The sequence below is a fragment of the Oceanospirillum multiglobuliferum genome (assembly GCF_900167095.1).
GTDB classification, from domain to species: Bacteria; Pseudomonadota; Gammaproteobacteria; order Pseudomonadales; family Halomonadaceae; genus Oceanospirillum; species Oceanospirillum multiglobuliferum.
Genome location: NZ_FUXG01000007.1, coordinates 115,343 through 155,934 on the forward strand (window position 1 = coordinate 115,343; position 40,592 = coordinate 155,934).

31 protein-coding genes and 3 pseudogenes (1 of these 34 cut by a window edge) are annotated in these 40,592 nt (G+C 43.5%); 17 read left to right on the plus strand and 17 right to left on the minus strand.

The genetic code is table 11. From position 1 onward, the window contains the following. Together B5D26_RS16725 and B5D26_RS16730 are read right to left on the minus strand one after the other, a co-directional pair. A pseudogene (locus B5D26_RS16725) lies at window positions 1-362 on the minus strand (methyl-accepting chemotaxis protein); its annotated part reaches 835 nt to the left of the window's first position; the annotation flags it as partial. Window positions 363-392: 30 nt separating this feature from the next. Further along, window positions 393-722, minus strand: a pseudogene (locus B5D26_RS16730) (PAS domain-containing protein); the annotation flags it as partial. A gap of 549 nt (window positions 723-1,271) precedes the next feature. Here B5D26_RS16730 and B5D26_RS06770 point away from each other — a divergent pair. Beyond that, window positions 1,272-3,332, plus strand: a complete 2,061-nt coding sequence (locus tag B5D26_RS06770; RefSeq protein ID WP_159445607.1) for a transglycosylase SLT domain-containing protein — start codon at window positions 1,272-1,274, stop codon at window positions 3,330-3,332. Window positions 3,333-3,481: 149 nt separating this feature from the next. Continuing rightward, on the plus strand, window positions 3,482-3,871 hold the full coding sequence (locus tag B5D26_RS06775; RefSeq protein WP_078744977.1) for a DUF3461 family protein: 390 nt from the start codon (window positions 3,482-3,484) through the stop codon (window positions 3,869-3,871). Window positions 3,872-3,971: 100 nt separating this feature from the next. On the opposite strand, the gene B5D26_RS06780 is transcribed toward B5D26_RS06775, so the two are convergent. Next, window positions 3,972-5,801 carry an ABC transporter ATP-binding protein gene (locus B5D26_RS06780; RefSeq protein WP_078744978.1) on the minus strand — a complete coding sequence of 610 codons (1,830 nt, stop codon included), beginning with the start codon at window positions 5,799-5,801 and terminating at the stop codon, window positions 3,972-3,974. 244 nt (window positions 5,802-6,045) lie between these two features. Between B5D26_RS06780 and B5D26_RS06785 the strand changes: the two genes are divergently transcribed. From B5D26_RS06785 to B5D26_RS06795, 3 genes are read left to right on the plus strand one after another with little or no spacing between them, the layout of a single operon-like run. After that, complete coding sequence (locus B5D26_RS06785; RefSeq protein WP_139776667.1) at window positions 6,046-7,893, plus strand: hypothetical protein; 1,848 nt, start codon at window positions 6,046-6,048, stop codon at window positions 7,891-7,893. Beyond that, window positions 7,893-11,303 carry a hybrid sensor histidine kinase/response regulator gene (locus tag B5D26_RS06790; protein WP_078744980.1) on the plus strand — a complete coding sequence of 1,137 codons (3,411 nt, stop codon included), beginning with the start codon at window positions 7,893-7,895 and terminating at the stop codon, window positions 11,301-11,303. The genes B5D26_RS06785 and B5D26_RS06790 overlap by 1 nt, the downstream gene beginning before the upstream one ends. Then, window positions 11,296-13,740: an EAL domain-containing protein gene (locus tag B5D26_RS06795; protein ID WP_159445608.1), complete on the plus strand. Its 2,445-nt coding sequence runs from the start codon at window positions 11,296-11,298 to the stop codon at window positions 13,738-13,740. Before B5D26_RS06790 ends, B5D26_RS06795 begins: the two co-directional genes overlap by 8 nt. Window positions 13,741-13,836: 96 nt before the next feature. Here the strand turns inward: B5D26_RS06795 and B5D26_RS06800 are convergent, their stop codons facing one another. Further along, complete coding sequence (locus tag B5D26_RS06800) at window positions 13,837-15,660, minus strand: putative bifunctional diguanylate cyclase/phosphodiesterase (RefSeq protein ID WP_078744982.1); 1,824 nt, start codon at window positions 15,658-15,660, stop codon at window positions 13,837-13,839. Between the two features lie 116 nt (window positions 15,661-15,776). Next, entirely contained in the window at window positions 15,777-18,380 is a 2,604-nt protein-coding gene (locus B5D26_RS06805; protein WP_078744983.1) for a putative bifunctional diguanylate cyclase/phosphodiesterase, read from the minus strand. A 341-nt stretch (window positions 18,381-18,721) separates the two neighbouring features. Between B5D26_RS06805 and B5D26_RS06810 the strand changes: the two genes are divergently transcribed. Continuing rightward, window positions 18,722-19,207, plus strand: coding sequence for an Lrp/AsnC family transcriptional regulator (locus B5D26_RS06810; RefSeq protein WP_078744984.1), 486 nt, complete (start codon window positions 18,722-18,724; stop codon window positions 19,205-19,207). A 121-nt stretch (window positions 19,208-19,328) separates the two neighbouring features. Here the strand turns inward: B5D26_RS06810 and B5D26_RS06815 are convergent, their stop codons facing one another. Genes B5D26_RS06815 through B5D26_RS06830 form a run of 4 tightly spaced genes read right to left on the minus strand, consistent with a single transcriptional unit; the run spans window position 19,329 to window position 22,974 of the window. Next, window positions 19,329-20,462 (minus strand): ABC transporter permease, encoded by a 1,134-nt coding sequence (locus B5D26_RS06815; protein WP_078744985.1) that lies wholly within the window; start codon window positions 20,460-20,462, stop codon window positions 19,329-19,331. Continuing rightward, entirely contained in the window at window positions 20,440-21,387 is a 948-nt protein-coding gene (locus B5D26_RS06820; protein WP_078744986.1) for an ABC transporter ATP-binding protein, read from the minus strand. Before B5D26_RS06820 ends, B5D26_RS06815 begins: the two co-directional genes overlap by 23 nt. Continuing rightward, the gene (locus tag B5D26_RS06825) at window positions 21,384-22,328 is read right to left on the minus strand and encodes an HlyD family secretion protein (RefSeq protein WP_078744987.1); all 945 of its coding nucleotides are present in this window, start codon (window positions 22,326-22,328) and stop codon (window positions 21,384-21,386) included. Before B5D26_RS06825 ends, B5D26_RS06820 begins: the two co-directional genes overlap by 4 nt. Continuing rightward, window positions 22,318-22,974, minus strand: a complete 657-nt coding sequence (locus B5D26_RS06830; protein ID WP_078744988.1) for a TetR/AcrR family transcriptional regulator — start codon at window positions 22,972-22,974, stop codon at window positions 22,318-22,320. The genes B5D26_RS06825 and B5D26_RS06830 overlap by 11 nt, the downstream gene beginning before the upstream one ends. A 336-nt stretch (window positions 22,975-23,310) precedes the next feature. Between B5D26_RS06830 and B5D26_RS06835 the strand changes: the two genes are divergently transcribed. Continuing rightward, the gene (locus B5D26_RS06835; protein ID WP_078744989.1) at window positions 23,311-24,168 is read left to right on the plus strand and encodes a glycosyl hydrolase family 18 protein; all 858 of its coding nucleotides are present in this window, start codon (window positions 23,311-23,313) and stop codon (window positions 24,166-24,168) included. 265 nt (window positions 24,169-24,433) lie between these two features. After that, window positions 24,434-26,455 (plus strand): amidohydrolase, encoded by a 2,022-nt coding sequence (locus tag B5D26_RS06840; RefSeq protein WP_078744990.1) that lies wholly within the window; start codon window positions 24,434-24,436, stop codon window positions 26,453-26,455. Between the two features lie 200 nt (window positions 26,456-26,655). Here the strand turns inward: B5D26_RS06840 and B5D26_RS06845 are convergent, their stop codons facing one another. From B5D26_RS06845 to B5D26_RS06860, 4 genes are all read right to left on the minus strand, one after another. After that, window positions 26,656-27,564 (minus strand): helix-turn-helix transcriptional regulator, encoded by a 909-nt coding sequence (locus B5D26_RS06845; protein ID WP_078744991.1) that lies wholly within the window; start codon window positions 27,562-27,564, stop codon window positions 26,656-26,658. A 50-nt stretch (window positions 27,565-27,614) separates the two neighbouring features. After that, on the minus strand, window positions 27,615-28,538 hold the full coding sequence (locus B5D26_RS06850) for a formate dehydrogenase accessory sulfurtransferase FdhD (protein ID WP_078744992.1): 924 nt from the start codon (window positions 28,536-28,538) through the stop codon (window positions 27,615-27,617). 259 nt (window positions 28,539-28,797) lie between these two features. Beyond that, window positions 28,798-29,607: a flagellar motor protein MotB gene (locus tag B5D26_RS06855; protein WP_078744993.1), complete on the minus strand. Its 810-nt coding sequence runs from the start codon at window positions 29,605-29,607 to the stop codon at window positions 28,798-28,800. A 53-nt stretch (window positions 29,608-29,660) separates the two neighbouring features. Further along, complete coding sequence (locus B5D26_RS06860) at window positions 29,661-30,434, minus strand: motility protein A (protein WP_078744994.1); 774 nt, start codon at window positions 30,432-30,434, stop codon at window positions 29,661-29,663. Window positions 30,435-30,675: 241 nt separating this feature from the next. Here B5D26_RS06860 and B5D26_RS06865 point away from each other — a divergent pair, with 241 nt between their 5' ends. Next, complete coding sequence (locus B5D26_RS06865) at window positions 30,676-31,281, plus strand: MarC family protein (RefSeq protein WP_078744995.1); 606 nt, start codon at window positions 30,676-30,678, stop codon at window positions 31,279-31,281. 167 nt (window positions 31,282-31,448) lie between these two features. Continuing rightward, entirely contained in the window at window positions 31,449-32,090 is a 642-nt protein-coding gene (gene pdxH, locus B5D26_RS06870) for a pyridoxamine 5'-phosphate oxidase (protein ID WP_078744996.1), read from the plus strand. Between the two features lie 108 nt (window positions 32,091-32,198). On the opposite strand, the gene B5D26_RS06875 is transcribed toward pdxH, so the two are convergent. Next, the gene (locus tag B5D26_RS06875; RefSeq protein ID WP_078744997.1) at window positions 32,199-32,864 is read right to left on the minus strand and encodes a transglutaminase-like domain-containing protein; all 666 of its coding nucleotides are present in this window, start codon (window positions 32,862-32,864) and stop codon (window positions 32,199-32,201) included. Window positions 32,865-33,109: 245 nt separating this feature from the next. On the opposite strand from B5D26_RS06875, the gene B5D26_RS06880 reads away from it, so the two are divergent. Further along, the gene (locus B5D26_RS06880) at window positions 33,110-33,391 is read left to right on the plus strand and encodes a peptidylprolyl isomerase (protein ID WP_078744998.1); all 282 of its coding nucleotides are present in this window, start codon (window positions 33,110-33,112) and stop codon (window positions 33,389-33,391) included. 130 nt (window positions 33,392-33,521) lie between these two features. Here the strand turns inward: B5D26_RS06880 and ung are convergent, their stop codons facing one another. Next, the gene (gene ung, locus B5D26_RS06885) at window positions 33,522-34,205 is read right to left on the minus strand and encodes a uracil-DNA glycosylase (RefSeq protein ID WP_078744999.1); all 684 of its coding nucleotides are present in this window, start codon (window positions 34,203-34,205) and stop codon (window positions 33,522-33,524) included. 220 nt (window positions 34,206-34,425) lie between these two features. Between ung and moaB the strand changes: the two genes are divergently transcribed. The 5 genes from moaB (at window position 34,426) to B5D26_RS16370 (ending at window position 38,595) form a co-directional block, all read left to right on the plus strand. Next, entirely contained in the window at window positions 34,426-34,971 is a 546-nt protein-coding gene (gene moaB / locus B5D26_RS06890) for a molybdenum cofactor biosynthesis protein B (RefSeq protein WP_078745000.1), read from the plus strand. 95 nt (window positions 34,972-35,066) lie between these two features. Further along, window positions 35,067-36,344, plus strand: coding sequence for a molybdopterin molybdotransferase MoeA (locus tag B5D26_RS06895; RefSeq protein WP_078745001.1), 1,278 nt, complete (start codon window positions 35,067-35,069; stop codon window positions 36,342-36,344). A 304-nt stretch (window positions 36,345-36,648) separates the two neighbouring features. Next, window positions 36,649-37,644 (plus strand): response regulator, encoded by a 996-nt coding sequence (locus B5D26_RS06900; RefSeq protein ID WP_078745002.1) that lies wholly within the window; start codon window positions 36,649-36,651, stop codon window positions 37,642-37,644. Next, window positions 37,641-38,180: a PAS domain-containing protein gene (locus B5D26_RS16365; protein WP_234985214.1), complete on the plus strand. Its 540-nt coding sequence runs from the start codon at window positions 37,641-37,643 to the stop codon at window positions 38,178-38,180. Before B5D26_RS06900 ends, B5D26_RS16365 begins: the two co-directional genes overlap by 4 nt. Before the next feature lie 25 nt (window positions 38,181-38,205). Further along, on the plus strand, window positions 38,206-38,595 hold the full coding sequence (locus B5D26_RS16370) for a GGDEF domain-containing protein (RefSeq protein WP_234985215.1): 390 nt from the start codon (window positions 38,206-38,208) through the stop codon (window positions 38,593-38,595). Between the two features lie 106 nt (window positions 38,596-38,701). Here B5D26_RS16370 and B5D26_RS06910 read toward each other — a convergent pair whose 3' ends face one another. Next, window positions 38,702-39,907: a hypothetical protein gene (locus tag B5D26_RS06910; protein ID WP_078745003.1), complete on the minus strand. Its 1,206-nt coding sequence runs from the start codon at window positions 39,905-39,907 to the stop codon at window positions 38,702-38,704. 264 nt (window positions 39,908-40,171) lie between these two features. Between B5D26_RS06910 and B5D26_RS16680 the strand changes: the two are divergent. Continuing rightward, window positions 40,172-40,288 (plus strand): annotated as a pseudogene (locus B5D26_RS16680) (FAD-dependent oxidoreductase); the annotation flags it as partial. A gap of 50 nt (window positions 40,289-40,338) precedes the next feature. Here B5D26_RS16680 and B5D26_RS16280 read toward each other — a convergent pair. Next, window positions 40,339-40,592 (minus strand): zinc ribbon domain-containing protein (locus tag B5D26_RS16280; protein ID WP_200810632.1); only part of this gene is annotated, 254 nt, incomplete at its 5' end.

The window sequence follows — 40,592 nt, forward strand, 5'->3', positions numbered from 1 at the left end:
AATAGCAATACCACTACAGGATAAAGCCAAAATAGCAGACTGATGTTGTAAAGATACTGACCTACAGCTGTCATCGAGAATGCAAGTAATATATGCGCCGCTTGAACAAGGTTGATCTGTGAGCCTAGAAATGGCCAAGTAGAACTCTGACTAGAGGTTTGGCGAGCATAAGTTGGCTTATATTGGTGGTCTTTATTGTGTGCTTTTGGCTGATATTGTCGGTGCGCTTCTAGTAAGTATTCGCTGTAACTGCTATGCCCAGCAGCAATCAAGTGTTGATCAAGTAGCGCTAAGCCGGCATCGTAGTCATTTTGCTCAATCTGCTTAACTTTATCGTAAATAGGGGAAACAAGATTCACCATCTCTTGAGTAGCAGGATAGTGTACTGCTGAGTAACCTATTTTTTGGCCAGCAGCATTGAAATTAGGGTAAAGAGCAGAAAACACCCAGTATATTTTACCCGCAGCAGTTTTGTTTTTAACTAGAACAAATGACTCATCATCTTTTAAGAGACGCTTCCAAACCCTGTGCCATACACTACTTGGCATAGACTCATGTTTAACGACACTATGCTGTCCGCCTATTAACTGTTTTTCACTGTAGCCTGATACTTGCATAAAAATGCGATTTACATAGGTAATTTTGCCTTCAAGATCTGTCATCGACACCATGGTCTCCCCCATTGGGGATGTATTAATCAGGTGTGGGTCATTGTCGAACATCAAAAGCTCCTACTAAGCGTATATATTTCTGATGCCAGCAGCCTAACAGTTTGATATTACGGAACATAATATCATCAGCATCTACTAAATAGAGAGATTAATGGTAACGACCTACCTAAAGGTCAACAAGGTGAATAACTGATATTATTGATTTGCGACAAAAAGATACTTTTTTTAGACATGATAATTTGCTCGATTAAGAAAGGGCATCATCGGATGATTGGCGGTTCAAGGGGGCTCTAAAAGCCAGCTTGACCTGCACCCCAGCTACAAAGTACTAATATTAGCGTTTGTAGAAAAACGGCGAATGAATAGCTTTTTAATCGCACTGGGCCTCCAAAAAAACTGTCAAATCAAAAAAATCACTTTAATCAGCATTCTGTCATAGCATAAAGCAACCTTCATAATGCTGTATTTGTTCTCTAGTGTCATTTCTATTACTCTGAGACAGAGTGAACTGTATTAGAAATACATCAAAGGAGCTGTCTGCTCACTTTGGTTGATAATTGAATGATCCATTCGATCACTACAAACCATGGAGTCGGCACTGTGTTAACTTTTTTATGCCAAACCTGTAGCATTGCCCGCTATTTCTTGTCTCTATTTGTACTGCTGACCGCCGTTGTTATAAGTTTGCAGTCATCTTTATTGCAAGCAGGTGTAATCGACTCCAAAAATTTGATTACTCAACGTCAGCTGTATCAGCAGGCACAGCAAGCGGTGCAATCTAATGATAAGGTGCTACTAGAGAGCACATTATCCCAACTTGAAGGCTATCCTCTTAGCGCCTATATAGAAGCACAGCAGTTGAAACTTATGCTGGGTGATGCCGACATCCCGCTTAGTCGTATACAAACCTACCTCCAAAAATATCCTACACTCCCTGCTAGTGAGGCACTACAGCAGAACTATTTAAACACCTTGGCCAACCAAGAAGACTGGGCAACCTTTCAAAAGGCATTTGAGGCTTATCCAGTAAGGGGTAGTCATTACAACTGTTTAATGCTGCACGCTATTTTACAAGAGCATCGCTCTAAGCCATTGCCTGTAGATATTGAGCATCAGGTTATGACTAATACTACTGAAATTTGGCAACAAGGGCAGCCGCAGCCCAAAAGCTGTGATCCAGTGTTTGCTTACTGGCAGAAAAAAGGGGGATTAAGCTCTAAAGTAGCTGAAATTCGCTTTTGGAATGCCATTGAAGCACGTAACTTTGGTTTGGCGCGCTATGCACAAAAAAGTATCACAGATAAATCTGCACTTAGAGATGCCGATCTGTTTTGGTTGGTACGCAAAAACCCTGCTAAAAATTTAACGGCTAAGCTTTTAAATAAAGAAAATCCACATCATGAGCAAATTATTGAATATGCATTGAAGCGCCTAACCTCATCAGATTTACATGCAGCTATAACACGCTGGTTACAACTACGAGAGCAGTTGGATTTAAATCCTGTACAACAAGCCTCTTTGAATCGTTATTTATCTATCAAGCTGGCGACTCGATTTGACCCTCAAGCACTGAGCTTAATTGCAGCGCTAGACCCTGGCTACCAAGACAACGAAGTGACAGAGTGGCGTATTCGTTTGGCATTAAGCGAGTTTAATTGGCAAGAGACCGCTGTTTTTATTAGCAAACTTGAGCCTCATGCTCAAAACAGCAGCCGCTGGCAGTACTGGCTTGCTGTTGCGAATGAACATTTGTTAGGCAAAAGACAGCATCAACATTTCGAAAAAATCGCCCAAGATCGTAGTTATTATGGTTTTTTAGCATCAGAACAGCTTAAGCAATCGTTTAAACTTAACAACGAGCCTTCACAGCTACCAGCTGCACTAAAAGCAGAGCTGCTGAGCCACCCTACGGTACAGCGTATTCAAGAGCTGGTGTTTCACGGTGAGTATTACTATGCTCGCCAAGAGTGGAATGACCTATTTCCAACATTACCAGAAATCAAACAGCATGCTTTGGCACATTTAGCACGCGATTGGAACTGGCACTCTCAGGCCATTATGGCGGCAGCGGCTTTACAAAAGTGGAATGACTTAACTTTACGTTTCCCTGTGCAATATCATCATCTTTATCAACAATTCTCTCATTTAAGTAAAATTCCTTTAACTTGGGCTTTATCAATCACTCGCCAAGAGAGTGCATTTAACCATGAAGCTCGCTCTGGGGTAGGTGCAATGGGGTTAATGCAACTGATGCCGAAAACAGCACGCCAAACAGCTAAAAAGCAGCAGGAGCCTTTAGACTCAGATGACCAGCTATTAGAGCCTGAAACAAATATCGCACTGGGCACAGCTTATTTGGGACAAATGCTAGAACGCTTCAATGGTAGTCGAATATATGCAACTGCGGCTTACAATGCAGGCCCAAGTCGCGTAGATCGTTGGATTAAAGCTCGCGGCCATTTGCCACTGGATATTTGGATTGAGCTAATTCCCTTTAACGAAACCAGACGCTACGTACAACGAGTATTGGAGTATGGCGTGGTTTATGATCTATTGGCAAAAAGGCCTGCAAGACTACTACAAGATAATGAAGTTGACCTACTGACATTGAGTTTGCTCTATGCAGAAAAAACAGGCTCATCCAATAGCCAAGCCTTTTAACCAGGCAATTCAACCGTCTGTCATTATTTTGAAAATATAGGTCGCTTAGAGTGAGAAATTGATGTGGTATTACGCGTATAATCACTCGCAATACAGCATCATCCATGCCCCACTCTTGCTTTAAACCTGCCTAGCTGAGAATAACCTATATGAGTAAAGTACAATTTGAAACCCTCAAAGAGATGGGGATCGAAAATGTCAAAGATATCGAGAAGTACAGCTCTCGTATTGAAGGCGATATTGATATTCTGAAAGTCTATTTCCACCGCCATTCTGGTGAGTGGTTTGCTAAAAGCAAAAAATACAAATTCAAACGCTTCCAGAAAAGTTTAAAGGTTAACGAAGGCACCGTTAAATATCGCACAGTTACCGAGCCTTCAGCTTATTTTCTAAGGGCTGTAGCAGAGCTGGATCAGTTGGTAGCCGTTGAGCGTAAAACAGAAGACAAAAAGGCCTTGTTACTCGAAGAAGTAGAACATCTAGAAAAAGTAATGCAGCGTAAAATTGACGATATTCGCCGTCAGATTGAAGAGTTGTAAACACTTGTTAGAGGCGTTGATTTAAACGCCTCTTTACTATAAAAATCACTAAGAATACTTTAGCTAAGCCTTAAGCCTACAGAAGAGTAGTGTTTATCGCCTAACCCTCTCCCAAAAAACCACCTGTTTGATGCTGCCAAAGCTGGGCATAAATACCGTTTTGCGCTACCAACTCAGCATGAGTACCTTGCTCCACAACTTTCCCTTGGTCTAATACAACCAAACGATCTAAAGCAGCAATAGTAGAAAGCCTGTGGGCTATGGCGATGACCGTTTTACCTGCCATCAATTGATACAGACTGGCTTGAATAGCGGCCTCAACTTCTGAGTCCAGTGCCGAAGTGGCTTCATCTAACACTAAGATAGGCGCGTCTTTCAATAGTACCCGTGCAATGGCGATGCGCTGTCGCTGCCCTCCTGAAAGCTTAACACCACGCTCACCAACATGGGCATCATAGCCTGTACGGCCTTCAGGATCAGTTAGTGAAAGAATAAAATCATGGGCTTCAGCTTTTTTGGCTGCTGCAATCATCTCCTCTTCAGGCGCATTAGGACGACCATACAAGATATTTTCCCGTACTGAGCGATGCAATAAAGAGGTATCTTGGGTTACCATTCCGATATGCGCGCGCAATGAGTCTTGTTGAATCTGTTGGATATTTTGCCCATCCACCTTGATGGTGCCTGACTCAACATCAAAGAAACGCATCAATAAGTTAACCAAGGTTGACTTACCCGCACCAGAGCGTCCAACTAAGCCAATTTTCTCACCTGATTTAATACTCAAACTAAGCTGCTCAATCACGCGCTTATCTTCACCGTAATGAAAGCCCACTTGATCAAACTGAATCTGTCCTGTTGGTACTTGAATCGGTAGTGCTTTAGGCTGATCTTGCACTTGTAGGGGTTGCGATAAGGTATTCATGCCATCAGCCACTGTACCAATGTTTTCAAATAAGGCACTGACCTCCCACATAATCCAATGCGCCATACCGTTCAAGCGCAAAGCCAAAGCTACGGCAATCGCTATTGCACCTACAGAGATGGCTGAATCGAGCCATAGCCAAATAGACAAAGCCGCAACCGAAAAAGACAGAATATGATTAATACTCTGTACACAAAAGTTCAGCTGAGTCACCAAGCGCATCTGTTTATATACGGTTTGCATAAAGCCATCCATGCTTTCACGGGCATAGTCTGACTCACGCTCGGTATGAGAAAACAGTTTGATTGTATTGATATTGCTATAGGCATCAACAATACGCCCACCCATTAGTGAACGGGCATCGGCTTGCTCTGTTGCTATCGCTTTGAGCTTAGGCACAAAATAGATCTGGATACTGACATAAAGTGCCAACCAAACTAGCATAGGCAAGGCCAAGCGCCAGTCAGATTGCATCACCAGAACCAGCATTGCTGTGAAATAAACAAGGATATAAACCAAGACATCCAGCAGCTTCATCACCGTTTCCCGTACAGAAAGCGCTGTCTGCATCACCTTCGTCGAAATTCGACCTGCAAAATCATTGGCATAAAAGGACACGCTCTGTTTTAACAAGTAACGATGTGCTAACCAACGAATTGACATTGGGTAGTTACCCAATAGAGTCTGATGGGTAATCAGTGAGTGCAAGAGACCCACAATGGGCAATGCAACTAAGGGCACAAGACTCATCAATATTAAAGTACCAGACTCTTCAGCCCAAAAAGTCGCCGGGTCTTTGGCGGAGAGCCAATCCACCAGCTGTCCCATAAATTTAAATAACGTAACTTCTAATACTGCCACTGTTGCCGTGAGCAGAGACATCAAGATGAGAGGGACTTCAACGCCTTTAGAGTAGTGTCGACAGAACTGAAACACACCCTTAGGAGGTTGTGTAGGCTCTGCATCAGGAAATGCGGGGATCAATCGCTCAAAAAAGCTAAACATGAACTTATCCTATTGTGTAACTGAGCTGTAGTGTCAGCCATATAACGCCCAGCCTGAGTCAGTAGGCCTAGAGCATCAACTCTGTTTAGAACATCCTTACATATTGATTTTTATCAAGAAACCAACATAATAGTGCGCTAATTTTACAGATATAGGCATACAGAAGTCGCTGAAAGAGTGAATATTATCGTAACACTTTGTCCGTAAAGGGATTTATTTTTACATTTTCTAAAAGGATAGTTTTATGCTCCCCCACAGCATAATGATCTTTTATACAAAACTATTGAAGCTGCTGCTCACACTGGTACTGACTTGCCTCGGTTATTTTCTAATCGCCAATCATGCCAGTGCCTATATCGTGGTACCTGCAAAAACAGCACAAGACAACTACACTCTTGTATTACAAATACAACAAGATGTATTGCTTTTACAGCAGTTTGCTAATCGCAGTGTCAAGCTACCAGACGTCGACGTTATTGCCCCCAAAGAACCTCGTCACGTCTATCAAAAAGCATTGGAAGTACTTGCTAAGGTCAATCGCTACCGGGAAATTAAGCAGTTAGGGGCTATTACGACTCCTCTATACCCTACCCGAGAGATTACCCCAGATGAGGTGCATACTCTCATTCAACACTTACAAGGTGAGGTCAGACTGTTATTACCAACACACTTGCAAGCCAATAAGCCGATTGAAAAATTACAGTTATCAGTTAGCCCTACCAATGTCTACCAGCAGCTCTGGCGCATCTCTTTAGCGTTTGACCCTTTACTAGGAGTACGCGGCTTCACACCCTCAGATGTTTATCAGCAGGCTGAGTACTTAGTTGATCTGATTAAGTTTTTACGTCTAAGTCAGAATTTACCTAATGATGTAGCACCACCCAAATTAGGCAAGGGCAAACACCCTAACCATGCTTTAAAATCAGCCTATCAACTGCAAGGCCAAATTTACCAAGTACAGAAAAATTTATGGATGAAAGCACCAGAGTTGGCGCCAACAGTACCTAAGCGTGTGATTACACCAACCGATGTTTATGACGCCCTGCAAGTAAATATTGCCGAATTACAGCGAGTAAAGTATCGGTTAGGCATAGAATTTGAGCAACGGATGCCAGAATTAAAACGAAACAAAACCCCAGACGATGTAATACAAATGCTCTCTTGGGCAGAAAAAATGCTACCAACCTTTCAGGTTGATGGCCCTATATTTCAATATCGCCGCGACACGTTACAAAAGAACCTTTCTGATATATATCAAGTGGTAAATCGACTACGCAACCAGCTCAGTGCTTTACAAAAGGCTCGAGGGGTAAGGCTAAAGCTCTCTTTAGTGCTACCCACAACTGAGGTTAACCTGCGCCACGTACTGCAGCTGAACTTGCAGAGCTTACGGCGAATGAATTTATTGCGTAAAAGCATTAAACAGCTACCTACTAATGTGCCGCACCCACCATTGCATAAGGTGACACCTACAGAGCTTTATGAGATGGCATTACGTTTAGAAAGTGAGCTTGCAAATTATTTTGATCATATTGGTTTCACGCCGGTCACCAATACTCAACTATCAACAGTAACAGAGCCGAGCGAAAAACAGCTCTATGCTGAGCTACACCAAGTGTCTCAATATCTTGATGCTCTTATCAGTAAAAAAGACTTTAGTCTTCATATGCTCTACCAAGAAGCCCATGATATACGTACAGAGTTGCATGCGATTTATCAACAGATAGGTCGTAATCCTACAGCATTTGTGGCAGATGATTACGTAATTAATAATGGGCAAGATAATAGTACCTTACTATCAAAGTCTCTGGATCTGTTACAGGCCGTGCAAAAAATACATTCAAGAGCGGGCGCTTTTCTACTGCCCCCGCCTAACAAACAAAATATCAGCACGGCAGCCTTATCGGATATTGAGACCAATCTCAGCTTAATCCATGACGAGCTTATCGCGGTAAAGCCATTTTTTGGTTTGTTCTCTATGAGTTCATTCACCGCTGTCAGCCAAAAAGGTGTGTCACGAGAAAAACTAGCACAAGAGTTGGCTTATATAGAGCGTTTGATCAATGACCTGCTAAAGCCTGAGGCTGAATAATGACAAAGAAACTCACATGGTCAGTTCCAGTTAAGTTTGGCTTACTCTCATTAGGTATCAGTTTGATAGGGATGCTGGGCATTTCAAGCTTGATCTATAGCAATTCATCTGAGTTACTAGAACAACAAGCACTGAATCGCTTACACGATGACTTACAACGTGAAGAGTCTATGTTACTTAACAACGTTAAGACTCTGCATGAAGATTTAGGGCTTTTATCCCGCGACTCGGCTATACACGGCATCATTCGTGCTCAAAAAAGTGAAGGGTATGATGAGCGTGAAAATATGACCTTTGCCATGTGGCAAGAGCGATTAACCACACTTACGGGCACAATGTTAAAGCAGCGCCCTTCTTATTTAGCCATTCAACTGCAACCTATTGCCACAGAGCAGGCCACACTACTAGACATAGAGCGACAAGGTGGCATTGTCCTAAGCCGTCAAAATGAGACCCGTCAGTTGAATCGTTTTGATACACGCTATCCTGATGACTTAAGCACGGTTGTATCTGATCGCATTCGATTCACAACACCTCGACTGTTAAAACAAAATGGTCGCATTATTTTTCCGCCTCAATCCGTTGTTTATGCCTCACAAGCTATTCGAGACCAGCGGGGTGCTATTTATGCGGTATTAACAGTACAAATTGATTTTGACCAGATGTTCAGCGCCCGTGATCACTCAAATAGCAATATTAATTATTTTGCAACAGACTTAGAAGGACATTACTTCACCCATCCCAATATTGAGAAAAACTGGGCTTATGAATTATACCCTGATCAGCACTTATCCAATGATATTCCAGAGCTGGTCGATGCAGGGCTTTTTAGGTTAAGCCAGAACGAACCTGAGCTTTCAATTCGCTCAGGTGATGAAGGCGTTGTGTTACGCTACGTACAACTTACCGATTTTGGTTTCAAGGATAATATATTACTAGGTGCAGAGACTGACCTTGATTACCTGCACCAAGAGTCTGCTGGGCTATTAAAAACGATCAGTATTTTGATGCTGTTCGGAGGGTTCCTACTCGCGATTGCAACTACTATTATTGCTTATGGCCTCACACGTCCATTACAGCGCTTGAAATTAGCAGCTGACGAGGTAAGCGCTGGCAATATCAATGCCGACATACCGATCACAGGTGATGATGAAGTCGCCTCTCTAGGGCGCTCCATGCAGGCAATGCTGGAACACTTGAAGCGCTCTCATCAGGATCTAGAGGAAGTTAATGACTCTCTGGAGATGAAGGTTGAGCAACGTACCTCTGAATTAGAACTTGCACTTAAGCAGGCAAAGGCAGCAGCGATTGCAAAAGCCCAGTTTTTAGCCACCATGAGTCATGAAATTCGTACACCATTAAATGGCGTACTAGGCATGACAGAGCTATTGCTGAGTACTCCGCTGAACATGCTACAACGCAACCATCTAGAGACTGTTAAGCGGTCTGGGGAGACACTGCTTAATCTGCTGAATGATATTTTGGATCTGTCTAAAATTGAAGCCGGAAAGCTCAGTATTAATATCACCGACTTTAACCCGAATGAACTTCTTGAAAACTGTGTAATGTTATTTGCGGACACAGCTAATCAAAAAGGCTTAGATGTTATTCCCGTCACACTGCCTAAATTGCCACAAATGCTAAAAGGCGACCCAGATAGAATAAGCCAAGTACTGATGAACCTCGTCAATAATGCCATTAAGTTTACCGATAAAGGAGAGGTTGTCGTTAAGCTAGATACGTTATTAGAAGACCATCAAAAAATCGTACTTCGCTTTAGCGTAGCTGATACAGGCATTGGTATATCCAACGAAGCTCAAGCTCGCCTATTTCAAAAATTTGTACAGCTTGATAGTACCTCTACCCGAAAATATGGGGGCACAGGCCTAGGGCTAGCCATTTCACGTCAGCTCGTCGAGCTGATGGGTGGTGAAATCAAATTAAACAGCATTGAAGGGGCTGGTACTAAAATTTGGTTTGATCTGACTTTCGAAAAGGGCAAAAAAGCCCTTGATCTAACGGCTGAGTATCGAGAGCTGTTACAGCAAACATCAACTCTGATTGTTGACGACAACAGCACTAACCGCGAACTGTTGCAGCATATTGTCGTCTCTTGGGGTATGAGCAGTGGCTCTGAGGCTTCAGCTGAAGATGCATTGGTACGGCTATTGCGCCGCGCCCAAGAGGGCAACCCCTATCAGTTAGTGCTGTTGGATCAAATGATGCCTGACATTGATGGTTTAGGCCTAGCCAAAATGATTCAGCAACAGCCTACCTTAGCAGGGCTGAAGTTAATCATGCTCAGTTCAATGGATCTACCAGACCAGAATGAGCTAAATGCGCTTAATATACACACTTATTTGCGCAAGCCCTTCAGACAGTCTGAGCTTTATAACGCCATCATTCATACTATGAATGATGAGTGTTTGGACTCTGTCAGTACACCATCTAGCCATAATCCCATAGATGTTAACGATGCATTAGCTGCGCGTATAGGTGCCAAGATTTTGCTAGCTGAAGATACCCCTGTAAATCAACAGGTTACTCTAGGTATGCTGAAACAGTTAGGGTTCAGTGCAACCCTTGCAGAGGATGGCGCTCAGGCTTTTGCCGAATACCAAAAAGAGCTGTACGATCTTGTTCTGATGGATATTCAAATGCCTATCATGGATGGCTATGAGGCAACCTCTAGTATCAGAGCATTAGAAATGAAGCTTGGCCGACATACACCTATTGTTGCCTTAACAGCACATGCGATGAATGGTGACCGAGAGCTTTGCCTTGAAAAAGGTATGGATGACCATTTAGCAAAACCTCTGGCCAAACAAGCGCTAATTGAGGCTTTAATCCGCTGGCTACCCGTACATCAAGGTGTTTCTTCTATCGAAACGGCTGATAAACAGCCCGCTCCTGTAGAGTATTTGGCACCTGCAACATCTCAAGCTCAAGAGAAGGTTGAAGTTAACAGCGAGGCTAAAGTTGAGGTTGAAGCTGTAGTTAATAATGCTGAAGCATCGGCTCTTGCAACGTCAGAGCCAAGAAGTGAGGCCAACCATGAGGCCTACAACATAAAAGTGCTTAGACAGCTTTATAATGATCTTGGTCACATGAGCCTAAAGCCTTTACTCACAACTTTTGACTCCAGTTTGCCTGAATTATTTCAGCAACTTGAAAGTAGTATTGCTAACCAACAATCTGACCAAGTGAAAAAGACCTCTCATCGTATTAAAGGCAGCGCAAGAAGCCTAGGGGCAATTACATTAGGACAACAGGCAGAACAGATGGAGCACTGTGCATTGGACAATGATTATCAAGGCATGGCACTTAAATTAGTTGAAATTAGACAGAGTATAGATGCTCTTCATCAAGCACTGTCTAGTCCAGAGATTACGGAGTTGTGCCATGAATAAGCTATCAATCAATACTGAATATAAGAAAATATTATTAGTAGATGACGATCCGGTCTTCTTGATGATGTTGGCACAGTTCCTCAATGGTCATCACTACGAAACGGCCAATGCCAGTTGTGGGATAGAGGCACTACGCCTATTCCAAGAGTTTAAACCGGATGCAGTGTTATTAGATGGTGATTTACCTGATCTATCAGGCATTGATGTCTGCCAGATGCTGAAAAAGCTCGCCAACGGCGATACTACGCCTGTCATCATGGTCACAGCCATGAATGAAGAGCAATTTGTGGATGATGCGTTTCAGGCTGGTGCCAGCGACTATATCACCAAACCAATTCACTGGGCGGTGTTAAAGAACCGTCTCAGCTATCTTTTACAAGTTAAAGAAGCCACTACCGCTTTGCAGTTTAGTGAAGCGCGTAAAAGCGCTATTCTAAACGCTACCGCAGACGCTGTTATTACAGTGACGGAACAGGGCGACATTATAGACCTAAACCCTGCTGCACAGCAGATCTTCTGTTTAGATGAAGCAAGCCCACATATGCATATTAGCGGTTTAATTCCCTCTGTTATGACTATGATTCAGAATTATAAAAGTGAGTCTGGCATCACAGAACTTAAAGCAATTCGCTATAATGCAGAACACCCACAAGGTGAGCGCTTCACAACAGAGCTATCTTGCAGCCAGATTTGGCAACATAAGACTCCACTTTATACGCTTACAATTAGAGATATTAGCACCCGCGAGGCTCACGAAGAGGCCATGCGCCTTGCCAGTTCGGTTTTTAATAACACTTCTGAAGCGATCATTATTACCGACCATGAAAATCGCATTCATTCGGTTAATCCTGCTTTTAGCAAAATTACAGGCTATAGCGAGGCTGAAGCTATAGGGCACTCCCCTGCATTACTATCATCAGGGCGTCATGGCGATGATTTTTATGAACAGATGTGGCAAACCCTAAAGACAGAAGGGTCTTGGCAAGGCGAGATTTGGAACCGTAGAAAAAGCGGCGAACTATATCCTGAATGGTTGTCAATTAACACGGTACGCAATACAGAAACCCACGAAGCAGTGCGCTACATCGGTTTATTTAGCGACATTACCCAGCGTAAAAAATATGAAGAAGATATTTGGTATCAAGCCCACTACGATGCCTTAACCGATCTACCAAATCGTTTGTTATTTTCAGCTAAACTACAAGAAGCAATTGCCAAGCAGAAACAAGAAGCCTTGCCTTTTGCTCTACTATTCATTGATCTTGACCGTTTCAAAGAGGTAAATGACAGCCTTGGCCACTCTTTTGGTGATTTACTGCTATTAGAAGCTGCTCAGCGCTTACAACAAGTGTTTGGCCGTAATAATGTAGTCGCACGTTTGGGGGGTGACGAGTTTACCGCAATTCTGTCAGGGCTTCATACCGTTGGAGAAATTGAGTCTTACGCAGAAAAAGCGACCAGAGAACTGAGAAAACCCTTCATATTGAATGGTGAGGAGCTGAATTTTATCAGTGGTAGCATTGGCATTACACTTTGCCCTAACGATGCCAAGGATATGGAGACTCTTCTCAAGCATGCTGATATGGCAATGTACCGAGCCAAGGAAGCAGGCCGCAATACCTATCGTTTTTATACCGATGAGATGAACCAACATGCCATGCACAGAATTCGTCTTGAGGAGGAGTTACGTCATGCTATCAAAGAACAACAGTTCCAATTACATTACCAACCTAAATTAGATCTAATAACACAGCAAATTGTATGTGTTGAGGCATTAATTCGCTGGCAACATCCTGAAAAGGGAATGGTCTCACCGATGGACTTTATTCCCTTGGCAGAAGAGACTGGGCTGATCAATGAAATTGGCTTTATTGTTTTAGAGCTAGCCTGCCAGCAATTACAAACATGGCGCGCCAACGACTTCTCTATAAAACAGATTGCAGTGAATGTTTCCAGCGTTCAATTTGAAGAGCCTGAAGCCTTTTTTGCGCGCTTTAATCAAATACTGGCTGAGCATCAGCTCAGTAAAAATGACATAAAAATAGAGATTACAGAAAACCTGCTGATGAAACAGAATGAACAAGTTATCAATCAGCTCAACCAACACCGTGATCATGGACTAAGCGTCGCGATTGATGATTTTGGTACAGGTTATTCATCTCTAAGCTATCTGCAAGTATTCCCGCTGGATGAGCTGAAAATAGATCAATCTTTCATTCGCCATTTAGACGATGCCCCACGCAATAAAACGCTAGTTCAAGCCATTATCGCCATGGGTCATGCGTTAAATATGAAAGTAATTGCAGAGGGCGTAGAAAACCAGTCTCAAATGGATTTCTTGCTAGCTAATGGTTGCGATGTGGCTCAAGGTTATTTGCTGAGTCGTCCAGCGTCTGCATCAGAACTGGAGGTTTGGCTGAAAAAACATACTACATAATCGGAGTTATCGGTACATCGTGTGTTTATAAGGGATAATATAAGGCGCTTTCACTTAGTATGACAGCGCAAGCACAGAGTTATACTCAGATTATGTTCAACCGTATTTAAGCAGCTGATCAAAAGGCATCGGGCGGGCAATATGAAAGCCTTGTCCGATATGGCAACCTGCTTTGCTCAAAAGATTCATCTGTTCTTCGGTTTCAATACCTTCTGCGACCACTTTTAGCTTTAGACCAACCCCTAGACCAATAACAGCATTTACAATGCTCTTACTGCTTTCATCATTATCATCTAAGTCTGCAATAAAACTTTGATCTATTTTTAGGGTGTTCACAGGGAATTGTCTTAAGTAGGCCAGTGAAGAATAGCCCGTACCAAAGTCATCAATTGCTAACTGCACCCCAAGTTGACGTAGGTTTGCCATTGCTTGACGAGCCTCATCAACCTTATCCATCAACATACTTTCAGTGATTTCAAACTCAATTAAAGCAGGGTTAATATCACTACTACGAATAAAGTGGGCGATAGTGCTAATCAGTGCAGGATTACGGAATTGCCGCACAGATAAGTTAATGGCAATTTGCATTGGCTTTTGGCGCTGGGCATTGATTTTTAGAGTATCCTCAATTGCTTGTTGGATAATCCATTGACCAATAGGGTTGATCAAGCCTGTGTCTTCTGCAACAGAGATAAACTCAGCAGGTGAAATCATTGAACCATCGTTTTGAGGCCAGCGTAACAAAGCCTCCATGCCCACTAGTTCTTTGGTTTTTAGATCAAGTTTGGGTTGGTAGTAAAGCTCAAACTCTTGCTTTTCAACAGCACGATGCAAGCGCGCCTCTAAGCGCACCCTATGCGCGCTACTAATATTAAGGTCTTCAGCAAAAAAGCGATAGCCGCCTTTACCTTCTATTTTGACAAGATCCAAGGCAGTTTCTGAACACTGCAACAAAGCATCTTCATTTTTAGCATTATCAGGGTAAATGGCTATACCAAGACTGGCAGACAAGTAGATGTCTTCACCACAGACTTCAAATGGCTCTATAAATGCACTCAATAAGCGACGTGCAACAACGGCGGCATCTTCTGGCGCTCTCAACTCACTCAGAATAAAACTGAAGTCATCACCACCAATACGAGAAACAAGGTCTGAGTCACGCTCTGTACGTTGCTCTTGGCGTGCCAATAAATCTGTACCCCGTACACGGTGGCGTAAACGTTCTGCAACTTGTACTAGAAGCTGATCGCCTGCCGCAAAACCAAAGGCATCATTGATAATCTTAAAGCGATCTAAGTTCATCAATAGTAAGCCCGTGCGCGAATTATGGCGATTGGATATGAGAAACTCATGGCCTAGACGGTTACGAAATAAGATGCGGTTGGGCAGATTGGTTAAGGGATCGTAATGAGTTAAGCGCTCTAGCTCTTCTTCCGTACGCTTTTGCTCGGACAGATCACTAGAAATGGAGAAGTAGTGAGTTGTAATACCTTGCTCATTTTTTATGGCTTCAATGGCAAGATGTTTCATAAAGTAGCTGCTGTCTGGGCGTTTATCCCAGATCTCACCTTCCCAGTAGCCTGAGTCCAACAGGTGCAACCATAAGTTACGATAGAACTCTTTTTTATGACGACCTGATTGATTAATCTTGGGTGTTTTGCCTTTAACATCTGCAAAGCTTAAGCCTGTAAGCCTAGTATAAGCTTCATTGATATAGAGTATCTGCTGATCCGCATCGGTGATCATCACCGAAAAGTGTGCTTTGTTAACGACATGGCTAATCAGATCTAAGCGCTCTGCTGTTTCTTGGTGACGCAATGTTTCTTGCTGTAGCCGCGCTCTAACTTCAGCCAGCACTGACTGTAGATTATGATTTTCACAATTTGAAGGGCATACGGCCTGTGCGTAATCCGAGTCCATTCCATATATTCCTATTGACTTAGGGTTTATCACTCAGCTCTATTCGCGACAAGTGGCTAGAGCTGAGTATTATATACACCTATTAAAGCACTCTAATCTATTGTTTTATAGGTTTTTTATGCTGACACAGTTATTTTCTCAAGCAAAAATGCAGGCGCTGGTCGACCTAAATAGTAACCTTGCGCATAATCTATACCCAAAGCTTGAACAGCCTGCATAATCTCTTCATCTTCAATAAACTCAGCGATTGTCTTGATATTAAGATTTTGCGCTAAAGTTACAATACTTTTTACAAATGCCATATATTTATCATCTTGCAACATATTACGGATAAATTCACCTTCGATTTTGATTACGTCAATCGGGAAGTGCTTGATGTAATGAAAAGATGAAAATCCAGAACCAAAATCATCAATTGCAAAATTAAAGCCTTCTAACTTTAAGTCTAATACGAACTTTTCAAGTAGTGCTAAGTTGCTTACAGTTTCACGCTCGGTTAACTCAAACACTATTCGGTCAGAAGCAATTGCATAATCTACGGCCAGCTGTCTGATTCGACCAATGAATTCACTAACAATCAGTGACTTAGGTGAAAGATTGATAAACAAGGTGCCCTTATAGCCTTGTTCAACGACTTGCTGAAAGGCTTTTTCGATCAACAAGTAGTCCATTTTATGCACGACGCCAATACCCTCTGCAATATCAATAAACTCTCCTGCAGGGATAATTTTGCCGTCTTTTTCAATTCTCATCAGCAATTCATGAATAATTATCTCACCAGTATTCACATCTATAATGGGCTGAAAGAAAGGTACGATACGCTTCTGCTCTAATGCTTCAAGTACCATGATATTTTTGGCACCCGCCTCTTTATACACCTCGGCAACTTCATGTTCTTCAGGTACAGCAATGGCGTTGCGACCATCTCTTTTGGCTTTGTACATCATATTGTCAGCCATTAAAAAAAGGTCTCGCGGATTTTTGGCATGCTGAGGATAAACGGCAATACCGATAGAACTAGTTGCACGTACAAAACCTGAATCAGGAGTGCGCAGCTCTAATTTTTCTAAATTTGATCGAATGCGCTGTGCAACGGAGTGCGCTTGCTCCTCTCCTGCTTCAGGCAGAATAATAGTGAACTCATCACCGCCGTAACGCGCTAAAAAATCACCTGGGCGAACACTTTGCTCTAACACTTTGCCAAAGGCCTGTAAGAATTGATCGCCAAAAGCATGACCGTAGCGATCATTCACCGTTTTAAAGTTATCGAGATCTAACATCAACAGGCTGAAAGATTCTTCATGGCGAGTGGCGCGTCCAACTTCATATCCTAATAGCTCTTTAAACATCCGCTGGTTATGTAAGCCTGTGAGCGGATCGCGGGTGGCGTAGTATTCAAGATCTTTGGTGTATTTGTAGATCGCTTTAACAGAGCCAACTAAGTTTAAAAGTGTTGTTAAAATACCATCAATGACAATATGGCGGATCGGGTCACGCGCTAAATCTGACTGAACGCCAATACCCACAACCCCACCAATTTTTGGCGCTTCAAGTAAGAGTGATTTGGTTTGTAGTTCAATATCTTTAGGCGCAATATTGAGCTGCACTTCCATCTGCTGCTCAGGGCTAGCGACATGATGTGTAATACTTAGAATAGAGGCTCCTTGGTGAAAGTGGTCGTCTCCTTCAATTTGTTGACGTAGGTAGTTCTCAAAATCTTGCCTGGTGGCATCTGGCACATTTTGATACCAAAAGACCTCTAATTCATAACCCTCTTCTTCTACTTGAAAGATGGTGACTAAGGTATGCGCCTGAATGATACTGTTGATATCAACCAACAGGTCTTTAATAAAATCTCGCCAGTCACGCACCACATCAGAGGTAATGATAAATTTACTGAGTAGACGGATCTCAAATTCTAAAATATCTTTATCAACTGCTACATCTTTAAGCTTTTCCATCAACTGGCTGACATGATCAAACGCACCATTGAACTCGTCAAAGTAGAAGTCTGCTTTCAAACTGTCCATCTGCCGAAAGTCTTTAATGGTATTCACTTCTGCCAATTGGCTTTTAAACTGTCCAATGGAGCGCTTAATTTTTACGGCAATAAATCCAGAGAAAACTAGTGCCGCAAATAAAATCAAAATTGAACACAGCACAAATAGGGCAATGTAGTTTTGCCTCATTTCATCGCTGATCGCTTGCATGTCCTGTTTAAGGTCAATAACACCTAAAGTGTCACCTGTCTTTGCGTTGGTGTGGCAGACAGTACATTCAGCTCTGGCGGTGAGGGGATAAATACGTCGCATAATATGCCCTGTCTGACTCACTTGTTCAGCACCGCTGGCGAATACTTGTTCAATATTTACATCGAACTTTGGCTGGTTAATGCTGCCAAAAAGTTGCTTGACCTTCTCACCTCGGTAGATCTCAATTTCGAATGGCGTATTAGCAAATGAAGATTTGGTTGCAGAGATGAAAACTTCTAAATCTTTGCGCGTCCAGCCTTGGCGCATCACCTGAAACATACCATTGAAGGTATTACTTGCAATGGTTTGCGAGCTGGCCTCAGCCTGCCGTTGAATAATGTTTTCGTATAGCAGTGTGACGGCTAAGGTCACACTAAAAAAGACCGTCAATGACACGAGCATAATCGACACTAAGACATAACCTCTCAGTGTGCGTAAAAATCGCTGCGCTTGTTGAATTAACTGCATGTCTGCCCCAGTTTGCTGTAAACCCACTAAATTAATTAGCCGATTTAAGCATGGCTATAGCTATAGATTGCTGATGCAACTCAACATGCAGGCACTAAAGTGCAAAAGTTAGTGATTTAGCCATATATAAGTGACACTGACTGCCAATTTTGGTGATAAACCCTACTTTTCTGCCTGAAGAGCAGCACTATCTATGAAACAGTTATAAATAGCGCCTTCAGCAAACAAAAACATTACTTTTAAGCTATTTAATAGTCATATACTCTTAAATAAACCAATAAAATCAAGAAGTATGCTAAAAACTTGTAACAGAATAATAATGAAAATAGGTTGCTGCCAACATGACATCCCTAAAACAAATTGACCGTATAGACCGAAAAATTCTGCATGAAATTCAACGTAATGCTGATATCAGCAATTTAGAACTGGCAGAGAAAGTAGGCTTGTCGCCTTCACCCTGTGCCCGTCGAGTTAAAATCTTAGAAGATGCGGGCATTATTCAGCAGCGTGTTACTCTACTCAGCCAAACTGCACTTGGCCTAGATCTAACGATCTACATTCATGTCTGTTTAGAATGCCAAGTTCCTGAGCGTCTTGAGCATTTTGAAAATAAGATAATGAGCTATGACCAAGTCTTAGAATGCTCGTTAATTACGGGAAGTGATGCTGATTTTCTGCTAAAGGTCGTAATGCCAGATATGCCGGCCTATGAACAGTTTCTGCTAAAAGAGTTGAATCAAATAAAAGGGGTCACCAGTATTCGTACTAGCTTTGTACTTAGACAGGTCATACAGCGCACAGCTTTGCCTTTAGGGCATATAGGCTAAAATTTCTATTTCATAAACCCCAGTTTGCATAACGCAAGCTGGGGCATTTGGTGATTACATAATCAAACTTTAAAAACAGAAACTGCATGACGTCAATGTACTACTAGATAATAAATCATCTTTAATCCAGCCGCTTTTTAAATCTTAAGGTGGCAATGGTCATCCCCACCGCAATAAAGCCCAGCAGATAGCCCACGTCAAAATGTAAGTCGCTCCAGTGGGCTTCTCGTAACACCACGGCGCGAATCATCCGCACGTAATGAGTGGCTGGCAGCAGTTCAGAGATCCACTGTGCAGGCTCTGGCATTGCCGAAAACGGAAACATAAAGCCAGACAGCAAAATAGAGGGCAGTAGGATAAAGATGGTCATCTGCATCGCTTGCAGTTGGGTTTGTGCTTGAGTGGAGATGACCAATCCCAACGTTAAACTGGCCAAAATAAAAAGCAGCGTGATGACCAGTAGTGAGAATAGATCGACAGGTAGTGGCACCGCAAAAAGTCTATTGCCCAGTGTTAAAATAATACCCATTTGCAGTAGGCCCACCAAAATATAGGGCACAATTTTACCCAGCATCAGTTCAATTGGTCTGATCGGGGTGGTTATCAGAAACTCCATATTGCCCTGTTCTCGCTCACGCACGATGGCGGCTGAGGTAAACAAGATCATGGTCATGGTTAGGATCACCGCGATTAAACCCGGAACGATGTTAACGGCAGAGCGTTTTTCAGGATTGAAGTAGTTCACAATCTCGAACACAGCGCTGGAGGTGTCGACACCTTGCACGGCACGCGGATCGGAAAGAGGCATTTGACGTAAGCCACTCACCGCACCGCTAAGTACGGGGTCGCTGCCATCGGTGATCCACTGTCCGATCGGCGCGGTGGACAGTTGTAACTCACGGGTTAACAGGCGACGTTCAAAGTCTGCAGGCAGATACAGCACTGCTGCCACTTCGCCGTTGGTGATGGCCGCTTCAGCTTGTTTTAAGTCGTCAAAGCGACGGATAAACTGCACCACTTGGCTGGCCTCAAGGTCTTGCACTAAGGTGCGCGATTGTGAGGTCGCTGCAAAGTCGAGCAGGCCAGCAGGTACATGGCGCACATCGGTGTTGATGGCGTAGCCAAATAACATCAGTTGGGCAAAAGGGATCATCACAATCATGGCGAAGGTGATGCGGTCTCGTGCCAGTTGGCGCAACTCTTTGATCATGATGGCGATGGCACGGGCAGCACTAAAGCGGATGGCGTTGGACATAAGCCGCTCCCGTATTGGCAACAAACACATCTTCTAAACTGGGTCGGGTCTGTTCCACCTGATGCTCTGTACTGACCTGCGCTTTCAGCCAAACCTCTGGTTGAGGTTGATCTAGACTGACCAAAACCCGTAGACGCTCACCAATTTGTGCGGTTGAGATGACCGATTCTCTCGCCATTAGAGCGTTACGCAATTGGCGAAGATTGTCTCCGCTGACTTCAAATACGGCGGCGTGCATCTGTGCGATCAATTGTTTAGGTGTACCATCTGCCCGTTTTTGTCCCTGCTCTAAAATTGCAAGGGCATGACAGCGTTCAGCCTCATCCATGTAATGTGTGGACACTAAAATGGTGGTGCCTTGGTCACTCAAATCAAATAAGCGCTCCCAGAACTCGCGTCTATTTTCAGGATCAACCGCTGAGGTGGGTTCATCTAAAAACAGGAGTTGGGGTTGGTGCATAGTGGCCGCAGCCAGTGCCAAACGCTGTTTTTGTCCACCACTGAGCGCACCCGCCCGTACTTTGATTTTATCGTTGAGATGATACAGCTCAGCCAGTTCGGCAATTCTGGCTTTGCGAGCACTACGGGTTAAGCCGTAGATCTGTCCAACAAAGTCGAGATTTTCCAATACCGACAAGTTGTCATACAGAGAGAACTTCTGCGTCATATAGCCAATCTTCAAACGCAGTTCATCCGCTTGCTCGGGCAGTTGATAACCCAACACTTTGGCAGAGCCTGCACTGGGCGTTAATAACCCCGTTAACATGCGAATGGTGGTCGACTTGCCGCAGCCATTGGGGCCTAAAAAACCATAAATCGTCCCTTTTTGAATCTGTAAATCCAGCTGGTTGACGGCAAAGTAATTCTGAAAGCGCTTGCTTAAACCTTGGGTTTCAATGGCCAGTTCAGGCTGAATAGGACTCATGGCAGTTCAACCCTAACAGGGGTGCCGCTGGGCAGACGAGTACTGTCGGGCAGGGCTATTTCGGTTAAGTACACCAAGCGTGTCCGCTCATTTTGATGCAATGCAAAGTGAGGCGTAAATGCAGGGGTTGGGCTGATAAAACGAATTTTTCCCGGGATGACTGCTGATGCGCCATCCACCCAGACGCCGATGTTTTGTCCCACTTGCCACTGGCTTAACATGCGTTCTGGTAAATAGATTCGGGCATAGGGCTGCTGTGCTAAGGTCTGTTTTAATACCACAGCACCAACGGGCACACGTTCACCCTGTTGCCAAGGTAAGGCCTCAATCATACCAGCATTCTGGGCATATAAGCTTAAATCCAGTAGGCGTTGCTGCGCTTGTTGTAAACGAGCTTGAGCCGCCAACACCCCTTGAGCGCTTTGCTCAAGTTCTTCAGGTTGATTGCCGTGAACCAGTTCCGCCAGTTGTTGCTGTGCTTGCACTAACTCGGCCTGAGTGACTTGATATTCCGCTTGTACGCGCTCTAGTTCACCTTCAGCAATATTGCGTTGTTTTTCCAAAGTCTTAGCGCGTTTTAAAGACAAGCCAATCTCTTTTAGCTTAGCCTGTACGCCATCAATCCGTGCTTGGGCCGCGATGAAACGCTCGGTACGCGCCCCCTTTTGCATCAAAGCATCACTGGCTTTTTTCTGCGCCAACTCGGCTTCAAGTTGGGCGATCATTAAGCGTTGCTGCACCTCATCAAAACGCAGCAACAATGCACCTTCTGCCACTTGTTGACCTTTTTTAACCGCGATCTCTACGATGGGCTCGCTTGAGGTTGCACGGTATAAGATTGCGTCACGCTCTAGGGTGCCAAATGCCGAGGGCGGCTCTTGCTGCTGACAACCCGCCAATAAAAACACACAGGTTGCCAATACCGCTAACTTACGCATCATCAGAAGCTCCTTGCTTAGGTGCCGCGACCAGACCTGAACTCAACAGTTGTTGATTGTGCTGTGCAAGGACAGCAAAAAACGAGGCGTCGGGCGTTACCCCTAGTTTGTCGGTTAACAGTTTGGGAATCAAAAAGGGGAAGACGGTTAAACTGACACAAGAAATTAACGCCAGTTTAATATCGACCTCCGGTCGTAAAACGCCTTGCTGAGTTAAGGCTTGAGACAACCTGCCAACAGCGGTATCAATAAAGCGAGAGAACACTTGAGAGACCATCTCATGTTCCGCTGAATGCGTGTCGTATAACGAGCGGATAATCAAACGAGGTAGGTCGGGGCTTGGTGCCATAATTTGTGCATACAAGCTGATAAAAGAGAATAGGTCTTTAGGCGGCTGGTGCTGCACATCGGCTGAGAGCGCATCTAACATTGGGGCGATCGTTTCTTGCAGAACCGCTTCAAACAAACCGCGTTTGTCCACAAAGTAATAGCGTATCATCGCAGGAGTTAACCCCGCCTCTTCGGCGATGATACGTGTGGTAGTATGGGTATAGCCATGACGCACAAATAATTTACGTGCTGCCTTTAACAGCTTGTCACGATTATCGGCTTCACCCTCCTGCTTGGGTCTGCCCATCTCTTTTTTCATTGTGCCCTATCTCTTTGCTCAAAGATTAATTATCCATCCGGTTAATAGATTATGAGCAATGGGCACAGAATCACAGCGGAAAAATTATCCAGAAGCTGGAAAAATGGATAAGAGGTAAGCACTTGAATAAAAGTATGTTGGTATTTACTGACTAGCGACTAGAAAACACGAAAGACTTCTGTGTGATAAGAAAATTGATATTTTTAGTAAAATTCTTCCAATACTTAGGGTTTTTACTAGTTGTTACGTAAGTTAATCACATGTAACTTAAATATAGAGCTAAAGCAATATACCTAATATGGCTGCTTACCCTGATATATAGAAAAGGATACTTATATGAGTCGTAATACACTGATGGTTGGTTACCTACAAAGCTGGTCAGACATTACTTTTACACAAGCAGCGGAGCAAGGTTATAGTGCGATTGTGATGGCATTTGGTAAAATTGATGGTGCCACTGTTGGTATTTTTGGTGATGTATTTGCTGCATCTCCTTCAGAGACTGCGCTGAAGGCAGACATAAAAAAAGCTAAATCAAAGGGCGCAAAGCAAATATTATTTTCAGTAGGTGGCGAACACAATACTTATAATCCAAATGGCGCTCCAGCAGCCGTACTTGCTAATAATCTGGTTGAATACCTTACAGATTATGGTTTCACTGGTATAGATTTTGATTTGGAAATAAATGGTGACGGAGAGTATTTGAATGAGCTTTGCCAAGCCATAAAAAAACTTGCCCCAACATTGCTTATTACAGCGGCTCCTCAGATAAATCAGGCAGATCATGCTAGTAATTTATTTTTGGTTTCCATCGGCAATGCACGTATGTATGATCAAGCAATGAATAATAATTTTTTTGATTATTTGTTTATTCAGGCATATAACAATCCATGGCCTGAGATTGATGGAAGTAAAGAAATAAATCTTGACTTTATATCTAAGAGTTTTGCTAATTTAAGAAAAACTATCCCTGCAGAAACCAAAATTGTTATTGGTGAGCCAGCTAATAGCGATGCGGCCGGAACAAGCATTTTTACTACTCCTGATGCTCCTGTAAATATATACGAATTAATTAGCTATCAATACCAACTTATTTGTAAAGACCCACAGTTTGGAGGTGCTATGGTTTGGAGTGTTAATTTAGATGCACAGACAAATTATCAGTTTGTTAAAACGATTAAAGATGTCATCTAGTACTTTGTTGATTAGTTGTAAAATCTATTTTTTCACCCTAGAACTATTGTAAGCGTGGGTGTTATTTGAGTGTATTGGTTTCTGTTTCTTCTACTAACAGAATGTATTTTTTATCAATTATTATGAGTTAACCGCTCATATAGACGTAGTTTAGTGTAGTCGATTATTATGGCTGTTCCCTAAAGTATAGTTGTCACCCAGTGGCTGCAAGCTTTGAGTTTAACTGCCTTTTATATGTCCTAATTTGTTATTTTAAAGGATTTTTATGTCAAACAACGGTATCGTATTAGAGCATGCTTGCTTGGGCCACTCACATACTGAGACGGATACTCTTACTTGTTCCTGCTGCAGCCCAATCTGGAAATATTTTCTTTCTCCTAAAATGTTTGAAAACCAGCATCAGTCAGACAGATCCCCCTTAAGTGAAGAGCCAGCAACGCAAATATTTCGTGTGAAAAAGGGCTTAAATGGGCTGGGTCATATCTACACGTTAGCTGGCGGCAAGGATGTCTCTGTGGAGGCTATTGGTATTCAAAATGGCCGTATTGTCGCAACAGGGACTTATGAAGAAGTGAAAGCAGCTATGCCAGACTGTATGTCAGAGCAGTCGTTAGAGTCAGGCCATACTCTTATTCCGGGGATGTTTGAACCTCACTTACATATTATCACCTCAGCTGTTTTTAATACTATGGTAGATGTAGGGCCTTTCGAAGGCCAAACTTTAAGACAAGGCTACACTCGTGATTTCGTCATTGAAAGTCTGAAAGACTATGTTGAAAAGGACGAAATGAAGTGGATTCTTGGTCGGAATGTTGACCCATCTTTGCTCAAGGGAAATAAAGTCTTTAATGAATCTACTCTTAATGAGGCTTCTGAAAAAAAACCTATTTTCTTAATGAACTCTTCTATGCATGTTGGATATGTGAATAGAGTGGCTATTGAGAGGGTGAAGGCATTTTTTGCAGAAAAGGACGAGAAAGAAAAAGTAGCCTTTTTAGATACCTGTGATGGTATTTTGAAAGAGCTGCCAGAGTTAGGGCCTGTATTACAGGTGATTGCCGTAGAGAATCCACTGAATGCAGATAGACTCCATAAAGAAATTGCAGGTATTTTTTCCGAAGCCAGTAAGCGAGGCGTTACCTCTGTATTGGAAGCCGGACTAGATCCTGCCAGCGTTGAGAAAGGTGATCTGGGGCCGTCTTTTATATACAACCAGCCTGCAATCCTAAAGTCTATCGCTGAAAACAATTGTCCTGTGCGTATTAGTGCTGCACTTGCTGCTACTACCTTGGCAGATTTTAATGATAATATCGAAGGGCGCTACACGTTAAATACGGGCAATGAACTGTTTAATATTCCCTTTATTAAAATCTTATCTGATGGTTCTAATCAAGGCCTGACAGGGCTGCAATTCCAGCCTTATGAGTGTAATGAAAACTATTTACCCTATAATAAAGTTGGCGAACCTTCATTCGACCAAGATGTTAGTAGGCAGACGAATATTGGTCTGTTCAACTACGGCTATCCAATTGAATACGACACCCTGATTAAGAAAATAGTGGATAATGGTTGGTCTATGATTGTCCATGCAAATGGAGATCAAGCCGCAAGCCGGACGGTAAATGCCTTTGAAAGAGCAGGTGTTACCAAAGCAACTAAAGAGTTGCGTCGTGATCGTATTGATCATGCGTCTTTGCTCTCTGATGAAACTCTAGAAAAAATGTATAACTTGGGTATATCTCCAAGCTTCTTGATTGGCCATGTGGGGTACTGGGGCTGGGCTTTCCAACAAATGATTCTAGGTGCTGAAAAATCACAGTTATTAGATCGTTGTCAATCGGCCATCAGTAATCACGATATGCGTATTACATTGCACAGTGACTACAGTGTGACTCCTCTAGGGCCTCTTCGTATGATGGAACAAGCGATTACGCGTATTATGGAAGGCGCACCTGATATGCCTCGACCAAATAATGACCCAAAACCAGAGAATGAAACGCTTTCTATGACATCCTCATCCTTTCCTGTGCTTCATAAAGAGGAACAAATCTCTCGTTTTCAAGCTTTGAAAGCCGCAACTTATGATGCCGCTTGGCAGTGTCATGCGGACCAATGGACAGGATCATTGGAAGTCGGTAAGTGCGCTGATTTTGTCATTCTTGAAGAGTCGCCTTTAACCTACAGTAATCCAACGTATGGTGTTTACTCTGCATTTGGTATGCGTGATATTAAAGTACTAGAAACTTGGAAAGGCGGAGTTAAACGTTACCATAATACAGAAGTGTGAAGCAGACATATGCCTATTATCTTTAACCTGCATACTAGTCTGTAGGGATATTTACAATAGTTGTAAAAATAGGCTTCAGATAAAGCTTGGTTTATTGGTCTAAACTAAGCCCTCATATTTTCCGGCCTCTGGCCGGAAAATATCGAAATACTTTGGTTCAGGTGCTTAATCAACACTTCCTACAAGATCAAATAGCGCAGCTACTCTGCACCATTCCAGACCATTTTTCCGCAATCGGTTAAGTTATAGCCCCCTAAGTCGTTGGCCAATGCTTGACCCTCTGTGCTTTGCATATAGTCAAAAAGCTGTTGAAACAGCCCTCTGAAATACACACTACGTGGCACAACCAGATCAAAGGCTTCTTCACAAACCGGAATAAAGGCCAAACCATATTCTCTTGCAGCACTTAAACTACCCGGCCCAATATCCGCATCACCACGGCAGATCATTGAAGCAAGCTCCCGTTCACTGAAGGCTTGTTGACTGATATTCAGCTCATCTTGCCGATATTTCTGTTCCGTTAACCACTCTTGCAAAAAGCGCTGCGAGCCTGCTCCCTCCTGACGCACAACCCACCGTAAACGGCCAATGGCCACTTGTTCTGGCTGCAGCGGATTAAAATGATCTGGGTGTACAATTAAACCTTGTGTTCGCAAAAACGCGCGCACTAATACCCACTGCCGATAATGGGTAAACTGGCGCACAAGCCCAGGGTGCCGCAAATGACTTTCCTCTGCACGCCCCCAGTGAATTGCTGCGACATCAGCATGACCTTGCGATAACAAACTAAGCCCCATTCTAGAACCCGTCACACTGTAGCTATACAGGGCTTTATTCCCCACAATCGCGGGTAACCGCAACATCACTGCTTGCAAAAAAGGGTCGTCACTGCCTGTCAGTAGGAGTCGATCGGCCATTAAACCGCTATGACAGGACTCTAGTAGCCAACGATCAACTAACTTCTTAGGAAACAACCACTTTCCCGTTACTTTGGTTGCAGGTATTTGCCCTTCACTGGCCAGTGCATACACTTTTTTTTCATTCAAATGTAAATAATCGGCCACCTGCTTAACATTCATAAACAGGGTATCGGCAATCATCTCGGTCATAGTGTTTCTCTAATAACGCCCATTATTAATTCAGTTCAAAACAAACGGGATCAAGCTGGTGCCTCTCGCCCCGCATTGGCGCGCTGAGTGACTTCTAAAGCGGCTGCCACTTTTGCCCCATTCGGCTTTAAACTAGGCTTTTCATCCCAGATAAAGCGCTCTTGCTCGCTGTAAATAAGAAAATGGCGACCTTTTGCTCTGGCAATCAGCATGATGCCCAATTTTTGCGCTAATTTAAGTCCCATCTCTGTAACCCCTGAGCGCGACAGCAACACGGAGATCCCCATTCGGGCAACTTTAATCACCATCTCAGAAGTCAAACGCCCTGTGGTATAAAACACCATCTCTTCAACAAAAAGGTTATTCAACCACTGCTTTCCAGCTAAGGTATCCACGGCATTGTGACGACCAACATCCTCAGAAAATGCCAACACCTGTGCTTGAGCCTCAGAAGCAATAGGCAGCGTACAAAGCGCACACCCATGTACGGCACCCGCAGACCGGTAGGTTTCGTTATGCTCATTAAGTACCGATAGCAATTGATAAATTGCACGCTGCCGGACTGTAAACAAGGTGAGGTTGACCTGATCTAGATCCGCCATCAATGCCCCGTACTGAGTCCCCTGTCCGCAGCCTGTGGTAACCGTTTTATGTTGAAGCTTTTCCTCTAGTTTGGGATCATGCGCTGCTACCACAACTGCAGATTCAACCTCCCAATCCACCTGAATTGCCACCACCTTATCTAGTCCTGTGATCATGCCTTGATTTCGCAGATAACCTAACACCAGTGCTTCAGGCTCCGCACCCAATGTCATCAGCGTGACGATCTCACGTTTATTCAAATACAGCGTCAGTGCGCGCTCACAGGCAATAGACAGCGTCCTCACTTCACCTTGTTCATCCCAAACCTGAGCTGACTCTGTTAGGTTGATCTGAGCGTACGAACGCACAAAAGCAGATTGTGATTGGGTCATTAGGTTGCAATCCTTTTAGGCTTTCTAGGGATACAGCAATATCCATTCCCAAACAGCGATAGCACATAGCAGATGGTGGTTGCAGGGGATTTCTTGGCAGAGAAATAACCGATGGCAAGTGAACCAAAGGTGAAAAAGCAACCTCAAAAGGACAAAATGTCACAAATAAGGACAAAATGTCCGAAGCAGCTTAACTGTGTAGGCATAAAAAAGGGACACCAATGGGTATCCCTTATCAATTCAAGCGGGGCGGCTTAGGTTAGCGCAACATCGGGGCTTGCTGAATGCCTTGATAAACATCACGTTCAGTTTTCTCAGGACGTTCAATCAGTAAAATTTCAACCCGACGGTTTTTAATGCGGTTGGCAGGACTATCATTAGGCACCAATGGTCGAGCATCGGCGTTGCCAACAACATAAAGAAACTGCTCTTCAAGATCTGTCAGCCAAGTCAACTCATGAGCAACCGATACCGCACGAGCCGCAGACAGATCCCAGTTTGAACGGAAGCGCTCGGTATTAATCGGCTGATCATCTGTATGCCCGCCTACAATTGTAAACATCTGATATTCAGAGATCAGTTGCCCGACTTTCTGCAGTACAGGTACAACGCCTGGCTCTAAGTAGTCACTGCCAGAGGTGAAAGCAGAGTCATCTGGAAAACGGATGATAATGTGGTCTTCATCCCGCTCCACAATGATCACACCTTTTTCAATCTCTTCCGTGAAATTGGTTTCCAAACGGTTGCCGATGCTTTCTAGCTGGCTCTCAGAGTCTGCATCCTCCGCTTTAGTCGATGGCTGAGGTTTTAACGGTTCAATAATATTTTCATTTTTCGGTGGATTATCCGCTGGAATAATACTCAGAGGATTTAAATCCTGTAGACCAAATGAACTTTGCATAGCCTGTGCGATACTTTTGTACCGTTCAACGTCGGTGGTCGAAAACGACAGAATCAGTACAAAGAAGGTCAGTAGCAGAGTCATCATATCTGCAAAAGTAACCATCCACTCAGGCACTTCCTCGTTTTTGGGTGCCTTACGTTTTCTTTTGGTATTTATACTGGCCACCCTAGTGTCCTCGTTTTAAACATTGACCCAACGCATCAATAATTAACGGTGTTCTATATTTCTTCAGACATTGACATGCCAGAGCGCAAATATTCTGGCAAGTAGGTTTCTAGTAGCTCATCCATAACCGTTGGGTTTAGACCTTCTTGAATACCTAAAACAGACTCCGTGATTAGAGACATATTAGCCTCTAACTCACCACCTTTAAGTGCCAGTTTGTCAGCTAAAGGCAGCATAACCAGCTGGGCAATCAAAGACCCATAAAGTGTCGTTAACAACGCAACAGCCATACCAGGGCCTAGCTTTGATGGGTCATCAAGGTTATTCAGCATCTGCACCAAACCAACTAGGGTACCTATCATACCGAAGGCGGGCGCAGAACCTGCCATGTTGCGGAATACTTTCTCGCCCAGTTGTTTGCGATCAATCGACATGCTCATTTCGTTATAGAGCACTTTTTGAATAAACTCGGGCGGATGACCATCAACACACAGCTGAATACCTTTTGCAAAAAAAGGATTTTCGATGGGTTCATCTTCGAGACCGAGCAAACCATTACGACGTGCAATCTTAGCAAGGTGATTTGCCAGCCGAATAATCTCTCTTGGGTTGTCGTTACTTTCTAAGAAAGCAACAGAGAAGCCTTCTTTGATACCTGAAAAGAAACTGGCGATTCTGAATTTAACCAGTGTCACAGATACAGTGCCACCGACAACAATCAAAATACCGGCGACGTTTAAGAAAATGCTTGGGTCATCACCTTGGGCAACGCCAAGTCCCACGAATGCGATACCAGTGATGAGTCCTAATAGAGTGGCGAAATCCATTGATCCAACCTTATATGCAAGCTTTTAGGGTTATTTTAGTGAAGGATAACTCAGCACTACTCTGATTAGTAGCCTATATAACTGAATTTTCAGTAGCTTAACTGATATCGGCCATCATACGTTTAACTTTATTTACAGTTTTTTGTATCCCGCACAGAACGCCACAAAACACTGCGATACAGATTTCTTAATTTTGACTATAATTCAGTTTTAACCACCTTTGATCAGGAATTTTGCAGTAATGGCGCTGTTTTTTTCAACCTGGATACAGTTTATATTTCTCTTTGCCCCCTTCTTTGTGGTTTCAATGTTCTTAGCATTGACCCGAGGAGAGTCAAAAGCACAGAAACGCAGCACCATTAATCGTGCGATTTTATCCTCCGTTTTTATTAGTTTAGTACTGTTTTTCTTTGGCACGACTCTCTTTTCAATACTTGGCATTACGCTAGACTCTTTCCGTATAGGAGCAGGCTGCTTGTTGTTCTTATCTGCAGTTAGTCTAGTAAAGGATGGTGTGCGTAATCATGCCACAGGTGTACCTGAGCAAGAGAAAGATGATATTTCAGTAGTACCTTTGGCAATACCAACCATTATTGGTCCTGCAACCATTGGTGCAATTTTGGTCTACGGTGCAGAGCTTAAAACACCTATTGAGATGCTGATAGGTGTGAGCGCATTGCTGTCTGCACTACTGGTGCTAGGTATATTGCTGTATGTATCAAATGAAATTGAACGTGTTTTAGGTAAAACAGGACTTAATATTCTAAGTAAGATGACAGGCCTGATCTTAAGCGCAATGGCTGCCCAGATTGTATTCTCTGGCATTAAGAACTTTCTGAATTTATAGTTTTCTAACAAATTCACCGTAGAGTTTAACTGTGCTGTTAGTTTGACTCTACTGTTTGCCTTGGATCATTTGTCAGTTGCAAAACCGTTAAAGTGCTTGGCATATTATCTATGATCTGAAAACATTGATACCTACTTCCTATTATTCGTTAATTTAGAGTCTCTCAAATGAATCAGGATATCTCCTCGCTACGTCGAGTTTTTGACCAAAAAGGTCTGCATAAAGAAGAGTTGCAGAGCAATCCCTTTGATCAGTTCCACTTGTGGTTTGAGGATGCGGTAAAAGCTGAGCCTTTTGATCCGAATGCGATGACGTTATCAACGATTTCTCCAGAAAATCGCCCAGCATCACGCATCGTGTTGTTAAAAGGCATTGATTCAAGAGGGCTTATTTTTTATACCAACTATCAGAGCGAAAAGGGTATGCATTTAGCAGGCAACCCTTTTGCCTCAGTGGTATTTTGGTGGGGACAAAATCAACGCCAAGTACGTATTGATGGTGTGGTTGAGCGTATCTCTCCTCAGCAGTCTGACGAGTATTTCTCAAGTCGTCCAAAGGATAGTCAACTAGGCGCTTGGATTTCTAAGCAAAGTGCAGTTATTCCTGACCGTGACTGGTTGTCTCAGCGTTGCGACCAGTTTACAGAGCAATTTGGTGACGATCCGATCCCTCGCCCACCACATTGGGGAGGCTATCGTATCGTGCCTGACTTATTTGAGTTTTGGCAGGGGCAGCCAAGTCGTTTACATGACCGTTTCCGATATATAATGGAAGGCGGTCGCTGGGTGACTGAGCGCCTAGCACCTTAATCCGAAAACTCTACCCCACGCTACTAATCTGTTAAAAAGCCACCGCAGAACAGTTCTACGATGGCTTTTTTGTACTAAAAGTGTGGTCTGTTTATTCTGTTTTATAAGCTAGGCCGCTCTTGAGCTTTTATCATTACCATGATCATTATCAGACGTAGTAGAAGAGAGCTGATCGATGAAATAATCCTCTTCAGAGCTTTTGGTTGAGTAACTGATCATCATTTGGTCGGGAAGTCTATGATACAGTTCATTTACGTGACTGGAATTAAGCAGCGCATCTACAACAGAATCTAACGGATTAGGCCAAATACCTAAAATATGCTCGGCATCTTCATAAGTTAAACTTTCCGCTGGTGGCGTGAAGAAAGTCTTTGCACTTGTTTTACCACCTCTTGCATCCACCCTAAGCCAACCTATCTGACTCAAATAAACAGCATTTAAGCCGTGTAATCGCTTACTTTTTGGCCCCCAATCGTTGTCAACTCGCTGATAACAAAAACCTGATGGAATACCGTTGGCTCGCAATAACGCACTGAGTAGATGGCTTTTGGCAAAGCAGCAACCATTTTTATTGATTAAAACTTCTGATGCTTTTAAAGGTACAGCGCTCTTTTGATAGTCCCAACTATGTGCAATTTGATCTCTGACCCATTCAAAGCTTCGCCGAATCAACCCTAAAGGCTCTTGAGACCCTTTAGATAAATAACTGGCAAGTGCCAGAACCTCTGGATGATCCCAGTTGATAATCGCAGTCGGACGCAGAAAAGGATTCATAAGACACCTGAGTAATAATAGGAAGCAGCGTTAACTCTGAATACTCAGCATGCATTGGGTCGATGACAGCGACTTGACCTGATGATGACAAGTTCATGACGTCCATTGGTTGAACCATTTGCTCATAAAACTATCCAAAGAAGGACTAATATTTTAACCTCAGCTGGGTTATGGTCATCTGACAGTCGAATGAAACTGATTGAATAAACCTAACTCAAGATAACAACAAACACAGGAGCTGCATTATGCCGCAAGCTAGCGCACGTCATATCCTAGTGACAACAGAAGAACAGTGCTTGAACCTCAAAGCAGAGATTGAATCAGGCAAAAGCTTTGCAGATGTTGCTCGTGAGCACTCACTATGCCCATCGGGTGCTCAGGGTGGTGATTTAGGTAGTTTTCGCCCTGGTCAAATGGTGCCAGAGTTTGACAATGCTGTTTTTTCAGGCGAAGTTAACACTGTATTAGGCCCTGTGCGTACTCAGTTTGGGTATCACTTATTAGAAGTGACAGAGAGAACGGCATAACGAAGTGCCTGCCTATCTTGGCAAGAGTGTTCTGATTAGGCGTTTAAACCGTTCGGATTGAGCTTGTAAGGCCTTTGAATTAAACGGCTGTTTCCAAGTTCAATACGAACGGAGCACCTTGAACAATACCTTAGGGATATTCAGGTAGTTGCCAATTTATAGGTATTCTACCCCGTTGTTGTAAGAATGCATTGGCTTGGCTAAATGGGTGATGGCCAAAGAAACCTCTGTAAGCTGATAGTGGCGAAGGGTGTGCCGACTTCAACACCAAGTGTTTATTCTGGTCAACAAAATCCGCTTTTTTCTGAGCATAACTACCCCAAAGGATGAAAACTACACTGTCTTGTTGTTCATTAATCAGATGTATTACACGGTCAGTGAACGTCTCCCAACCTTGCTTCTGATGCGATCCAGCATTGCCCTGCTCAACGGTCAGCACACTATTTAACAACAATACACCCTGTTTAGCCCACGCTGTTAAGCAGCCATGACTGACGGGCTGACAGTTCAAATCATTTTGCAGCTCTTTGTAAATATTCACTAGGGAAGGGGGAGCTTTAATACCTGCCGGAACCGAAAAACATAAGCCGTGTGCCTGATTTGGGCCGTGATATGGGTCTTGCCCCAAAATGACTACTTTCACTTGTTGCAGAGAGGTAAGTTTGAAAGCATTAAACCAATCGGATGAGTGCGGATAAATTACTTTACCAAGCTGTTTTTCTTGAACCAAAAATGCTTTGAGTTGTTGCATGTAAGGCTTCTCAAACTCATCCCCTAATACTGAAAGCCAATCTGCGGGCAGATCAATCGCCATACCTGTATCCTGCATTAAATACTTAAGTTTAACAAAAAGAATCCCGCTTGAGTTAGCGGGTTGCTATTTTAAGAGCGTGAACACAGTATAAACCAAAGCCACTCTTGTACTTATTGAGATTTTTTACGCTTATTTTACCCATCGTAATGGCACAAGCTGTGCTTTGACTCTACCTATCATTTCTTAAATGAGCTCGATCTAACCACAGAAGGTAATCTTTATGTCGCAGCTTTTTGCAAAACCCGCTCAACCAGTCGATGTGCCTTTAAATATTGCGATACTAACCGTATCTGACACCCGTACGCTGGAGACAGATAAAAGTGGTGATACATTGATTAGCTGTTTGCAAGAAGCTGGACACAAGCTTGCAAGCCGCGCTATAGCACCGGATGATATTTATCAGTTGCGTGCTGTAATTTCAAAATGGATTGCTGATCCTACTGTGCATTGCATTATTACCACTGGCGGTACGGGATTTTCTGGTAGAGATAGTACGCCGGAGGCAGTAGCCCCTTTACTAGATAAAGAGATCACTGGCTTTGGAGAGGTGTTTCGTATGCTCTCCTATGATGAGATTAAAACATCTACCATTCAATCTCGCGCTTTGGGCGGATTAGCCAACAATACACTGGTATTTTGCTTGCCCGGCTCTACAGGTGCTTGTCGTACAGGTTGGTACGGCGTTATTCAGGACCAGCTTGATAGCCGTCATCGCCCTTGTAACTATGTAGCACTGTTAACTCATGGCAAGGCTACGCACGTTTAAACCCGATGAAGACCTGAATACTTTAAATGAGTTATGCCTGACTATTCAGCGTAACTCTTAACCTTTGTCCTCGAACTGAATATCTGAGTGTCACCATGCGGTCAAACAACTCGAAAGATCCTTGTGATCAGCAAGGTTTAATGCCTGTTGATGAAGCCATTAGCCAAATATGCTCGGCCATTCAAGCGGTTGGAACTGAAACTAGAGCACTTTCACAAGCTTTTGGCTATGTTTTGGCAGAAGCGGTTAAGGCTCAAGTGAATGTGCCGCCTGTTGATAACAGTGCGATGGATGGTTATGCTGTCTGTCTTGATGATTTACAGCAAAATAGAGTATTACCTGTTAGTCAGCGTATTCCTGCGGGTAGCCAGCCTGCACCGCTACAAGCTGGAACTTGTGCTCGTGTTTTTACTGGAGCAGAGATCCCGCTAGGTGCTGACACTGTGGTGATGCAGGAGCAGGTGCTTCTGGTAAATGATGCAACGTTAGGCACAGTTGTCTCTTTTCCTGAACAACTGAGCCAAGGCACACATATTCGCCGCGCTGGGCAAGATATTATGCAAGGGGCTGTTTTGCTTGAGTCAGGCACACGTTTAGATGCTGTAAGCCTTGGCTTAATTGCCTCTGTAGGTCAGGGGCAGGTGACTGTTTACCGTAAGCTTAAAGTAGCGCTGCTGAGTACGGGTGACGAACTGGTTGAGCCGGGTTTACCCTTAAAAGGAGGGCAGATTTACAACTCCAACCGTTATTTACTGCTTTCACTTCTAAATGGTTTAGGTTGCGAGGTAGTTGATCTCGGTATAGTACCAGATACCCATACTGCTACTCTCTTCGCCTTACAACAAGCAGCAGAGCAGGCTGACTTGGTTATCACAAGTGGTGGTGTATCAGTTGGCGAGGAAGATCACGTCAAAAGCTGTGTGCAGGAGCTGGGTAGCTTGAACTTATGGCGCATAGCGATGAAACCGGGTAAACCGCTTGCATTTGGTCAAATTGAGAACGCGTATTTTATTGGTTTGCCAGGTAATCCTGTGTCAGCTTTTTTAACTTGTTTAATTGCAGTGCGTCCTGCTTTAGCGGTATTGCAAGGTCGTGGCGCTCAGGCTGTACCTATTTATCAGCATGCTGTAGCAAATTTTGACATTGAAGCTGGGCAGCGCCGAGAATATCTGCGCGTGCAATCTATTCCTGCTCAAGAGAATGAACTTCCTAGTCAACCTACTCGATTAGAACTGTTTGCCAATCAAAACTCAGGTGTGCTGACCTCTTGTCAATGGGCTGATGCGCTTGCGATTATTGAACCGGGTCAGAAAATACGTTCAGGAGACTGGGTGCGTTATCTGCCAATGGCGCATTTACTGTTAGCGCCTTAAAATGGCTATCGGTCTGTAACAAGCTCTCATACAAACGCTTTTCTACAAAGAAGCCTAATGTTTCAAGTATTTACTTGTCATTGATTCACCCCAGACACACCAAATAACAGGGGGAATAGATAATTTGTTGATTTGAGATGCTAATTCGTGCAAATTTTTAACGAAATAATCAACAATCACTCATGCTTACCCCTGTAGTTTCCTGAGAAAGATCTGTATCATTTTGTAAAATAAAAAAAGAGTTAGAACGGTTTTCCTTCAAACTGTTACCCCTTTGCATAGCAATATAGGACGTCTGCTGCATATGACCACGCCCATTGTCATCTGTGATGACTCAAGCTTCGCGCGCAAACAGATGGCTCGCTCCCTGCCTGGAGGCTGGGATGTTGAAGTCAGCTTTGCTGCGCACGAAAAAGAAGCCATTGACGCCATCAAGGCAGGAAAGGCTGATATCCTCTTCCTCGACCTGAATATGCCAATTATGGATGGCTATGAAGTACTTGAGGCAATTCGTGCCGAAGACCTGCCAACGATGGTTTTAGTGGTTTCTGGTGACATTCAGCCAGAAGCACATAAACGCGTAACCTCGTTAGGGGCTTTGGACTTTATTAAGAAGCCTGTCACCACTGAAAAAATCACTGAGATTTTGACCAACTTTGGCATCATCAGCCAAACACAGCCGCAATCAGAATCTGAGCTGGCTCGCTTTGATGATCAACAAGTGGGTTTAACTGACCTAATTCAAGAGGTCGTCAATGTATCTATGGGGCAAGCAGGTAGCTTGCTGGCGGGCTTGTTAGATACATTTATTCATTTGCCTGTACCCAAGATTCATCTGGTTGAGTATCAAAAGCTGTCTCAAATTCTGGCTTCCAGAGAGAATCCATCATTGTCTGGTGTTTCACAAGGCTTTAATGGCTCAGGTATCTCTGGCGAGGCCGTGCTAGTTGTGTCAGATGACAGCGTACCGAATATGTCAAAACTGCTTCAATATGACACTAGCTTAAATGGTAATAGTGACCTTGAAGTATTAATGGATCTGTCAGGTATTTTGATTGGCGCATGCCTAAAGGGTATTGCAGAGCAACTTGACCTTGAGTTCAGCTATAGCCACCCCATGATTTTGGGACGTAAACAAATGTTAGCACCTTTACTTGGTGATAATGTTCCGCAGCAGCAAGTACTGGCAATTGAAATTGACTACAGTATTCCTGCTTACAACGTTGAGTGTGATCTGATCTTGATTTTAACCGCAGATTCTATACCTGCGCTTTCGGAGCGTGCGGGGTATTTGAAATGAGCTTAAGTAGCAAAGACCTAGACATGACAGGTCTGCATTGGATGATGCAGATGCTGCAAACCGTTGATGTGGGCTTGGTGGTATTAGACCGCAGTTTAAAAATTCAGCTCTGGAACGGTTTTATGGAAAGCCATAGCGGCATTCGCACGGCCAAAGCTCGTGATGAAAACCTATTTACGCTATTCCCTGAAATACCAGAACAATGGTTAACCCGAAAAATTGAATCTGTCTTTACATTAAATAGTCGAGCTTATTCAACGTGGGAGCAAAGGCCGCACTTATTTAAATTTAAGAGTTACCGTCCGCTTACGGGGCGCTCTGAGTTGATGTATCAAAACATCACGATAATTCCACTTACGGGTATTGATAAGTCGGTTACTCACGTTTGTATTTTGGTTTACGATGTGACCGATATTGCCACGGGTAAGATTGAGTTGCAAAAAGCCAATGAAGAGTTAGCACGCTTGAGCCGAACAGATCGTTTAACAGGCTTGAATAACCGTGGTCACTGGGAGGAGCGAGTTTTTACGCTGTAAGCGTGGCAGCCTTTCATCTCTGATCATGTTTGACATTGATCACTTTAAGAAGGTAAACGACACTTACGGCCACCAAGCTGGCGATGAAGTAATTCGCGTAGTCTCGAACACGCTATTGCAGATGCAGCGCGAAACCGATGTTTCTGGCCGTTATGGTGGGGAAGAATTTGGTATTATTCTACCTGACACTGATGCACAACATGCCTTCATTATGGCCGATCGCTTGCGCAAACAAATTGAAAGCATGCCTGTAACCCATGATGGCCAAGTCATTCAGTTTACAATTAGCTTGGGTATCAGTGAGTTCACCGAAGATCTGCACGAGCACACAGAGTGGCTAGAACGTTCTGATCAAGCGCTTTACGAGTCTAAGCGTAACGGTCGAAATCAAACCAATATCTTCAAGCAAAAATAGACAACACCACGGCTGACCTACTATTTCAGTCTGTTTGATTAATAAACCTCGGTTTATCCTTAAGCCGAGGTTTAGTTTTCTTTCGGATATGAGACTAAACAGTGTTTTAAACCTGTAGATCAATCTGCTGTATCGTACCAACCTCTCCCGATTCCTTGATAAAAACACCGCTACTACGTAGCATGCCAAGGTTCTCGTTGTCAGCTTCACGATTTAACGCAAATTTAGTATCCGCATGGCCTAAGTAAATTGCACCCACCTCTTTATCTAAAAGGGCATAGAGTTGCGCTTCACCTTGATCATTTGGAATCCAGATTCTCAGTTGACTAAAGACGGCATCATCCTCATCGATGAAACCATCTTGGTCGTCATCCAGCGCTGCTAAGTCAGCAAAACCATTACCACTTTGTGCGCCAAATAGTTCAGTACCATCGTTGATCTGGCCATCCCCATTCCGATCTAGGGCTAAAAAGCCTGAACCTGCTTTTAATTGCGCTAGCGAGTCAATCTGACCATCAGCATCAATATCAAAGCGGAATGTCTCTTGGTCTTTAAGGCCAACAGATGGAGCGTCAAAGTTGATCACTAAAGGGTCTTTTAATGTACCTGCAACCGCTTGCACTACCTCTGTGGACTCAAACGCACGGCTTAATCCTAGCTCTAGTTGAAGATTGATTTCTCTTCCATCTCCAGTCGTAACTCGTCCTTGTGCAGCAAAGCGCGTGTACTCTTCTTCTCGGTAAACCGTCGAAGCTTGATAGTCCATGCGCCAACCATACTCAGGCTCAGAAGACCCTGCCTTAGCATTTCCTTTTTGGCTGTGTAGATGTTGCTCCATTTTATTAGCTATCTCTTTTAATTCATTTGCATCTTTATCGATTCTTTGCATTTCGCGTTTATCAATAAGATCAAATTTACTACCAAAGATTTGCTCCATTAAGCGTACAAAAACAGCCAACTTTAACTCTTCTACGCTTTCAGGCATATCAGAGTCATGAGAGATTTCAGCCTGTTTTTCAATTTTGTCACTTTTCTCAGCGGGTTTATCCTGACCATGCGCGGGTGCAATAACCAAGCCTTTACCAAGACCGCGATGATGCCGTCCCAATAGTTCCGGCAGCAATTGGTCTTGTTTTCCGGTGATAACTTGCACTCCTAGCGAAACTTCATCTGATCGGGATTGCCGTTGATATTCAGTGGTACGTTCTCCTTTCTGGTCTCTTTCAAAAAGATGTATGGTTTCTTGTGTTTCTACATACGCCTCTCTGCTATGGGTTGACAGAAAAGAGATCTGACCTTGGTCGATTTTCATATCTTCACCCGTGTTAATGTCAAAAGTTAAATTAAGGTACAACCCTAGGAAAATCGGCAGTTGTAGCGATTTTTGGAGTGAATTATTTTCACTTTTTAAAAGGATAAGCAGAGTCAAAATACTGCTGAAACAGGGTGAACTTTTGAGTGTGAATTGTAATTTTGTCTACACTGTTGATTAAGAAGAGAATTAAAGTTAAGGCGCATCAAATTCTGAGTGTTGCGTGCCAGTGATCTAAGTGCTAAATCACAAGGAGTAATGACCATGTATGACAGTATTGTTTTAGGTGCGGGTGTTATTGGCGTTAATACTGCCTACTGGCTGGCAAAAGCGGGACAGAAAGTTTTGGTAGTTGACCGCCAGGCAGCGACTGGTAATGAGGCTTCTTTTGGTGACTGCTCCCCGCCCTTTCGGGCGAGGCTTCCAACTTCTCAGGCAGCAACCGGCGCGTGGCCGGATTTACGCAAGCCTCCATTGGCAGGAACCGACAGTCCTTCGGCCCGTAGTTTGATAACACCCTGCTGGCGGATATTGATCGCGGCGTTGATGTCGCGATCTAGCTCTACCGAACAAGCCGGGCATGCCCAGATGCGAACCGACAACGGCAGGGTGTCTACCTTGTGTCCACAGCAAGAACAGGTCTTGGAGCTGGCAAACCACTGGTCGATTTTAACCAGATGCTTAC

What these genes read in the sequence shown, in the direction of transcription:
- ung (WP_078744999.1), bottom strand. Translation starts at nt 34,205, where the DNA reads ATGGCGATTGATCTGCCCGCAGATTGGCTTTCAGTATTAGGGGATGAG.
- moaB (WP_078745000.1), top strand. Translation starts at nt 34,426, where the DNA reads ATGTCGCAGCTTTTTGCAAAACCCGCTCAACCAGTCGATGTGCCTTTA.
- B5D26_RS06800 (WP_078744982.1), bottom strand. Translation starts at nt 15,660, where the DNA reads ATGGACTCGGATTACGCACAGGCCGTATGCCCTTCAAATTGTGAAAAT.
- B5D26_RS06875 (WP_078744997.1), bottom strand. Translation starts at nt 32,864, where the DNA reads ATGAATCCTTTTCTGCGTCCGACTGCGATTATCAACTGGGATCATCCA.
- B5D26_RS16365 (WP_234985214.1), top strand. Translation starts at nt 37,641, where the DNA reads ATGAGCTTAAGTAGCAAAGACCTAGACATGACAGGTCTGCATTGGATG.
- B5D26_RS06865 (WP_078744995.1), top strand. Translation starts at nt 30,676, where the DNA reads ATGGCGCTGTTTTTTTCAACCTGGATACAGTTTATATTTCTCTTTGCC.
- B5D26_RS06850 (WP_078744992.1), bottom strand. Translation starts at nt 28,538, where the DNA reads ATGACCCAATCACAATCTGCTTTTGTGCGTTCGTACGCTCAGATCAAC.
- B5D26_RS06820 (WP_078744986.1), bottom strand. Translation starts at nt 21,387, where the DNA reads ATGAGTCCTATTCAGCCTGAACTGGCCATTGAAACCCAAGGTTTAAGC.
- B5D26_RS06815 (WP_078744985.1), bottom strand. Translation starts at nt 20,462, where the DNA reads ATGTCCAACGCCATCCGCTTTAGTGCTGCCCGTGCCATCGCCATCATG.
- B5D26_RS06835 (WP_078744989.1), top strand. Translation starts at nt 23,311, where the DNA reads ATGAGTCGTAATACACTGATGGTTGGTTACCTACAAAGCTGGTCAGAC.
- B5D26_RS06880 (WP_078744998.1), top strand. Translation starts at nt 33,110, where the DNA reads ATGCCGCAAGCTAGCGCACGTCATATCCTAGTGACAACAGAAGAACAG.
- B5D26_RS06845 (WP_078744991.1), bottom strand. Translation starts at nt 27,564, where the DNA reads ATGACCGAGATGATTGCCGATACCCTGTTTATGAATGTTAAGCAGGTG.
- B5D26_RS06900 (WP_078745002.1), top strand. Translation starts at nt 36,649, where the DNA reads ATGACCACGCCCATTGTCATCTGTGATGACTCAAGCTTCGCGCGCAAA.
- B5D26_RS06790 (WP_078744980.1), top strand. Translation starts at nt 7,893, where the DNA reads ATGACAAAGAAACTCACATGGTCAGTTCCAGTTAAGTTTGGCTTACTC.
- B5D26_RS06825 (WP_078744987.1), bottom strand. Translation starts at nt 22,328, where the DNA reads ATGATGCGTAAGTTAGCGGTATTGGCAACCTGTGTGTTTTTATTGGCG.
- B5D26_RS06775 (WP_078744977.1), top strand. Translation starts at nt 3,482, where the DNA reads ATGAGTAAAGTACAATTTGAAACCCTCAAAGAGATGGGGATCGAAAAT.
- B5D26_RS16370 (WP_234985215.1), top strand. Translation starts at nt 38,206, where the DNA reads ATGTTTGACATTGATCACTTTAAGAAGGTAAACGACACTTACGGCCAC.
- B5D26_RS06910 (WP_078745003.1), bottom strand. Translation starts at nt 39,907, where the DNA reads ATGAAAATCGACCAAGGTCAGATCTCTTTTCTGTCAACCCATAGCAGA.
- pdxH (WP_078744996.1), top strand. Translation starts at nt 31,449, where the DNA reads ATGAATCAGGATATCTCCTCGCTACGTCGAGTTTTTGACCAAAAAGGT.
- B5D26_RS06795 (WP_159445608.1), top strand. Translation starts at nt 11,296, where the DNA reads ATGAATAAGCTATCAATCAATACTGAATATAAGAAAATATTATTAGTA.
- B5D26_RS06780 (WP_078744978.1), bottom strand. Translation starts at nt 5,801, where the DNA reads ATGTTTAGCTTTTTTGAGCGATTGATCCCCGCATTTCCTGATGCAGAG.
- B5D26_RS06810 (WP_078744984.1), top strand. Translation starts at nt 18,722, where the DNA reads ATGACATCCCTAAAACAAATTGACCGTATAGACCGAAAAATTCTGCAT.
- B5D26_RS06785 (WP_139776667.1), top strand. Translation starts at nt 6,046, where the DNA reads ATGCTCCCCCACAGCATAATGATCTTTTATACAAAACTATTGAAGCTG.
- B5D26_RS06840 (WP_078744990.1), top strand. Translation starts at nt 24,434, where the DNA reads ATGTCAAACAACGGTATCGTATTAGAGCATGCTTGCTTGGGCCACTCA.
- B5D26_RS06895 (WP_078745001.1), top strand. Translation starts at nt 35,067, where the DNA reads ATGCGGTCAAACAACTCGAAAGATCCTTGTGATCAGCAAGGTTTAATG.
- B5D26_RS06860 (WP_078744994.1), bottom strand. Translation starts at nt 30,434, where the DNA reads ATGGATTTCGCCACTCTATTAGGACTCATCACTGGTATCGCATTCGTG.
- B5D26_RS06830 (WP_078744988.1), bottom strand. Translation starts at nt 22,974, where the DNA reads ATGAAAAAAGAGATGGGCAGACCCAAGCAGGAGGGTGAAGCCGATAAT.
- B5D26_RS06805 (WP_078744983.1), bottom strand. Translation starts at nt 18,380, where the DNA reads ATGCAGTTAATTCAACAAGCGCAGCGATTTTTACGCACACTGAGAGGT.